Below are 44192 nucleotides of genomic sequence, written 5' to 3'. Positions count from 1 at the left end.
GCTTCTACAATCACCAACGCCGCCACAGCGCGATCGGGATGGTGAGCCCGGTCGACTACGAGAACGCCGCGCGCACCGAACCCAAAGCCGCATAGAGGAGTCCTCCACGATTCCGGGGGAACCACACCATCGTCAGCGCTGTCGACGTTGGCAATGTCGTCGGCCGCGGTCTCGCTGCCGGTGTCGGCGATCTCGTTGTTGTCGGAGCCGTCCGCGGTGTCGGTGGTGTCGCGGTCCTCCGCGGGCGAGGCCGGCTCGGCATCGGTGGGCGCGGTGATAGACGCGCTGCTCGCCGACTGACTGTCGTCCTCGTAGACATCGTCGTTGCTCGGGTCGGCCTCACGGTCGTCGCTGCCGGTGGTGTCGGCGGTATCGGTCGCATCGTTCCGCGATGCACCCTGCGGGTCAACGGGTGTGCCGGTGCTGGGCGCCGCCGTCCGCTTGCCGCGCTTGGTGCGGGCTTGTCCGGCGGTGCAGGTGTCCTCGCCGCATTCACACGCCAGGGTTGCGCCAGGGATGCCCACGATCTCGCCGAACGCAAGAATGCGCTGACGGCCAAGGGTGCGCGGATCGTTCTTGCAGACGCGTGCCGCGACAAGCCGGGTGATGCGGTCACGCAGATGCACACCGTGTTCAGCAGGCATACAGGCATCAAGATTCATGTGCCCGCCGGCTTCATTGCTGAAGGTGATGTTCTCGAACGCTTCGGCAATCGCATCACGCGACTCGGCCGCCCCGTCCGGGTCGAGGCTGATCACCGCGTCGGCGAGATCGTCACGCAGGGCGGTGTCAGTCGAGGCCCGATTCCCCAGTTCCAGGGCGAGGTCTTCGAAACTGACCGGCTCATCAGCGTCGGGTTGCGGTTCGGGCTGCACCTCGGCATCCGGATCGGTGTCGTCGGCCTCGTCCAGGAGGTCGTCGAGGGTGGGATCGGTTGGCTCGTCCGCCGGCTCGTCGCTGTCGGTGGTGTCGTCCGGGTCGGGGAGTTGGTCGCGCAGATCGCCTTTGGGAGCGATGTCGGCGGCATGCACCATCACCGACATGCGGTGGGTGCTGAACTCGCCGGCCAGATAGGCCATCCGGATCTTCGGATACTCCTGCAGCGACGCGCCGAGTGAGTACCATTCGCCGGCTTTGGTTTTGTTGATCCGCAACGCCAGGGAGATCTCGCCGACCGCGGCGTTGCGGGCGGTCTGGCCGAAGATCATGCGGTGGCGGCCGTCAGCACCGAACAGTCGTTCGTTGTAGGCTCTTTCGCCGATCCGGTAGGCCATCAGCAGTGCGCGTGCTTCGGCTTGTCGACTCAACCGCAACGCGTCGCGCGCGAACGCCCCCAACCCCTCAGCACCGACCGACGACAGCAGAGTGTCGTCGGCGGTGGGGTCGGTGTAGGTGAACACGCGAGGCCTTTCGCGAGTGGGAACTGATGGGCGGGAACGAAACTGATATCAGGGTATCGGTTAGGTCTGACAACTTGGTCGGGTGAGCGGAGGCCTGTGGATAACGTTGGGTCTGCGCTTTTCGATTGGGTTCAGGATATCGGTGAGGTGTGACAAGTTCGTTGGTGCAATAGGTTTCGAGGTCTCGATACGTCCTCGCCTAGCGGCTCGGACTACTCGACCAACGAAGAGGGCGGCTCGGACTACTCGACCAACGGATGAAAGTTGCGGATCGGACTACTCGACCGACGGTAGGTGGAGCGGGGCGATCGATGTAGGTGAACACGCCAGGCCTTTCGTGAGTGGGAACTGATGGGCGGGAACGAAACTGATATCAGGGTATCGGTTAGGTCTGACAACTTGGTCGGGTGAGCGGAGGCCTGTGGATAACGTTGGGTCTGCGCTTTTCGATTGGGTTCAGGATATCGGTTAGGTGTGACAAGTTCGGTGGTGCAGGAGGTTTCGCTGGCTCCCAGGTCTCGATTTCGACAGGCTCAATCCGGCGGATACGTCCTCGCCTAGCGGCTCGGACTACTCGACCACCGGGTGGGGGTGCGCTCGGACTACTCGACCACCGGCTGGAGGGTGCGGCTCGGACTACTCGATCAAGGGGTGTGGCGCTATTTCCCGGCACTCGAGGCGACGAGATCGGCTTGCACGACCAGGTTCTCGTCGGTCAGACCCGCGTCGTCGAGTCGACATGTGACGAGCAAGAGTCGACCGGGTATCGGTTCGCGAAGCTCTGGCGCACTCTGGATCTCACCGTTGCGGCCGTACGCCCGCACCGACGACACACGATAGGTGAGCACGCCTGTCCGGGTCGCCACCGTCACCGATTCACCGACCGCGACGTCCTCGAGATCGTTGAACACGCCGTCACCACCGGACACCGCGTGCCCTGCGATGAAAGTCGTTCCCGGAGAATCTGTTCCCGGTTGCGAGCGGCACTCCAGCCAATAGGGGTCGGACAGGGTCGGCGGATCGATGGTAGGACACACCGACTCGGGAAGTACGCGGATCTGCTTGTCCAGGCCGATGGGCGCGATCATCAAGCGGGTAGGCTCCGACGCGGGCACGGCATCCTGCCGGTCGGCTGCCGGCACGACGACCGGGGTAGTGCTCGCGACGACGTCGCCTGCCGGTTGCGCATCGGTGCACGCGGCGAGACCGAGGCACAACCCGACAAGGAACGTTGCTGCAGCGCAACGGAAAACCATAGCCCGTGGCAACGAGTCCGGCGGTCGATCAGCCGCGACGAGCACGTCGTCGCCAGCCCACGCCGGCTCCGACCGCAACCGCGGCGGCCACCCCGAGCCCGGCGAGCGCGACTCCCGACGAGGTCTCGGTTCCCGACGTGACGTCGGCGCCGGTGTGGAAGGTCAGCCCGTCGCGGTAGGCGAGCGGCTTGTACTCGCCCTGGTCATCGGTGTAGCCGTACACCACATCACCGCGGGTGCCCGTGGTCGTCGTGATCTCCTCGCCGCCCGGCCCCGACGTCGGGGGAGTGTGCCCCGGTTCGACCTGCGGGAGGTCGACCTTCGGGATCACGATCGAGCCGCCGCCCCCACCGCCGATGTTGATCTCGATCGTCGGCCACTGCGGGATCACGATCGGCGGGACGGCCGGTGCCGGCGCCTCCGGTGACTCGGTGGTCGGGACTTCCGGCGTGGTCTCGACCGGCGGTGGCGCCGGCGTCTCCGGCACCTCGGTCGTGGGTGTCTCCGGGACCGTGGTCTCCGGTGTTGTGGTCTCGGGCGCCGTGGTCTCGGGTGCGGTGGTCTCCGGAGTCGTTGGCTCGGGAGTCGGCACCTCGGTCGTCGGCACCTCGACGGGCGGAGTCTCCGTCGGAGGAGCGGGAGGCACAGTGGTCGGAGTATCAGGCGTCTCGGTGGTGTCGGGCTCGCAGTCCTCGTCCTTCACCGGAGGCTTCGGCTTCGGATGGTGACCGTCGCCCTTGCCGCCGTCTCCCTTGCCACCATGACCCTTGTCCCCGTGGCCGCCCTTGCCGCCATGGCCCTTGTCCCCGTGGTCCTTCCCACCCCCATGGCCTTTGCCGCCGTCGTGGTCCTTGCCCCCACCGGACCCCTTGTCCCCATGGCCCTTATCCCCGCCGTGGCCCTTGCCGCCACCGGACCCCTTGTCCCCACCGGAGCCCTTGTCCCCACCGGAGCCCTTGTCCCCACCGGAGCCCTTGCCGCCGCCGGAGCCCTTGTCCCCACCGGACCCCTTGCCGCCCCCGGACTCCTTGCCGCCCTTCGACGAACTGCTCCCGGAATGCCCGCCCTGCGACGACGAACCGTCGCCCGCCACGGCAACCGCCGGCACCGCGAGCGAGATGGACAGCGCCGCAGCGGACGCACAGACAGCGATGCGCAGACGCGCAGAATTCCCCGACCGAACCATTTGCACAACCCCCCGAACCGAACAAATGCGATGTAAGCGTTTTACTGGACGAATGTGTCCCGTGAGTAGCCCGCGCAGGATCACGTGACCGACATCACGCCACCTGTCGTTCACTGAGAGCATGCTGAACGATTTTGGCCGCGTCGCGGCCGTTTGGAACACTGGAGCCCGTGACCCGATCCGCTGAAGTCGCCGCGAACTCCGCTGCTCTGTTCCGTCGAGCTGCCCAGGTCATCCCCGGAGGGGTCAACTCCCCGGTGCGGGCGTTCTCCGCGGTCGGCGGCGACCCGCGATTCATCGCTTCAGCGCAGGGCTGCCGACTCACCGACGTCGACGGCAACGACTACATCGATCTGGTCTGCTCGTGGGGTCCGATGATCCTCGGGCACGCCCACCCTGCCGTCGTCTCCGCGGTGCAGCAGGCGGCCGCCGGCGGCCTGTCGTTCGGCGCTCCCACCGAGGCCGAGGTCGAACTGGCCGAGGAGATCATCGACCGCGTCGACCCGGTCCAGCAGGTGCGTCTGGTCAATTCGGGCACCGAGGCCACCATGTCGGCCATCCGGCTCGCCCGCGGCTACACCGGCCGGTCCAAGGTCATCAAGTTCGCCGGTTGCTATCACGGCCACGTCGACGCGCTGCTCGCCGACGCCGGGTCCGGAGTCGCCACCCTCGGCCTGCCCACCTCGCCGGGCGTCACCGGCGCCTCGGCCCACGACACCCTGGTGCTGCCGTACAACGACCTCAAGGCCGTCGCCAAGGCCTTCGAAGAACACGGCGACGACATCGCTGCCGTCATCACCGAGGCCGCCGCCGGCAACATGGGCGCCGTCGCACCGCACGACGGCTTCAACGCCGGGCTGCGTGAGGTCACCCGACGACACGGCGCGCTGCTGATCATGGACGAGGTGATGACCGGATTCCGGGTGAGCCCGTCCGGGTGGTACGGCCTCGACGGTGTCGGCGGCGATCTCTACACCTTCGGAAAGGTGATGAGCGGTGGCCTGCCCGCCGCGGCGTTCGGCGGTCGTGCCGACGTGATGGAGCGCCTCGCCCCGACCGGCCCGGTCTATCAGGCGGGCACGCTGTCCGGGAACCCGGTGGCGGTCGCCGCCGGCCTGGCCACCCTGCGCGCGGCCGACGCAGCGGCCTACCGCACCCTCGACGACAACGCCGACCGCCTGTCCGCGCTGCTCACCGACGCCCTCAACGCCGCCGGCGTGGCTCACCGGGTGCAACGCGCCGGCAGCATGCTCAGCGTGTTCTTCACCGATTCGTCCGACCAGATCGTCGACTACGCGGGCGTCAAGGCGACCGAGACCTGGCGTTTCGCGCCGTTCTTCCACGCGCTGCTCGACCGCGGCGTGTACGCACCGCCGAGCGCATTCGAGGCCTGGTTTGTGTCCGCCGCGCTGGACGACGATGCTTTCTCACGTATAGCCGACGCACTGCCGGCCGCCGCCTCGGCGGCCGCCGCAGCTGTCAACCCAGCGGGGGAGCAGTAGTGACCAACACGATCGTCCACATGATGCGGCATGGGGAAGTGCACAACCCCGAAGGCATCCTCTACGGCCGGCTGCCCGGCTTCCGACTCTCCGACACCGGTCGCATCCAGGCACACAAGGTCGCCGACACCCTGGCCGACCACGACATCGCCGCGGTCTTCGCGTCGCCGCTGCAGCGGGCACAGGAGACGGCCACCCCGATCGCCGGCGGGCACGGCCTCGAAGTCGTCACCAACGACGAACTCATCGAGGCCGACAACGTCTTCGAAGGCCTCAAGGTCTCCGTCGGCGACGGCGCGCTCAGCAAGCCGCGGCACTGGCCCAAGATGCGCGACCCGTTCACCCCGTCGTGGGGCGAGCCCTACATCCAACTGGCCCACCGCATGCTGGCCGCCGCGAACAAGGCCCGCGACGCCGCCCGCGGCCACGAGGCCGTCTGCGTGAGTCACCAGCTGCCCGTCTACACCCTGCGCCGCTTCCTGGAAGGGCAGCGGCTCTGGCACGACCCGCGCCGTCGGCAGTGCTCGCTGGCGTCGCTGACCAGCCTGATCTACGAGGACGACGCACTCGTCGACATCATCTACTCCGAGCCCGCCGGCGCCTCGGACCCGTTGGCCACCGGGGCGTGACCGGGCCGGTGCGATAGGACGAGCGTGCGCAAGTTTTCCCTGCTGCTGACGATGTTGGCGGCCGTGATGGTGGTGACCAGCGGCTGCAGCACCGGCGACGACGCGGTCGCGCAGGGCGACACGTTCCAGTTCGTCTCACCCGGCGGGCAGACCGTCATCACCTACCCGCCGGAGCAGCGCAAGCAGATCGCCGAGCTGTCCGGGCCCGACCTCGTCACCGACGAACCGCTCTCCCTGAGTGACGACCGCTTCCGCGACAAGGTCGTCGTGGTCAACGTCTGGGGTTCCTGGTGCGGACCCTGTCGCGGCGAGGCCGACGACCTCGAGACCGTGTACGAGCAGACCAAGGATCTCGGTGTCGAATTCCTCGGCATCGACCTGCGCGACGACCGGCAGAGCGCCCAGGACTTCGTCGCGGACCGCAACGTCGGCTACCCGTCGATCTACGACTTCGGCGGCCTCACCCTCGCCGCCCTCACCACCCCGACCTCGGTGGTGCCCACCACCGTCGTCCTCGACCGGCAGCACCGTCCGGCCGTCGTGTTCCTCAAGGCTGTCACCGCCGAGGAACTCGACGCCGTGGTGCGGCGCGTCGCCGCCGAGGCCCCGGCACAGGCCGCGCCATGATCGCCGCGTCGACCGCCCTCGCCCCTCAGGCCGCCATCGGCGAGACCTTCGCCACCACCGTCTCCTCCGGGCCGCTGCTGCTGGCGCTCGCCGCCTGCATGATCGCCGGCCTCGTGTCGTTCGCCTCACCGTGTGTGGTGCCGCTGGTGCCCGGCTACCTCTCGTACCTGGCCGGGCTGGTCGGGGCCGAGGCGCCGGCGGTCGCCGTGGGCGAACCCGCCAAGCGCGGCGGCTCCCGTGTCGCCGTCGCCGCGGCGCTGTTCGTCCTCGGGTTCACCGTGATCTTCGTCGCCGCCACCGCCACCGTCCTCGGCATCACCAGCACCTTCGTGGTGAATCGTGAACTGCTGCAACGTATCGGCGGCGTGGTGACCATCGTGATGGGCCTCGTGTTCATCGGCCTGGTCCCGGCGATGCAGCGCGAGTTCCGGTTCGCGCCGCGGCGCATGTCCAACATCGTCGGGGCGCCACTGCTCGGCGCGGTGTTCGCACTCGGCTGGACACCGTGTCTCGGTCCCACCCTCGCCGCGGTGATCGCCACCGCCAGCGGCACCGAGGGCGCCACCGCCGCCAAGGGCGTCGCACTGATCGTCGCCTACTGCGCCGGCCTCGGCATCCCGTTCGTGCTGCTCGCGTTCTCCTCCGCATGGGCGCTACGCAGCCTCGGCTGGCTGCGCGACCACGCTCGCGCCATCCAGGTGTTCGGCGGCATCATGCTGATCGCCGTCGGCGTCGCCCTGGTCACCGGCGCGTGGGATCAGTTCATCGTGTGGGTCCGCGACGCGTTCATCACCGACACGGAGCTGCCGATATGACCGAGGTGACCACCGACTCCCGCGGCACCGTCGGCGCGCCGGGGCCACGCCGCCCGCACTGGGTGCGGCGCCGGGTGCTGTGGCCGGCGCGCAACCTGTGGCGCTCACTCACCTCGATGCGCACCGCGCTGATCCTGCTGTTCCTGCTGGCTCTCGCGGCGATCCCCGGCGCCCTGCTGCCACAACGACCACTTAACGAACAGAAGACGCTGGAGTACATAGCCGACCGCGGTTGGCTCGGCGAGTGGATGGACCGTCTCCAACTGTTCGACGTCTTCTCCAGCGGCTGGTTCACCGCCATCTACGTACTGCTGTTCATCTCGCTGGTCGGCTGCCTCACGCCGCGGATGATCGAGCACTTCCACACGCTGCGCGCCAAACCCGTTGCCGCGCCGCGAAATCTGTCGCGTCTGCCGCGACACATCACGATCGAGGTGGACGGAGAACCCGAGGAGATCGCGGAGCGGATCTCGGGCAATCTGCGTGGATGGCGGCGAGTGATCTCGATACGCCCCTCCGCAGGCTCCGGGGCTACTCGATCGACGGGGGAACGCCCCTTCGCAGGCTCCGGGGCTACTCGATCGACGGGGGATGGCCCCTCCGCAGGCTCCGGGGCTACTCGATCGACGGGGGAACGCCCCTCCGCAAGCTCCGGGGCTACTCGATCGACGGGAGAGGGCGCCCCAGCGGAGTCCGTCATCGAGGTCTCCGCGGAGAAGGGCTACCTGCGCGAGTTCGGCAACCTCGTGTTCCACTTCGCGCTGCTCGCGCTGCTGGTGTCGATCGCGCTCGGCAAGCTCTACGGCTACGAGGGAACCCGCAGCCTCGTCGCCGACGGCGAACAGGGCCTGTGCAACACATCGACCGCCGTCTACGACTCCTTCCGCGCCGGGAACCTGGTCGACGGCACCGACCTGTCGCCGTTCTGCATCCGGATCGACGACTTCGAGGCGACGTTCCTGCCCAACGGTCAGCCCGACATGTACACCGCGCAGGTCCGCTACGCCGAGGGCACCCCGTCGGCCGACGCGTCGACCTGGCCGACCTCGACCGTTCGGGTCAACGAACCGCTGCGAGTCGCCGGCGACCGCGTCTACGTGCTCGGCAACGGCTTCGCTCCCACCTTCACCGTGACCTTCCCCAACGGGGAGTCGCGCACCCAGACGGTGCCGTTCGTCCCGGACGAACTGCAGACGATGATGTCGTCGGGCGCGGCCCGCTTCGACACACCGGCCGGCCTGTACCCGAACCCCGACGAACGGCGCAGTCACCAGATCGCGGTGGAGGGGCTGTTCGCACCGACAGCGAACTTCCACGGCACGCTGTTGACGTCGTCGTCGCCGGAGCCGAACGACCCGCACGTCGCGATCCGCATCTACGAGGGCGACACCGGACTCGACACCGGCATGCCGCAGAACGTGTATGCGCTGGACCAGTCGCTCATCGATCAGGGCCGGCTGCAGCAACGCGCGCAGGTCAATCTGGGGCAGGGTGAGTCGCACCAGCTCGACGACGGCACCTCGGTGCGGTTCGACGGCTACCAGCGCTGGGTGTCGGTGCAGGTGTCCCACGATCCCGCCCAGATCTGGGTGTTGGTGAGCTCGATCGTGATGCTCGGCGGGCTGCTGGTGTCGTTGCTCATCCGCCGCCGGCGTATCTGGGCTCGGGTGGTCGCGCTGCCGGCGGCAGACGGCACGGTTTCCGACAACCCGGCCAAACGACGTACTGTAGTAGAAATCGCCGGTCTGGCGCGCACCGATCAGGCGGGTTGGGGCGAAGGATTCGAGGATCAGGCACGCCGCCTGGTGATCGACCCCGCCGACCCGGACGCCGCGCGCACGCCGAGGCGGACCCGGCGCCTCTAGCGCCGGCAACACGAGAGGACGGGTGCCATGAACACGGGCTCGATGCAGGTAGACGAGACGCTCGCGCGCTATTCGGACCTGCTGTTCGGCACCGCGATCACCGTCTACGTGCTCGCGATGATCCTGTTCCTCGCGGCGCTGGCCGGATCACGCGGACGCAAACTGGCGTCCGCGCAGCTCGTGGGTGCCGGATCGGCTCCGGTCGCGGTCGACGACCGCGCGCCCGGCCGCGTCGACGGACCGAAGCCCCGCCGCCGCGGCGGTGAACGCATGGCCGCCATGGCCTACCCGGTGGTCTTCGTCGGTCTGGCCGCCCACATCGCCTCGATCGTGCTGCGTGGCCTGGCCACCGACCGCGCGCCGTGGGGCAACATGTACGAGTTCATCTCGCTGACCTGCGCGGCCGGTGTCGTCGCGGGGCTCGTCGTGCTGCGCAAGCCGGAGAACCGGCCGCTGCTGTCGTTCGTGCTGCTGCCGACCGCGCTGCTCATGTTCATCGGGGGCCGGTGGCTCTACACCCAGGCCGCCCCGGTGGTGCCGGCCCTGAAGTCGTACTGGCTGGCCATCCACGTCTCGATCATCTCGATCTCGTCGGGCGTGCTGCTGGTGTCCGGCGTCGCGAGCATCCTCTACATCGTCAAGCTGCGCTGGGGAAAGCTGCCATCCGACGACGACGCCGACGATGCGACGACAGGCCGCGGTATCACTGCCGGTCTCCGACGCATCGTCGACCGCATCCCGACTGCCGACGCCCTCGACCGCCTCGCCTACAAGTGCGTGGTCTTCGGATTCCCGCTGTTCGGTCTCGGCGTCATCTGCGGTGCCATCTGGGCGGAAGCCGCGTGGGGCCGGTTCTGGGGCTGGGACCCCAAGGAGACGGTGTCGTTCATCGCGTGGGTGATCTACGCGGCGTATCTGCATGCCCGGGCCACGGCGGGTTGGCGCAACAACTCGGCGGCCTGGATCAACATCGCCGGATTCGTGGCGATGCTGTTCAACCTGTTCATCATCAACCTGGTGGTGTCCGGGCTGCACTCGTACGCCGGACTGTAGATAGCGCGGGCCTGTAGCGGGGAACTGTAGATCCCGGGCCGGTCAGGCGGAGTTCTGGCCCTCCTCGGGCAGCGGACCGGTGTTGCCCTGGGCCTGTGCCTGACCCTTGACCACCTTGAGTAGTTCGATCAGGACGTCGATGGTGTCCGGGCAGATCGCCCGCACATCGATGCCCGAGAGGTGGGTTCCGGTGGTGGCGAGCATCTCGACGTAGTCGCGCTGTTGCCGGACCCGCTCGAGGTCTTCGTCCGGGTTGGCAAGGAAGTATGTGACGCTGACCTCGAATGCCCGCGCGATCGCCTCGACGGTGCGGAACGACGGAGTGCGGGCCTTCCCGGTGCGCAGCTGGGAGATGTAGGCGTCCGACAACGAGTAGCCCAGGGCATTTGCGCGTTCGGCGATCTTCTTCCCGGTGTAGGGGAGGCCGTTCTCGTCACGGGAATGCTCGAACAGATATCCGAGCTTCTCTGCGAAGCTCGGATCATCGTCCTGCGCCGTGGACCGGCGCGAATCTCCGGTTGTCACTGTCGACCATTCCCCGAGGAAGCGTTGATCTCCGTGCACCTTCCGCCAGTCGCAGATTCAGCCGAACTGCGTAATTGACAAGAGGTTACCCTACCTCGGGGTAGGGTTCGCGCCGTCAGATCGCGTCGGTGCCGATCAGGCGTCCTCGCCCTCGGAACCGTTGGTGCCACGGGTCCGGCGGTCGAGGTCACGTAGGAAGTCGGGATCGTCGTCGGGGCCGACCGGACCACTCGGTTTCGTCGGTCGACGCGGCGGCTGACCGCCACCCTCCTCCGACTCTCCGAGTTGGGGGCCGAACGCACGCCACAACAGAAAAGCAATCGCTGCAATGCCGATCAAGGCAAACAGAAACGTCATGGCAACCTCCCGTAAACCAGCGTACGTGAGGTTCCCGCGGCGCGGGTAAATCCCCGCTCAGTGGGTACGGCGGTTCAGCAGTTCGACGACGTCGGCCTCGCGGAAACGCCGGTGTCCGCCCGGGGTCCGGATGGATCCGAGGAGGCCGGAGCTGGCCCAGCGGGCGACAGTCTTCGGGTTGACGTTGAACATGGCCGCCACCTGACCGGGGGTCAGGGTGTGCTGGCTCGCGATGCCGGGGGTGATGATTCCGGCGGTATCGGTGATCGTCACGGTGTTCCTCTCATCTCCGCCTGCAAGAATGGGCGATCTGGGGGATTCACTACATGGATACACGCCGCAGTGCCGGGTACTCGAACGGTCAGCAATTGGTAAAGAGAGTGCAAAACCGGCATTCGGCCCTCGATTGGGGCGACCCTTCGTGACGCCCGCTCGTTCCTCGCGGGCTCCTCAGGGATCGGTTGATGACGCCCGCTCGCCTCCCGCTCCGACCGCCATCAAGGGGGTCGGTTCCCCGCCCGATATGCCCAGTACCCTGGTCATCGGTGACAGGAAAGAAGGGTCATTCGTGACAGGACAGAACAGCTCGCCCCAGAATCAGGGTGGGCAGAACGCGTCGGGGTCGGCCGGCGGGGTGGCGCTATGGCTGGCGCTCTACACACTCGCGCGTCTCGCGCTCGTCGTGGTGGTCGCGGCGCTGATCATGGGCATCGGAGCACTCGCCGGGGTCGAGGTGCCTCTGCTGGTGGCCGCGGTGTTCGGCGTGCTGATCGCACTGCCGCTCGGATTGGTCCTGTTCAAGAAGATCCGACTGCGGGTGAACGGCCAGATCGCGGCCGTCGACTCCGCGCGGCAGAAGCGTCACGACGATCTGCAGTCGCGTCTGCGCGGAAAATCGGACTGAGCCCGAGTGAAGCCGACCAGAGTCGTCGACCATCGCGCCGATCGGGCCTGGTCGGAGAACGCGGTCCGGCTGATCGAGGCCGACGGCCATCGTAGCGCCGACACCCACCTGCATCGCGTCGCCCTGCCGGAATGGTCGCGCTGGACCGACGGCGACGGCCGCGACACCGGCATCGAGCTGTACCTCAAGGACGAGAGCACCCATCCCACCGGTTCGCTCAAACATCGCCTGGCCCGGTCGCTGTTCCTCTACGCGATCTGCAACGGGTGGGTCACCGAGGGCACCACGGTCATCGAGGCGTCGTCGGGCTCCACCGCGGTCAGCGAGGCGTACTTCGCGAAACTCATCGGCGTCCCGTTCATCGCGGTCATGACCTCCAACACTTCGCCGTCCAAGACCGCGCTGATCGAACGCGAGGGCGGCCGATGCCACTTCGTGGAACGTGCCGGCGACGTGTACGACGAGGCTCTGCGACTCGAGGCCGAACTCGGTGGACATTTCATCGACCAGTTCACGATGGCCGAACGGGCCACGGACTGGCGCGGCAACAACAACATCGCCGAGTCGATCTTCGCGCAGATGGCCGAGGAGGATCATCCGATCCCGACCTGGATCGTGGTGGGCGCCGGCACGGGCGGCACGTCGGCGACCCTGGGCCGCTACGTACGGTATCGGCGCCACCCCACCTGGCTGGCCGTGGTGGACCCGGAGAACTCGGTGTTCCTGCCCGCCTACGACACCGCGAACGGGGCGTTGACGTCGGGGGCCGGATCCCGCATCGAGGGCATCGGCCGACCGCGGGTGGAGCCGTCGTTCGTCTCGCAGGTCATCGACCGCATGATCGGCGTCCCCGACGATGCGTCCATCGCGACGGCCCGCGTGATCAGCGAACGCCTCGGGCGGCGCGTCGGCGCATCCACCGGCACCAACCTGTGGGGTGCGTTGCAGATCGTCGCGGAGATGGCTGCGGAGCGTCGCCCGGGCAGCATCGTCACCCTGCTGTGTGACTCCGGTGACCGCTACACCAACACCTACTTCGACGACGATTGGCTCGCGGAGCACGGATTCCACCCCGCCGAGGCGATCGCGGTGCTCTATGAGTTCTTCGCCACCGGCCGCTGGACCGCCGCCACTCACTAATGTCCGCGCCGCGGGACCGCGAGCATCACCGCACAGCACCGTCGACTGGATAATCCAATCGGGCACGCTCTGCGGTGATGTGCACGGACATCCGGGCCACGATCAGCGCCGGTCGTGCTCGGCGAACGCGAGCGCGGCGTCACCGCCGTAGCAACTGCCGTCCACGTGGTCGCCCTCGCAGATCTCCAGGGTGACGGTGGCGGCCTTGCCGAAGCGGATCGCGAACGCGCGGGCACCGGCGGCCGACGGGACCACGGTGTCGCCGGTCGAGTAGAAGAACAGCATCCGCCGCTGCTCGTACACGGCTGCCTTCGACGACAACGGGTCTGCGCTCTGCGGCACCGGCCCGTCCCAGGCGTCGACGATGAAGTCGACACCGCGCAGCGTCGGTGGCAGACCGGTCAGCGGTGACACCCCGACGAGGCCGACGATCCCGGCGAACTCGGGCTCGGCATAGAGCCGCAGCGCCGGCAGCACCCCCATCGACTCGCCCGCGAACAGCATTCGACGCGTGCCGTATTCGGCTCGGGCCCGGTTGATCAGCCGCCGATAGTCCGTCATCGCGGTCTCGTTGCCGAACGAATTGCCGCCGGCCGACGCCGACACCACCACCCACCCGTCCCGCAGGAACGGTTCGGCGAAATGTCGGTGTTTCGGATTGTGTCCGAATTCGGTTCCGTCGGAGTCCATCCCGTGAAACCAGACGACGATGCCGGCCGGCTCGGCGTTGTCCTCGCGGTAGGCGCGCATGTCCGGGCCGAGGTCGTCGGTGACGATCCCCGCTCCGGGATCGTCCGCAGGTGGCGGGCTGCTACAGCCGGCCACCACGACCGCCAGGACGGCCAGTGCGCAGAAGGCGAAGCGGTGCAGGTGTTCTCGCATCAGCCGTACATCCTCACCCAGTCCACCGACATCTCGGCGGGCAGTGCCGAATCGCCGACCGGGCCCGGCCATTCGCCGCCGGCGGCGACATTCAGCACGACGAAGAACGGGTCGTCCATCACCCACACCGACCTCGGCGGGATGTCGTCGGGTGTCAGCTCCATCACGGTTGTGCCGTCGAGGCCGATCTGGATGAGTCCGGGCTCCCGGTACACCCAGTACGTGTGGTATTCGCCCGGTGTGCCAGCCAGGGCCTCGGGCAGCCGTCGCTGCACCTTCCACGGCACCTTGACCGACAGGTCGGTGCGCGGTCCGATCGCACCGACCGAGTTGTCGCGCACCGAGTTTACGTGCTCGTAGATGTCGATCTCGCCCGATTCCGGATATCCGACCACCTCGAGGCCCGACCCGAGCATCCAGATCGCCGGATGGATCCCCTGGCCCTCCGGCATCCGGGCCCGCACCGCGAGCAGACCGTTCGACGTGTCCAGCTTGCCGAGCGTGTCGATCCGCGCCGATGTCACGTCGTCGCCGTCCTGGCGGGCCACGATCCGCAGATTGCCCTCGCCGTCGAGCGACACGTTGTCCGGTGAGTCGGTGTAGGTCTGCTTCTCGTCGTTGCCCCACCCGCCGTCACCGGTGCGGATGTTCCACATGCGTGCGCTCGGCAATGTGCCGGCGGCCCCGGAGAAGTCGTCGGACGCGACCAGCCCGAGGTCGGTCTGCAGGGCCACCAGATCGTTCGACTGCAGCTTGCCGCTGGCCGCGGCGTCGATCCCGGCAGCCACCAACAGGGCCGTGACGGCCACCGACCCGGCGGCGACCCAGATCGGCACGGGGCATGCGCCGTTCGGCGCCCGGAACAGGTTACGGAGATAGCGCCCGACGGCGTGCACGGGGCGTCGGATGAAGCGTGGGGTCACGGGACCTCTCCCAGGTCGAGGGCTGCAGGCGCGTCGAGGATCGCCACCGGATCGGCGGTCGCGAGGTGCAGCGCCCGCCGGATGGTCTCCGGCTCGTGGTAGCGGGCGTCGAACGACGCCGAGATGTCGTAGCGGTCCCGCATCTTCGGGGTGAGCAGCGCGATCCCGCGCGCACCGACCGGGTCACTGACGGCGGCGAAGCGGTGGGCGTCGAACCCGCCGACCCAGTGGCCGTCCGGCATGGCGTCCAGGCCGAGGAGATGGCTGAACGACAACGTCGCCGACGACTCCGCGACCGGCTCGACATGCTGTTCGTCAGGTCGTCCCAGACGGTGTCGCGTCGACGCCGCGAGCTCGCCTGCCGAGATCGCCAGCATGGCGGCCAGCGGACGGCCCGACGCCATCGCCGCCGACAACTCGCGCTGCAGCACGGTCGGATCGTTCGGGCGGGGGAACGGAAGATTCAGTCCCACTGCCGCATTGCCCAGGTAGTGCGCCAACGATCGGTCGTAGCGGCCGGCGTCGACGACCACGTGCGCGGTGGGTGCCAGATCCACACCGGCGGCGGCGAATCCGCGGGTCAGCACACACATCAGCAGCACCGCCATCGAGCACCCGGGCGTGTTGGCGTCACGCCACTTCTGCAGCTCCGCGCGTCGCGCCACGTCCAGATACCCGGTCACGGTGCTCGGCAACGCCGTCGACTGCATGTCGCTGGTCGAGCCGGACGGTGCGTCGTCGCCGCCCGTGACTTCCGGCACCTTGTGCCGTCCCTCGGCGAACAGTTCGGCCACGCTGCGTGGGCGTCCGGCGACATGCCGGGCCATCGCCCGCAGCACGTGTGGACGCTGCGCCGGTGTCACCGCCCAGTCGGGTGTCGGACGAGATGCACACTGCGACAGATACACCCAGAGCCGCACCACCATGCCGCCACCGAAGACGGCGTGCGGCAGATCGGTGATCAGATGATCGCCGGCGACGTACACCCGCAGACCGTCCGGGGTCGGCCTGGTACGGCGCAACAGGGTCAGCTTGTCCGCGAGGTCGAGGTGGTCGGTGCCCGGGAAGTCGTCGGACCAGCTGCGGACCGACTCGCCGAGCATCCGGGGATCGTGGTGCCACCGCCGCCCACCGGTTCGTCGATCACGGTGCAGGCCGAGCCGGTTGCCCGCCGACACCGTTGCCAGGCGCACGAATTCGTCGGCGATCTCGTCGCGCGACGGCAGCGTCAACGGGCCCATGCCGACGACGACCCGCGCGTCGCCCGCGGCTCGGTCCAGCAGGGTCGGGGTCACCCCCGTCCGCGTCACCCCCGCCCGCATCACCATGGTTCGTCCTCGGTGGGCACGTGCTCGTAGCGGAAGATGATCGTGTCCGCATCGGAGTGGTCACGGCGCCAGTTGGATTCGGAGTCGAGTCGGGCGATCAGCGAGTCGATCGCGCCGGTGCGGAAGTATCCGAAGTAGTCGCTGTACACCGACATCTGGCGCGGCAGGATCAGATAGAAGCCGCCGCCGGCGAATCGGCCGAGGTTGTCGAGGAACTCGATGTCCTCGTCGGTCGGGAAGCCGCGGGAGAGCGAGTTCTTCAGGAACACCAGCGGGCGGTCGTAGCCCGGATTGGCCTCGGCGATCCGCACGTAGTCGCCGCTCGGACGCTCCGGCCAGCCCGCCGGCGCCATCCGCACCATGACCGTGGACGGTTCGGCCTCGGACAGCATCTCCCGGCTCAGCGCCACTTGAGATTTGGTGATGACGTTGTAGGACCAGCCGCTGTAGTAGCCGTGGAACGCGCCGACCGCGACGATGCCGATCAGGGCGGTCACCACGGTGGTCCGCAGTCGCGGGCGCCGCATCGAGGGTGCCGGGTCGGTACGGTCGGGCAGGATCTGCGCGAGTGCGGCGCCGACCAGGATGCTGCAGCCGACCAGCGAGTACAGGAACACGCGGAAGATGGCCTCGCCGCCGTAGCTCTGTCCGGCGAGCAGCAGGATCGGCGAGAACGCGACCACCGGCAGCGCCCAGTCGGCCCGCCCGCGTCGCCACAGGTACACGAAAGCGAGTGCGGCGCCCAACCACACGGCAAATGCGACACCGCGGTCGACGGCCTCGGTGAACGAGCGCGCCGCCGAGTCGCCGGTGGCGCCGCCGATGTTGGTGCGGGCGTTGTCGAGTGGATTGGAGCCGGTGAACAGGCCGTACTTCATGACCGACGACAGCCGCGGCAGGATGTAGGCCAGCCACACTCCGCCGCACGCCGCGATCAACCAGATCGGCCGTACCCGGTTGAGCAGGGTCAGCAGCCCGCCGCAGCCGAGGACCCACACCGGTGTCAGCTGGTGGCTCACCGCGATCACACCTACCAGGGGGATCGCGAAGTAGGCCGCGGCGGTCTGGGTTCGGGATCCGGCGAACAGGGCGATGACGGTCACCGCCAGCAGCAGCGCGACCGACTGCGGCGCGAAGTAGTCCTGACCCACCCAGTTGACGAGTTCGGCACACATCACGGCGATCAGGCCCGCGCGCACCGACAGGCCCAGGGCGCGTGCGAGACCCCAGATCGCTGCGGCCAGCAAAATGTGCATGACGGGCGCGAACCAGTGCGCGACATCGATCGGATCGATCCCGGTCGCCGCGCTGAACCAGGCGGCGCCGGCGAAGAACCCGGGCCAGCGGGTGTAGATGTCGACGAACGACGGCGGCAGCGAACCGGTGTCGCCGACGAAGTCGACGAGGCCGATGTGCTTGTAGGTCCACGCGTAGATCGGCACCTCGGTCAGCAGTGACACCGGGAACCGGATGATGACGATCGCGGCGCCGATCGCCGACGTCGCGCCGACCGTGTCGTCGGAGATCACGCACCACATGAACACGATGACCGTGCCGACCAGTGCGGTGGCCATCACCGCCCCGCCCGGGGTGAACAGCAACCCGAACAGCCCCGCGTCGGCCCCCGACGCCAACACGAGCCCGACGAGCCACAGCACCATCAGGGTCGACAGTGTCCGCATCCTTCGCGATGCCGAGATCCCGCGTAGTCGTCGCCCGAGTTGCAGGTGGGACAGGCGTTGCCGCAGGTCGTCTCGCGTCTGGTCGACACCGAACCGGCGGATACCCAGCACACCCGAGACGAGGCAGACCGTCGCCAACGTGGCGGTCACCGCGGCCGGAGAATAGCTGCTCAGCCACAGCAACGACGTCGTCAACCCGATCGGAGCGGCGATCCCCACCGTGGGATACAGCGCCATGCGCAGGTGCGTCGGCAGGCGCAGCGGCCAGGCGACGGCGGCACCGAGACCGCCGATCATCATGGGTGCCAACAGGATCAGTCGAACGAGGGCCGGCAGCGGGATGAGCGACACGAAAGCCGCCACACCGGACGCCGCGGCAACCGCGGGTCCGAGCGGAATGGGTGCGCGGAGTCCGATCGGCTCCGTCGGGGCGTCGACGGAGCCGGCGGAACCGGTGGGTATCACTGCGACGATGACGGGCCTCCTTGCGCGTCGACCGCCGCGACCACCGGCATCCGGGGTGCGAACGACCGGAACGGTGCGGCCTTGCGGCCCTGCGCACGTGCCGTCAGCAATGCGCGCGGCCCGCCCAGTAGACCGGAGATCTCCTCGCGGCCGGCGCCGGACACGGTGTCGTGGTTGGCGGCGCGTGCCCTGGTTGTGCCGGGCCCTGACATGGGTGCGGCCCCTTCCGGCCGTTCGTCGGCCCCGGCGGAGCGTGCCCCGACCGACGTCAACAGGTGGCGCAACGCAATTCCGGACCGCGACAACGCCAGTGGCGCCAGCCGGCGATCCAGCGCCACCTTGGTGAGCCACGCCCCGAGCCCCAGTCCGTACCCGTGCGCCTGCGACAGCAGTGCCGCGTCGTCCTCCCGATGCTGGTGCCAGGTGATGGCATCCGGATCGAAGACCAGCGTGTGGCCGCCGACCAGGGTGCGGACGAACCAGTCGATGTCCTCGCCGCCCCGGGTCGGTGACCCGGCGCCCAGCGCCTCGTCGAAGCCGCCGAGTTCGAATGCGGCGCTGCGTCGGACGGCGAAGTTGGCGCCGGTGCCGTAGTCGGCGACGCGGAACGGGAACAGTGCACCGTGCTCGTCGCGGTCGCTCAGCCGGTACGCGCGACGGGCCAGGCTCGACGACCATCCGACGCGCTGCTCGAACACCACCTGCGACGTGGTGCGCAACTGCGCGGCGGGTACCAGACCGGTGACGCACCCGACGGCGGGATCGGCGAACGACCGGGTGAGGCAGCTCAACCAGTGTCGGTCCACCACCACGTCGTCGTCGGTGAACGCGACGATGTCGTGGCGGGCCGCCTCGAGACCACGGTTACGGGCCGCGGCCAGTCCCGGCACCGATGCGTGGATCACCCGCACGCGCGGGTCGTGGTGGGTGTCCACGTAGCGCCAGGTGTCCAGCGACGACGCGGCATTGTCGACGATGACCACCTCGAACAGCGGATGGTCCATTGCCAGAAGCGAATCGACAACCCGGGCGACCTCGGGTGTGCGGTCGCGGGTGCAGACCACCACCGATACCGGCAGGGCGGCAGATGCAGACGCGGCCGGCACCGCAGTCGTCGCAACGGGCAACCGCGACGCCTCCCGTCTCACCTCACGGCCGAGGACGGCTCCGCCTTCCACCCCGACATCGACGAAGCCGCGCACCGAGGTCCCGTCGCGGACCAACAGCCGTGCGCGCGTGTATCCTTCGCCGCCCCGCAGGCTCACCTCGTCGGCGAGTCGATCCCCGATCTGGATCTCGCCGACCCACCGTGCGCCCGGGTCGAGTGGGCCGGCGTCCTCGGCAGCCAGGATCGGGAACAGTTCGGTGATCTGGTCGCTCCCGGTGCTCCCGGGGTCCTCATCATGTGCGTGCATCGTGTGCGTCCCCTGTCTGGCGTGTGCGGTGGTGCTCGGAGGTCGGATCGGTCGGTGGCGGCTGCAGCCAGTCGGCGGCGCGGCGGGTCAGTTCGGTGCGGTGGTTGTGGCTGATCGCGGCGAGCCGCGACCGCGCGGTGGGATCGGTCATCCGCGGGGAGAGGGCGCTGACGACGGCTTCGGCGGTGACGTCGGTGAAGTCGGCGACGCAGTCGGCGAGACCCGCCGACGCCATCACCCCGGCCGACTTGGTGGAGAAGTAGCCGATCGCGAATGTCGGTGTGCCCGAGAGCAGCGCGAGGACCGCCGCGTGCAGTCGCACCGCGATCATCGCACCGGCGGCGCCGTACAGGGCGGCGAGTTCTTCGGGGCCGAGGTCGTCGTCGACGTACTGTGCGGACACACCCGCCCGGCGCAGCGCCTCGGTCAGTGCGCGGGAGATCGGCCGGTCGTCCTCGATGTCGGTGGGGCCCAGGGTGTGGGCCACCACCAGCACGTGATCGATGAGTCCACGGTCGCGCAACATCTGTGCGGCAGTCACCAGTTCGTCACGAACCCGCTTGTCCGCGTCGGCGCCGAGCGACGGGTGGGCGCGCAGCGCGATCACCGCCGTCCGCCGTGGCGAGGCGGGAAGCGAGTCGACGATCGCCGAGACACGTTCGGAAACAGCGGGTTCGATCGCGTACGCCATGTCGGGTGCGAGCTCCGCCCGCCGCAGACCGAGGTGGGTCGCGACATCCAGCGACGCGGGGTCCCGGACGACGGTCGCCGACGCCGACGACAGCATCCGCCGCGCCATCGCCGCGGTCCGGCGCCGGGCCCGCGGGAACGGGCCGAGGGTGTGGCCGAGCAGGACGGTGGGGATGCTCATCATCTGCGCGGTCCGGAGACCGGCGGTGAGTGTGAACAGTCGCGCCATGCTCACCAGCGGGTGCACCGACGCGTCGCTGTACAGGTTGGACCCGCCGACCCCGACGACGAGGTCGGCGTCGTCGAACAGCGACGCGAAGCCGGCCAGCGGACGCCCGGCCGCCATCATGGCCGCCGACGGCGTCAACCGCGCCAACCAGATCGGGACGTCGAACAGTGGTGTGGCCGTGCGCTTTCCGCGTAGCTCGGTGGGTACCGGCATCGGCAGTATCCGCGCTTCGGGATGCGCACGCGCAACGTGCCGGCTGCCGATCGCGGTGGGTCCGGCACCTTCGGTGAGGCCGACGACGGTGACGTCGGCGTCGGGCCGGCTCTGCTCGACCAGCCGGAGGACGCCGGTGGTGATCGCCGAGTCGCCCTTGTTGTCGTCGTGCCAGGCGTTGACCAATACGACCCGCGTCATCGGATCACCTCCACGTCTGGCGCTCCGGCCGCAGGTGTGTGCTGGGCGCGGCGTCGTGTCCACAGTCCCCAGCAGCCGACCGCGCCGAGCAGCGCAGATCCGATCGCGAGCCCCCCGGCCGCGCCGATCGCGCCCCACCGGGCGGTGAGCACCATCAGGATCGGCAAGGACAGCGCACTCATGGTGAGGTTGGTGATCAGCAGGGTTCGGGTCGCCAGGGTGGCGCGCAGTACCGCAGCCCACGTCACGAACCCGACCCGGGCGGCTGATCCGACGCACAGGAGCGCCAGGGTCACCCACAGGGTGGCGTGGTCGTAGTCCTGCCCGAAGAACCCGAACAGCACCGGCGCCACCGCGACGAGCAGCACGGCGCCGACCAGCAGCACCGCGGCCTGTGTGAGCCACCAGATGCGGGTGATGGTGGCCGCCGGATCCGTCGCGGTGGGAAGGTGTTTGGTCAGGGCGGTGGCGGCACCGATGGAGACGTAGTCCAGGCCCTGCGAGATGGGCAGCATCAGCGCGAGCATGGCGCCCTGCACCGGTCCGGCGAGCCAGGTCACCAGAAACGGCGCGCCGAGCAGCGGGCCCATGGAGATCAGGCTCGCCGTCCCGTCGCGCAGGGTGAAGCCGATCAGCTGCCGTCGGTCGTGGTCGCGGATGAAGTCGTCGCCGGGAACCTCCCGGTCCATCGCTCGACGGATGACGAACACCGCGACCGCACAGGTCAGGATCGCGGCGGCCAACGTCGCGGCCACCGCGGCGTCGGGCACGGTGCACAGCAACAGCAGCGGCACCAGGCCGATCTTGACGATCGCGCCCGCCATGTTGAGTAGCGGGAGGTGGCGGGCCACCGACAGGGCGGTCAAGACGGTGTCCTTGAATGCGAAGAACGCCATGATGATCGACCCCACGGCGACCGCGGCGAGGACGGCCACCGACGATGCCCGCTGGTCGATGGTGACCGCGCCGAGCGCGCCGGAGACCACGCCGGCGAGGGCGGCGCCGACCAGCACGACCACGGTCGCCTGCCGCAGCAGGCGTCCACGCGAGGGCGCCGGGGTGGCGGGGATCATCGCGGTCATCGCGTTGCCTGCGCCGGAGGCGGCAACCGTGCCGGCCATCGTCATCAGCGACAGCAACGCGGTCTGCACCCCCAGTTCGTGAGGAGGGATGAGCCGGGCGACGACGGTCCAGAACGCGATGCCGGTCACCGCCGTCAGGACCGAGGTGGTGATCAGTGCCGCCGAGTCGACCGCGATCGACCCGGAGATGATGGCGCGCAGTCGTCGGGCATTCGGATGTCCCGGTGAGCGTCGCTGTCGCAGTGAGGTACTCACGACGCCGCCGCAACCGGAGACGGCGTCGGGGACCAGCACACCTCGCGCAACAACTCCGCGTTCGCGGCGGCCTGATCGTCGAGCCGGTGCCGGTCGAGCACATGGGAGCGCGCCTGCTCACCGAGTCGTCGCCGCAGGGACTCGGACCCGAACACGCGCCGACCGGCGTCGCGGAGTCCGACGGTATCTCGCGGCGCCACAACGTAACCGGTCTCGCCGTGGCGAACCGCCTCTCGCACCCCGGCCGCCTCGTACGCCACCACCGGTACCCCGGCGGCCTGGGCCTCGATCACCCCGAGCGGCATGCCCTCGATGAGCCCGGTGTGCACGTACAGGTCTGACGCCCCCAGCAGCCGAGGGATGTCGTCGCGGGCACCGAGGAAGCGCATCCGACCGGGCGACAGCGCCGTCGCGAGTTCCCGCACGCGCTGTTCGTAGTCGCCGTACGCCGACGTCGTCCCCGCCACCAGCACCGTGACCGAGTCGTCCAGTCCGGCGGCGAATTCCACGAGATCCTCGATGTGCTTGCTGGGGTCGATGCGGGTGGCCGCCAGCGCCACCCGGCGGTCGTCGTCGATGCCGAGTTCACGTCGCACCGTGCGTCGTAGCCGTTCGTCGGACGGTGCGAACACCGTGGTGTCGACACCGTTGGGAATCACGGTGACCCGCTCGCGCACCGCGGCACCGACGGTCTCGGCCACCGATCCGCTGACCGCGATCGTGTGTCCGGCCGCCCGCACGGCCATGTCCCGAAGTCGTCGGCCGACACCGGGCATCGACGTCTCATGGAGGGTGAGGACCGTCGGCAACCGCCACATGCGCGCCGCCACAGCGGCATCGAGATGTGTCCAGTGGGAGTTGGCCAGCACCAGGTCGTAGCGTCCCCGCACCGCGGTCTGCGCGATGAGGCGCGGCACCGCGACCGAACGACGTATCTCGGTGGTGAGTCGCCCTGCGCTGATGCGTGTTTCGTCGCGGATCGACCGCGACACCGGCAGTGCCAGCGGGATGACCGGCAGGCCGCGCGAACGCCAGTGCTCGTACTGTTCGAGCTCCGGCGGGCAGGCCAGGGTCAGTTCGACGCCGTGTTCGGCCAGAAGCGGTCGGAGGCGCAGCAAATATTGCTGGGCGCCCCACAGGCCGGGCCCCTGGTCGAGGACCAGGACCCGTAGGGTGGTGTGCTTCCGGGCGGGCAGCGCCGTGGTCGTGAACGCCACGGACGTGTACTCCCTCGTAGTGGTTGGTCAGCTCGCGGACGCGCGCAGATCGGCTGCGGCGAGACCGCGGCCCATCGGTGCATGAATGACGTCGACGCTGCCGTCGGAGGTGCGCGCACGTGCTGCGCGTTCATCGAAAATCGTTCGGAGAACCCGTATCCCGTCGGTGACGGCGTTCAGATTGCTCTCGCCGTGGATGCGGTCGCGCTCGTAGCTCGCGACCTCGACGATGCGCAGTCCGGCCTGGGCGACGCGGATGTTCATCAACGTCTCCACCTCGAAGCCGTCACCCCACTGCGGTTCGGCGAGGGCCGGGCTCGGCAGGCCGATCGACGGCAGGCAGTGACGCCAGAACGCGTTGTAGCCGTAGCAGAGGTCGGTGAATCGGGCGTCGTAGAGCCGATTGACGATGCCGTTGAGACCCAGGTTCCCGAGCCGGCGTAGCCGGGTGATGTCGGAGCTTCCGCCGCGATAGGTGAACCGTGATCCCTTCGCGAAATCAGCGCCGTCGCAGAGTGATTGGACGAAGCTCGGGATCTCCCCGGCATCGGTGGAGCCGTCCGCGTCGATCATCACGATGATCTGTCCACGCGCGGCGGCGAATCCGCACGCGAGCGCATTGCCCTTGCCCTTGCGGGTCTGGGTGATGATGCGCGCATTCGGCCAGAGCGACCGGGCCACGTCGACGGTGTCATCGGTCGAGTGGCCGTCGACGACGATGATCTCGGCGATTCCGTCGGGCATACGACGCGCGACGTGCGGGAGGTTCTTGGCCTCGTTCCGCGTAGGAATCACCACGGTGACATCAGGATGTTGAATCCGCATTCTCATTTCCCCCGAAAAATGAATGACGGTGATTGGGTGCGGGACGGCTTCTTCGTCCCGTGTGAGTAATCGTGGACCCATTGCGGGTCCTGCGCAACAGGCCGACGATGGCCTGCGGTTAAGCCTTGATGAACGACGTATGTCATCCAGCCGCCGAGGATGAACGAAAAGTGTTCGTACGCAGGCAGTCCCGCGGCCGCCGACTGTCGATGATGAAGCGTTCGTCGCATTGTCGGCCGGTTGTGACAGCGCTCACCTGGGGTGATCGCACTGGTTGTCGGCGAGGTGGGGCGAAGAGGTGAGCGAGGTGGGCCGGTGCGGGTCATACTCGGACTATGGAATCGGGGGCCATCTACAACGACGACATCACCGTCATCATCTGCGCGTACACACACCGTCGATGGAACGACCTGTGCTCGTCCATCACATCCGTTGTCACACAACTACCGCCGCCCTTCGAGGTGGTGGTCGTCATCGATCACAACGACGAGCTCGTCGACGACGTCGAAGCCTTTGTCGCCCGTACCGCGCCAACGGTGCCGGTGCGGGTGCTGCGCAACCGCGGACCGCAGGGTCTGTCCGGTGCGCGCAACACCGGGGTGGCGGCGGCCGGGACGGCGGTCGTCGCCTTCCTTGATGACGACGCGACCGCCGACGCGGGCTGGGTGGGGCGGATGGCTGCCGGGTACACCGACGCGCGTGTTCGGGGAGTCGGCGGCTACGCCCGGGCCCGGTGGCCGGGTGGACGTCGGCCGGGATGGTTCCCCGCCGAATTCGACTGGGTGGTCGGATGCAGTTATCCGGGGCAGCCGATCGTGACCGAGGCCGTGCGGAACTTTATCGGCGCCAACATGTCCCTGCGCCGCGACGACATCACCGCGGTGGGCGGGTTCCACACCGGGCTCGGACGCGTGGGCCGGATTCCCCTCGGCTGCGAGGAGACGGAGATGTGCATCCGGATCGCGCAGCAACGCTCCGGTGTGCGAATGATGTTCGATCCGGCGATGGCGGTCGCGCACCGGGTGACGGACGACCGGGTGACGCCGCGCTACTTCTTCCGGCGGTGCTACGCCGAAGGCGTCTCGAAGGCCGCCGTGTCCGGATTGGTCGGCGCCGCAGACGGACTCGCCAGCGAACGAACCTACACCGCCGCGGTCCTGCCCTACGGAATCCTGACGCGGGTCGGCGGGGTGATCGGCGGAGTCTCCGTCGCCGGCGGGGTGGCCCACGGCGCGCGCTCCCGGATGGATCTGGCCACGCAGGCCGCCACGATCGTGGCGGGAGCCGTCGTGACGGTCGCCGGATACGCGCGCGGACGTCTCGGCGGGGCTGCGGTCCCGACGCGGGACGGCAGCCTGATCCCGGCCGCCGAGCCCGAACCGACACAGCGGAGGAGCGGTGCATGATCGATCGTCCGGCGCTGGTTCGACATCTTCTGATACCCACCCTGGTGGCGGTCGCCGCGCTGGGTGCGCTTCCCGGTGGTGCGGCGCACGCGAGCACCGGCGCATCCGAGGAGTTCACCGGCCCGGCCGGCGCCCCGCCGAATCCGTCGATCTGGACCCATGACGTCGGCGGTGGGGGTTGGGGCAACGGTGAACAGCAGGTCTACACGTCCTCCACCAGCAATGCCCGCCTCGACGGGCGTGGCCACCTGGTGATCGAAGCCAGGCGAGAAGGCGACCGCATCACGTCGGCGAGGCTGACGACGCGTGGCCACCACGCGTTCCGGTGGGGGACGATCGCCGCCCGTATCCAGGTGCCCACCGGGACGGGGCTGCACCCGGCGTTCTGGTTGCTCGGCGCCGACCTCGAGCAGGTCGGCTACCCCGAATCGGGGGAGATCGACATCATGGAGTTCGTCAACGCCGGAACGTCGTGGCACACGGCCCTGCACGGGCCGACCGACACCGGCACCCATTGGCAGCTGACCCGATCCGGACCATTCTGGGGTATCGCCGGGGCGCAGTTCCACACCTATGCCGTCCACCGCGCGCCGGGCCTGATCGCCATGACCATCGACGACCGGGTGGTCAGCACCTTCATCCCGTCCATGCTGCCACCGCGCGCCCGGTGGGTCTTCGACAAGCCGATGAACGTGCTGCTCAACCTCGCCGTCGGAGGCCGATGGCCGGGCCCGGTCGCGCCCACGACGGTGTTCCCGAAACGGATGCTGGTCGACTGGGTGCGGTTCATCCCCAATCCGGCTGCCGCCTTCAACCCGGTCGACTAGCCAGCGCGTGCCTCCCCCGTTGGTCGAGTAGCCCGCGAGCGATTCCCCGTTGGTCGAGTAGCCCGCGTCCCCTCCGGTGGTCGAGTAGCCCGCGAGGTACGAGCGTGCGTATCGAGACCTCTGTCGCGCAGTGTGGTCTCGATACGCGGGCTCGCCCTGGGGGGCTCGCGCGCTACTCGACCACCGAGGAAGGTCGCTCGCTGCTCGACCGGCGGGAGGTTTCTTCGTTGGTCGAGTAGCCCGCGAGGTACGAGCGTGCGTATCGAGACCTCTGTCGCGCAGTGTGGTCTCGATACGCGGGCTCGCCCTGGGGGCTCGCGCGCTACTCGACCACCGAGGAAGGTCGCTCGCTGCTCGACCGGCGGGAGGTTTCTTCGTTGGTCGAGTAGCCCGCGAGGTACGAGCGTGCGTATCGAGACCTCTGTGGCGCAGTGTGGTCTCGATACGCGGGCTCGCCCTGGGGGGCTCGCGCGCTACTCGATCACCGAGGAAGGTCGCTCGCTGCTCGACCGGCGGGAGGTTTCTTCGTTGGTCGAGTAGCCCGCGAGGTACGAGCGTGCGTATCGAGACCTCTGTGGCGCAGTGTGGTCTCGATACGCGGGCTCGCCCTGGGGGGCTCGCGCGCTACTCGATCACCGAAGAAGGTCGCTCGCTACTCGACCGGCGACAGATCAACTGAGGGCACCCTCAACTCCGTGGGATACCATGCGCGCTGTGAGCGCTGTCGCGGACGAACCGCTGGTCCAGGCCGTTGATCTGGTGCGGGAGTACCAGATGGGGGACCAGCGGGTCCGCGCGCTGGACGGCCTCGACCTCACCCTCGACGGCGGGCAGTTCGCCTCCGTCGTCGGGCCGTCGGGAGCGGGCAAGAGCACGCTGTTACACGTCCTGGGCGCCCTGGACACCCCGACGTCGGGCACCATCACCGTCGACGGCACCGATCTGGGTTCGCTGAACGACGAGCAGGCCTCGGCGTTCCGACGTCATCGGGTCGGCTTTGTGTTCCAGTTCTTCAACCTGGTGCCGACGATGTCGGCGTGGGAGAACGTGGCGTTGCCGCGACTGCTGGACAGCCAATCGCTGCGCAAGGCCAGGCCCCGCGCCATCGAACTGCTCGATCGCGTCGGCCTCGGCGACCGCGTCGACCACCGGCCGGCGGAACTGTCCGGCGGGCAGATGCAGCGCGTCGCCATCGCGCGGTCGCTGATCATGGACCCGTCGATCCTGCTGGCCGACGAACCGACCGGCAACCTCGACTCCAAGACCGGCGAGTCGGTCCTGCAATTGCTGTCGGAGGTCGCCCACGACGCGCCGAACCGTCTGGTCGTGATGGTCACGCACGACCCCAACGCCGCGTCTGTCGCCGACACCACGATCACGGTGCGCGACGGGAAGATCGCGTGACCTCGCCTCCGTCGACACGCATGAATCCGGTCCGGTCGATCGCATCGGGTCTGTCGCGGATCCGGGTGCTGAATCTGCGTGAGATCCGCACCCACCGCCTGCGGGTGACCACCTCGCTACTGGTGGTGATCGTGGCGTCGGCGCTGCTGGTCTCGGTGCTCGGACTCTACGGGTCGCTCACCGAGTCGGTGCGGCAGGTCAACGCCGCCATCGCCGGCACCGCGCAGGTCGAGGTCGCCGCCATCGCCGACTCCGGCATCGACGACGAACTCGCCACCGAGATCCGCCGCGAGGTGCCCGACGCACGATCGGTGGTGCCGCTGATCCGCAACACCGTCGTCATCGACGACCGCGACATCGCGCTGCTCGGTTCGGATTTCCGCGTCACGTCGTTGTCCGGTGAACTCCAACAGGCGGTGGCGCAGCAGCAGAACTCCGGTGTCGCAGAGCAGGAGCTGGACAACGGCATCATCGCCGGATCCGGCACCGGACTGTCCGAAGGGCAGCGGCTGACCATCAACGGTGTTGACGTGGAAGTGATCTCGGTGATCGACGGCGAGCAGGCCGCCGTCCTCAACCGCGGCAACTTCGTCTTCGCCTACCTCGGGCTCGCGCAGCGACTCGCGTCGCAAGAGGGCAAGCTCGACTCCATCCTGATCGTCGCCGAACCGGGCGCCGACATAACAGCTCTCAAGTCGTCGGTGTCCGACGTCGTCGACGGCCGAGCAGTGGTGGTGGACCCCGGTTTTCGCGCCGAGCAGGCCGAGACCGCCAGCTCCGTCACCCGCGACGCGACGCTGCTCGTGTCCCTGATCTCGCTGGTCATCGCCGGCTTCCTGGTGTTCAACACCATGAACATGGCCGTCGCGTCGCGACGGCGATCGCTGGCGATGATGCGGGCGCTCGGCGCCCGACGCGGGCATCTCGTCGGTGATCTGCTGGGGGAGTCGGCGCTGTTCGGTCTGGTCGGCGGAGCCATCGGCGTCCCCATCGGCATCCTTGCCGGCCGGTGGGCGATCGCACAATTCCCCGAGACGGCGAACGACCAAATGGCCACGGCCGTCGGCTATCACCTGCCCGTGTATGCGCCGATCGTCGCGATCATCGCGTGCATCCTGGCGTGTGTCGCGGCGACCACCCTGGCCGCCCGGTCGGTGTTCGCGGTGTCGCCGGTGGAAGCGATGGTGGCCGGTGAGGTCGCTGACACCACCGGCAAGGCCCGCCGCAGCGTGTGGATCGCGGCCGTCGTCGGGGTGACCTTGCTGGTCGCGTCCTGGTTCGTGGCCACCACCGTGCCCGGTAGGCCAGCGATCCTCGGCGGTGCCGTGTTCGCGATCGGCGGGCTCCTGCTCAGCTTCGCGCTCACCGGTCCGCTGGTCCGGCTCGTCGTCGCGCTGTCGCGCCGGTTCGGCGGTCCCGGACAGCTCGCCGCGGTCAACACCGAACGCGCACCGCGTCGGGCCTGGGCGACGCTGATGACGGTTGCGGTGGCCGTCACCGTCGGCATGGGCACCTCCGGCGCCCTCGACAACCTGGTCAGCTCGATTTCGGGTTCGCTCGACGGCCTCGCCGACCCGGACTTCTACGTGTCGTCGGCCGACAGCGGAGGACTGCCCACCGGCCCGGCGCTACCGCCCGAGCTCGCATCGCAGGTGGCGGAGATCCCCGGCGTCACCGAGGTCGTCGGGGCCCAGTGGGCCGAGATCAACGTCGACGAGGCGCAGATCTTCGTGCAGGGGCTCGAACCGAACTCGTTGGCGCCGTTCGTGAAAAAGGCCGACCCGGCCGCGTTGCAGCAGGTGATCGACGGCGACGGCATGCTGTTGTCCACCGTCCTCGCCCGCAGCCTCGACGTCGGAGTCGGCGACACACTGCGGATGGCCACCCCGTCTGGCTACCGCGACATCATCGTCCGCGACACCGTCAATTACATCTCGATCGGTTCCGGTACCGCGGCCATGTCGAATTCGCTTCTGTCCGAATGGTTCGACCGGCCCGGCGACGCCTACCTGCAGATCTCCACGGACCCGGCCGCCGACCAGGCCGAGATCGAACAGCGGCTCGACGCCGTGGCCGCCGAGTACGAATTGGGCAACGGCCGAGAGGTATTCGTGCACTCGGGCGACGAGGCGCTCGAGGCGGCCCAGGCTCAGGCCGAGCAGGCCGGCGCGTTCACCGTGGCCATCCAGTGGATCGTCGCCTTGGCGGCGGCCGTGGCCCTGCTCAACACGTTGCTGCTGTCGGTGATCGAGCGGCGCCGCGAACTCGGAGTGCTACGCGCGATGGGAGCATCGCGGCGATTCGTGTCGCGGATGGTGGTGGCCGAGGCCGCCGGCGTCGCACTCATCGGATCGGCCACCGGCGTGATCCTCGGTGGGGCACTGCACTTCCTGGCCGACAAGATTCTCTCGGCGACGACGTCGATCGACATCGCCTACGCGCCCCGGCCGTCGACGCTGTTGTTCGTCTCCATCGCCTGCGGGTTGTGCATCATCGGTGCGCTGGTGCCGGCGATGCGGGCGTCGCGGATGAATATCAGCGAGTCGATTCTGGACGAGTAGGTGGGGTGGGGCGGGGGTCTCGATACGCCTCGGGCTCGCAAGCTCGCACGTGGCTACTCGACCAGCGGGAGGTACGGGGGTCTCGATACGCCTCGGGCTCGCAAGCTCGCACGTGGCTACTCGACCAGCGGCGGGGAGGTGCGGTGGGGTGGGTCTCGATACGCCTCGTCGCAAGCTCCTCGGCTACTCGACCGGCGTGGGGGAGGCCAGCCCCGCGTGCGCCAGGAACCGCTCGAACAGGTCGTCGCAGTCGGCGGCGGCGGACTTCTCACGTTCGGCGATCGACGCGGCCATCGCCACCAGATCGACGTCGTGGCCGGACATGTCGGACTTCGGGCCCGAGAACCCGGCCTTCCAGGCGACGAAGCACTCGGAGCTGATCTCCGGGTGGAACTGCACCCCGAGGTGCGGACCGCTGACGAACGCCTGCACTCCGGCGTCGTTGCGTGCGATCACCTCGACATGCTCGGGTACGTCGAGCACGTCGTAGTGGTACTCCATCCACGGTCCTTCGGCCACCAGGTCGGGTCGCGTCGTCTCGACCGGGATGAAGCCGTGCTCGGGCCGCTCGCTGGGCCGGACGGTGCCGCCGAGTGCGCTCGCCAGGATCTGCCCGCCGAAGCAGATGCCGTAGATCGGGACGTCGGCGGCCATCACCTCGCGTAGGTACTGTCGCTCCTTGTCGATCCACGCCAGCGATTCGTCGTGCACCGAGTCGGCCGACCCGGTCACCACCACCAGATCCACGTCGTCGGGCGACGGGAATGACTCGGCCTCGTCGGCGGCGACTATTTCCACCTCCATACCGCGCCGCTCCATCGCCGGCAGCAGTGACCCGACGATCGCGCGCCGGTACTCCGGCAGCACGTTGTGCACCAGCGTCAACGCTCGTAGTCCCATGCGGCGCAGCCTACCCGCTACAGCAGAAAGGTCACGGGAACCAGCCGGCGCTCTGCTGCGTCCAAACTCCAGTTCTCGCATTTCTTTCGCCTCGCGGCGGGCTAGGAGTCACCGATGATGGTCGTCGTCCCCGAGGAGATCGACCGGCTCGCGCATGTCTGTCGGACCCAGGAGCACTGCGTCGGAATGATGAACATCGCTGTCGCGGAATCGATGTCGTCACCGTCGTGCCGAGTCGTCGCCGCGCTCCGGGCGGTCGACGAACCCGTGGTGCGCATCGTCGGGTCGCTGCGCGGGAGACTCGAGGAGATGGGTGGAGCCCTCACCGGGTTCACCGCGACGGTGCGCGACGCCGACGACGCGTCGGGACGGGCGATATCGGCAGATCGCTGATGCGTCCGACGATTTCGGAGCTGCGGCAGTGGCAGCCGGACGCGGTCACCGCCGCGGGCGCCGACATCGCGGCGATCGCGGAGTTGCTGAGTTCCTCGGTGCAGGCGGTAGGGCGCGTCCTCGACGACGTCCGGTGGCTCGGCGCAACGCATGACGCCGTGGTTCAGCATGCCGCCGCCGAGCAGGCCGGCGTCGATGAGGCACGAAAAGCACTCACTCGGATCGCCGACGAAGCGGCTCTCGCCGGCGCCGAACTCGCGTCCGCGCGCGAGTGGCTGCTCCGCGAGATCGACGGAGCGGTGGCCGACGGATTCGTCGTCACCGACCATGGGACGGTCACCGACCCCGCCGGGCGGGTCGAGCAGGCGACGGTCGTCGAGGCGCGAATCCTGCAGGGCATCAGCATGATCGACGCCATCGACGAACGACACGGCGCGCGCCTGGAGCAGCTGGTGGCGGCCCTCGCGGACACCGCCGACACCGGCGGCATCCGCCTGCCCGACGGAAGGACCGCCGACCCTGAACGCGTCGTCACCGCATTGACCCTGATGACACCACGAACCCGGCGAGAGTTCCTGTCCCGCTTGACCGATGCCGACCGTCGACAGGTGATGTTGGCCGATCCGCACATCATCGGCAACCTCGACGGCGTCGACTTCGAGCTGCGCGCCGCCGCCAACGACGTCACGATCCGCGCCGCGCTTGATGCCGAACGTACCGCCGGCCGCGGCGACGGTCCGCGGGCACGCCGGCTCGAGGACTTCCTCCGACCGCTCGCCGACGGCACCCGACGACGGTTCATCGCCTTCGACCCGACCGGACACGGCCACTTCATCGAGATGGTCGGCGAACTCGGCCCCACCATCCGCAACGCGGCGATCCTGGTACCCGGCACGGGCGCCGACCTCGACTCCAGCGCGACAACCACTGACGTGGCAACCGAACTCGCCCGGGCCACCGGCGGCCCGGTCCTCGTCTACCTCGACGGCGACCTACCCCTGACCACCGGCTTCGAGGGTCTCGGGGAAGCGGCCGCGCGGGGCGCGCTGCTCGGCACCTTCGCCGGACCACTCGGACAGGCACTGGGTTTCGCCGGCGGGGTCGTCGAGTCCGTCGACGACTCGGCGGTCGACCCGCGATTCGCACGAGAGATGGCACCCGACCTGGTGGCCTTCGCGGCCGAGCTCGACGCCGAGATCGCCGAGACCGCACCCGGCGCGGCAACCACGGTCATCGGCCACTCCTACGGCGGTTCGGTGGTGGGGTCCGCCGAACAACTCGGACTGCGCGCCGACCGGGTGATCTACGCGTCGTCGGCGGGCACCGGGGTCTTCGACGGGCCGTGGCGCAACCCCAACCCCGAGGTCGAGCGGTATTCGATGACCGCTCCCGGCGATCCCATCCACCTCGTGCAGTCGTTGCCCGGCAACCCGCACGGCGACGACCCCGACACCGCGCCCGGCGTCCATCGGATGGACACCGGACTGCACGGTGCCGATCCGGACGGTCGTCGCACACCGGTCGAGGGCATCCGCGGGCACGGCGACTACTGGCAGGACCCCGCGTCGGACGCCTTCCGCAACGTCGTCGCCGTGATCCTCGGCGAGCAACCCACCCCGTATCCACGCGGCTAGCCAGAAGACTCTGTCAATAATTCTTGACAACCGCGATTCGTCAACATAACCTGACAACCATGCACGACGAACAGGACCCCACCGACGTGGCCGGAGCCGCCGCGAGTGACGACCCGGCCCGGGGCCTTGCCGCCGTCCGCGCGTTGCGCACCCTGGCCGACCGACTCGAGGACGTCCAGGTGGCCAACGCCCGCGCCAACGGCTGGAGCTGGCAATCGATCGCAGAAGTCCTGCAGATCAGCCGCCAGGCCGTGCACCAGAAACATGCACACCGCGAGGCCCGCGAGAGCGGACCGGAAGGAGACACGAACAATGTTTGAGCGATTCACACGCGACGACAGAATGCTCATCGCATTCGCCATGCAAGAGGCCGGCGACCTGGGTCACCGGCAGCTCGGCAACGACCACCTCGTCCTGGGCATGCTCTGCAACGCCCGCAGCCCGCTGTTCACCCTGCTCACCGAGCAGGGCCTGAACCTGGTGACGGCCCGCGAGGCGGCGCAGAAGTTCCACGCCGAGCACGACGACGCGACCGACGAGGCCGCAACAAGCGACGACGATTCCGCGCAGCAGCGCTACGAGGAAGACCGAGAAGCCCTGCGCAGCATCGGCATCGACCTCGACAAGGTCCGCGAGGCGGTCCGCGGCCGCTTCGGCGAGGACCTGTCCGAGGGCTGGGCTCAGCGTCCGGGACGCGGCCCCGGTGGCCGTCGAGGCCGGGGGAGGGGCCACCGGCATGGCCATGGACCCCACCGGGGATGCGGACCGCACGGCGGTCCCGACCCACGTGGCTTCGGCCCGGAGGCCGGATTCGGACCGGGCGGCTTCGGGCCCGGCGCTTTCGGGCCAAGTGGTTTCGGGTCGGGCGGCTTCGGCCCCGGCGGACCGTTCGCCGACGACGGCCCGTGGGAACCGGGACGCGGACGCCGCGGCCCGCGCGGACGGGGCAACCGCCCACGATTCGCACCGCAGACCCGCGAGGTCCTGAGCAGGGCCGTCGAGATCGCCCGCGAGCGTGGCGACCGTCGACTTCGCTCCGAGTACCTGCTCCTGGCGATCATCGACATCGCCGACGATGCGTCACGCGCAGTGATCGAGTCGGCGACCACGCCCGACGACCTGAGAGCAGCCGTCGAGGCGAGCTTGCCGGACGCCGCCGGCGTCTGATCACCTCGGGGCCTGACAGGACCGCAGCGAGTTGAGTCATACCCACACTCGAACTAATGTTCGAGTGTGGGTATGAAGTGGATCGGCGGCGACAGCGGCCAGCCACGACGGCCGGTGTTCTTCCCGGTCGGCCACAAGGCGGTGCTCATCGATCTCAACGCGCTGTACCCGCAGACCCCGCACCACAACGGCGAGTACTTCCCCGACGGACTGCAGATCCGGTCCGTGCATCTCGGGGTGCTCACCGCGTGGGCCCGGTCGGAATGGGGTGAGTGGTACGGCAAGGTCACCTACACCATCACCGCGCGCGATCGTCAGGAGAAGGTGACCCACTGGGTGCCCGGATGGGCGCTGCGCCCGGCCGAAGCGGCCCGGCGGCCGACCACCTGATCGTCCGATCATCCGACCGGTTCATCACAGTTCATTACCGATCGAATCGAATCCCCTGCACCCGTGTCAGAGCCATCGGAGATGATGGTCGACATGACCGAATCGCCCCGCGGGGTGTGGCGCATCGGAGTCGTGGACGATCACGAGCAAATTGTTCGCGGATTGCGGGCCACCCTCGACGAACAAGCCGACATGGACGTCGTCGCCGGCGCCGCCACCGTCGACGCGCTGCTCGCGGTGACCACCGACCTCGACATGGTGCTGCTCGACCTCCGGCTCGGCGACGGAACCTCCCCGGTCTCGAACATCGACACCCTCAAGGAGGCCGGGATACCGACGCTCGTCTACACCTCGGGCGACGAGATCTACCTCGTCCGGCAGGCCGCGAGCGCGGGCGTGATGGGCGTCGTCCGCAAGAATGCGCGCGAGGAAGACCTGCTCGCCGCCATGCGCCGCGCCCTCGCCGGCGACACCGTGCCGAGCGTGGACTGGGCCGCGGCCATCGACTCCGACCCCGGCTTCGTCGACCTGTCGCCCCAGCTGCGTCGAGTGCTCGAACTGTATGCCGCCGGCGAATCGTCGGCGCGCGTCGCCCGGGAACTCGACATCTCGCCCGAGACCGTGACCGACTACGTCAACCGGATTCGCGGGCGATACAACACGGCCGGGCGGCCGGCTCCCACCAAGACCGACCTCTACAAGCGTGCGATCGAGGACGGATGGCTGCCGATACCGCGGCGCTTTCGTCGGTAGGCGCAACACCCGTCGAGCACGACGACCAGGCAGGCCGGCAGATCCTTCGTTTGGTGGCGGTGTTCGTCGCCGTGGGCTATCTCGCCTACGCGGTGATGACCGCGCCGCTGCTCGTCGAGTCGCTGCCGTACATGGCGCCGTGGTGGTCGGTGCTCGCGATCGTGCTGATCTTCGGGACCGGGCTGATGCTCGGTCCGGTCGGCTGGTGGGGCGACCCGCGGACCACGAGGTTCGTGGCGGCATCGGCGGCCATCGGGTTCATCGTCGCGGCCGCGCTGTGGTGGCCGGCGTGGAACGGAGAGCAGATCGACAACGTCCGCGGCATCTGGTTCTCCCAGTTCCCCGGTCTGGCCGCAATCGCGGCGGCAATGGCCTTCCGTCCGGCGATCGCCCTGGGGCATCTGGCGGTGGCCATCGCGATGACGCTGTCGATCGGTCAGGTCGTCCGGCCATCCCAGTACAACGGGCCGCTCGTCGCCGACATCGTCTGGGCATACGCCTTTTCGCTGATCTTCGTCGCCGCGGCCGTGATGGCGATCCGGACCGCGGCGCTCCTCGACCGGACACACGCCGAGGCGTACGCCGCCACCGCCGATGCCGCTGCGCTCAACGCGCGGACGGCCGAACGCAATCGCTTCGACGCCCTCACCCACGACAACGTGATGTCCACCCTGCTGTCGGCGGCACGCCAGGGTGCCTCACCCGAACTGGCCGCCGAGGCGCGCGCCGCGATCGCCGCCGTCGAACAGGCGGCGGCCGGGAACGGCAACGCCGTCGTCACCGCCGATGTGGCCGTCGGCCAGATCCGTGCGGCAGTCGGACTCGTGGAGCCCGCGGTGCCCGTCACCCTGCGCGAGAGCGACCCCTCCGCGACCTACCCGGGTGAGGCGATCACAGCGATGGCCGCGGCCGCCGCCGAGGCCGTCCGCAACAGCCTGCGCCATGCGGGACCCGACGCCGCGGTGTCGGTGACGGTCCGGGCCCGCGCCGGAGCCCCGGACGTCGACGTCGCCGACGATGGTCAGGGCTTCGACCCCGCCGACGTGCCACCCACGAGGATGGGAATGGCCGTCAGCATCCTCGGCCGGATGGAGCGGGTGGCCGGCGGCGTCGCCGAGATCGACTCCCGCGTCGGCGTCGGCACCCGCGTGCATCTGGGATGGGCCGGATGACCACCACGGACTTCGCCGTCACCAACGGGCGTGAGGACGTTCGAGACCTGCTGGGGATGCGTCAGCCCGGCGCATGGCTCGTCGTCGGCATCTTTCTCGCGTCCACATGGATCGTGATCGCGTACTCCGTCGGCGACGTCACCGCGGTTTGGCCGATGGCGCTGGCCGGAGTCATCATCTCCGCCGCCGTGGTGGCGATCGTGGTGGTGCCCGGCGATCCCCTCCCGCGTGCGGCCACCATCGCGTTGACCCTCGCCGGGCCCATCGCGTGCTTCTGCACACTGTCGGTGACGCCGAGCGCCACGGCATCGGCGATCTTGCTGGGCTGGGCGCACAGCGGCATCGACGCCGTGTACTGCTTCATGTGTGTGCGGGGGTCGGCGGGTGGCGCCCTGGCTGGGCCTGGCCGCCGAAGCCGTCGTCTACGGCTGGTGGGGACACTCGGTCGGCGAACCGATCCTCGGCAGTGCCGCAATCGTCGCCATCGCGATCGCCCCGCTGACGATGGCCACCCTCTTCTCGTTCACCCTGCGGCCGACGGCGCGGGCCGTGTTCGCGCTGCGCGCGCAGACGATGACCCAGGTGGCGCGGCTGGCCGCGGAAGCCGCCGCCGACGACGAACGCGCCACCCAGGTCCGGATGCTCGACAAGGTCGCCCGTCCCATGCTCGAACGGATCGCCTCGGGTGCCGACCTCACCGCGGACGAGCGCATCGACTGCGCCCTGCTCGAGGCGCACCTGCGGGACCGGTTGCGGGCACCGCTGATGTCAGCCCTCGACCTCGACGAACCGGCGTATCAGGCCCGCCGGAACGGTGTCGAGGTGGTCTTCATCGACGACTTCCGGGTCGACACCGCTGACGGCGATGTCCGCCCGATCGATCCGCGGGTGGCGTCCGCGGTCAGCGACCTGGCCACACGGGTCCTCGACGATGCGCGTGAAGGCCAGGTCTACGTGCGTCTGTCCCCACCGGACCGCGACGTCGCTGCGTCGGTACTGCATCGCCGCGTCGACGGGACGAGTGTGCGGTCGGAGATCGACCGGCACGGAGCCGTTCATACGTTCTGTTGACCGTGCCCCCATTTCTGGGGGCGCGAGAAGATGCGTCTGTCCCGTCTCATCCACTTTTTGTAACGTCGAATTCAGAATCCGGATGCGAGAGAGACGATCGATGACGAATCCAGCTGTACGGCACCACTATTCGCCGCCAGTGTTGAGCGACCGCGAGGTCGACGTCTTGGTGCGCTGGGTGGCCGACCGGCCGATGCGCGACATCGCGCGCGAGCTCTTCATCACCGACGCCACCGTCCGCACCCACCTGGTGCGCATCCGCAACAAGTACCGCGACGCCGGACGGCCCGCCACCACCAAGATCGCCCTGCTCGTGCGGGCCATCGAGGACGGCTACACCACGCTCAACGAGATCGCCGCGAGCGTCGACGGCGGACTCGATCGCCAGGTTCGCCTGGTCCAGCAGCGGCCTCCGTCGACCGGCCGCTGACCCCAGTCGCCGGCCGCTGACCCCCGTAGGCCGGTCGCCGACCCGGTCCACTGGGCGCCATTTCCCGTCGACTGGGCGCTACTTTCGGTCGACTGGGTGCCACTTCCCGTTGACTGGGCGCTACTTCCCGTCGACTGGGCCTGATCACGTCCCTCCCCGCCGCTCGAGATGCGCGACTGACCGACCCGGACGACAATTGGCCCGGTGAGTCGGGGGACATCCACAGCACGGACCCGTTGGGTCGACATCGCCAAAGCCATCGCCATACTTCTTGTGGCACTTCATCATTCAATTCTGTTCTTGACGGCGGCCGGCCTGGCCGGCGACGTCTGGGCGGACATCGACGACGTCTTCGTCGTATTCCGGATGCCGTTGTTCTTCTTCGCATCCGGACTTTTTGCACTCAGCGTCATCCGCCGACCCTGGGCGCGTCTCTGGCAAACCCGCCTGGCCCTGCTGGTCTGGGTGTTCGCGGTGTGGAGCGTCGTGCGGTTCGGGTTCTTCCACATCGTCGACTCGCCGCTGCCGCTCGACGAGACCAAGCTGCTGCGGCTGGCGGTCGCGCCGCTGTGGCCGCAGACCGGCCTGTGGTTTCTGCACGCCCTCGTGGTGTTCTTCGTCGTCGCCAAACTGCTCGACGTCCTGCGGGTCCCACTGTGGCTGCAGATCGCAGCGGCCGGGGCGGTGTCGGTGCCGTTCTTCGCAGGCGCGACGGTCGGCAAGATCAGCTACGACGGGATGCTGCAGTACTTCGTGTTCTTCCTGGTCGCCTGCCATTTCCGCGATCGGATCATCCCGGCGGTGCAGCGTTGCGGGATCGTCGCAGCCGGTGTCGCACTGGCCGTGTTCGGGGTGGGCTATGCCGTCGTCGCCGTACTGGGCATCGAGAACCTGCCCGGATCGCTGTTCGTTCTCGCGATCCTCGCGCTGGCCGCAGGACTGCTGCTGTCGCGCACGATCGACAGGGGCGAGCCGCTGGGACGACCCGCCGGCTGGATCGGCCGGCAGACCCTACCGATCTACGTGGCGCACGTCCTGGTCATCGGCGCGCTGACCAGCCTGCTGAGCCGGGTTGCCGACACAACCGCGCTCGACGTGGTGCGTCCGGTGCTGCCGGTGGTGGTGATGGCCGCCGCCGTCGCGATCTCGCTGCTGATCCGGCGGGCGATTCGCGACGTCCCGGTGCTGCGCTACGCCTACGAGGCGCCACCCTTCGTCCGCGATCTGCCGGTGCGGACAGACCAACGGAAGTCGCGCACAGTCGACGGAAAACGGCGCACAGTCGATGGAAAGCAGCGCACAGTCAACGGAGAACGGCGCCCAGTCGATGGAAAGCAGCGCACAGTCGACAAAGAATGGCGCCCAGTCGACGGAAAACGGCGCCCAGTCGACGGAAAACGGCGCCCAGTCGACGAGGGGACCGTCACCCGTCACACCCCAGCACCGCCGCCTTGACGAGTGCGCCGTACTGATAGGCATAGACGTGCGCCCAGTCGGCCAGCGACCGCGAATAGTCGCGCGGCACACTGCGCATGACGACATCGCGATCGGAGCACTGGCCGAAGACGTAGCGAGCCCGCACCATGTGATAGCGCCAGCTCACCACGATGACCGACTCCCAGCCGCGCTCGATGGCCATCCGTTGGGTGAACATCGCCTCGCCGCGTGTGGTCGACGGGTCGGGCGCAAAGCAGATGACCTCGATCGAGTCGGTCCCCGCGTTGCAGACGCGGTCCATGATTCGCGCGTCGTCGGGATCGTAGGGCCGATACGGATCGGAGATCAGGACCGTGTCGGCATATCCTTCGGCCGCGAGTTCCAGGCCGTAGTCTTCGCGGCCGTCGTGCTCACCGCCGAGGACGACGATGGCGTCGACCGGCCGCAGCGCATCCTGATGCTCTTCGGTGAACAATTGGCGGCCGAGCGCCGCGAAGGTGAGAGCCGCGACCATCAGGACGCACAGGGTGGCGGCGGCCAGAGTCTGACGACGCCGGCGGCGACGATTGGGTCCTCGCACCAGAAGCTGCGTCGTCACGTGAGAATGAATCCGCGCATGCGACAAGGATATGCGCGGTCGATGCGGGTCGCCCGCCGCTACCCGACGACCAATCCGACCGCGGTGAGCACCGCCCACACCAGCATCGCCTGCCCGGTTCCGCCGAGTGATGGGATCAGACCCGGCCCGGTGGCGCCAGAACGCACCGGCGCGTACGCCTTCCACACCAGCGGCACTGCGAGCAGCCCGAGGAGCGCCCACGGCGTGGCCGCGACGAGCACGACGCTCATCACCAGTGGCACCGCCAGCAATGTGGCGAACAGCACACGAGTTCTCTTGTCGCCGAGCCGAACCGCAAGCGTGATCTTGCCGGACTCGGTGTCGCTGGGGATGTCGCGGAGGTTGTTGACCACCAGCACCGCCGACGAGATGGAGCCGACGGCGATGGCGCACAGGAGCCCCACCCAGTCGACCGAGTCGCTGACGACGTATTGGGTGCCGAGCACCGCGACGAGACCAAAGAAGGTGAACACGGCGACCTCGCCGAACCCGAGGTAGCCGTACGGTTTGCTGCCGCCGGTGTAGAACCAGGCGCCGGCGATACAGATCGCGCCGACGACGACCAGCCACCACGCGGTGCTGATCGCCAGCACCAGCCCGCAGATGGCGCCGACGGCGAAACAGGCGAACGCCGCCCTCTTGACGGCGCCGGGGGAGGCCGCGCCCGAGCCGACCAGGCGCATCGGGCCGACTCGGTCGTCGTCGGTGCCGCGCACCCCGTCGGAGTAGTCGTTGGCGAAGTTGACCCCGATGATCAGCGCCAGCGCGACGACGAGTGCCAATGCCGCCTTCCACCAGACGACCTCACCCAGATCGCCGACCGCGCCGACTCCGACAACCACCGGTGCGATGGCGTTGGGCAGCGTGCGCGGGCGTGCGCCCTGGATCCACTCCCTTAGGGTAGCCATCTTGCCGATCTTTCCATGCGCGCGTGCCCGCGCGTCGGCGGCACCGACTCAGGCGGAACGGCGCAGGATCGACGCCAGTTTCGTCATCGGAATTCCGATGCTCTGGCCGCCGTGGACGGGCGCCAGCTCGACGAAGTCGACCGGGTAGTGGCGCACCGCCGAGATCCGATACGTGGTCGGCCGGCCGTCAGCAACTGTACTTCTTGCCCGAGAGCGATATTCATTGTCGATACCTCACGTCGGCACTTCGTGGACGCCGAGCGGTCTTCGACGCAGTGTGCTGCGATTACCCGCTGTGGCGTCGGCCAAACACCGAGCTCGTTCACGCTCGCACGGATTCCGCGGGGCCGGTGGTCCGCGACGACAGCTTCTCCCCGAAGCCGGGCGGCACGATGATGTCGTCGCGTGTCAGTTCGCGCACCGATGGCCGCCGAAGCCCGAGCAGGATGGAGTCGATGTCGCTGCGCAGGATGTCGAGGACGTTCTCGACCCCGGCCTGCCCCTCGGCCGCCAGGCCCCACAAGTAGGCGCGCCCGATCATGACCGCCCGTGCGCCCAGACACAGCGCCTTGACGACGTCGCTGCCGCGGCGGACCCCGCCGTCGAGCAGCACTTCCACCTCGTCGCCGACGGCCTCGGCGATCCCCGGCAGCGCACGTAGCGTGGCCGGTGTTCCGTCCATGTTGTTGCCGCCGTGATTGGACACCGAGATCGTGGTGGCGCCGGCGTCGACGGCCCGTTTCGCGTCGTCGATGCGCATCACGCCCTTGATCATGAACGGGCCGTCCCACTGCTCACGCATCCAGCTGATGTCCTCCCAGCGGGGCTGCTTGGTCTGCATCCACTCGCCGTAGGCGCCGAAGAACGTCGGTGCGGCGGCCGGATCCGGATCGGCATCGACGTTGGGGGTCTTGAGATTCGGCAGGTGACCGGCACGTAGATACCGCAACAGCCAGCGCGGGTGGGCCATCCCCTGAGGCGCAAAGCGGGCCATCGTCTTGAGATCCAGCCGTTCCGGAATGGACGGGCTGCCCCAGTCGCGGCCTTCGGAGAAGGTCCAGTCCAGGGTGACGATCATGCCCTTCGCGCCGGCGTCCTTCGCGCGCTGCATCCGCCCCGCGATGTCTTCGCGATCGCCGACCCAGTACGTCTGGAAGAACGTCTGCGGGTTGGCCTCCACCACGTCCTCGATCGGCCGACTTCCGAAGGAACTCAAGCCCATCGCGGTTCCGCGAGCCGCCGACGCCCGCGCCACGGCGAGCTCGCCATCCGGATGAACGGCCTGCACTCCGGTCGGGGAGATGAGTACCGGCATCGAAATGTCCTGTCCCATCACCGTGGTGGACAGATCTCGCTCGTCCGGTAGGTCGCCGATGTGCGGAGCGAAACCGATCTCGTTGTAGGCATCGATGTTGTCGCGCAGGGTCATACCCTGCTCGGAACCGGCGACGAGCGCACCGTACACCGATGCGGGGAGGCGCTTCTTCGCGCGACGGTGCGCCTCGGCGACGGATTCGAACCAGGTGTTGGCCATGAGTTGTACCTCTGAGTTGTGGGTGCGGGTTGGATCTCGTCGGACTCAGCTGAATCCGGGCTGCACCAGATGGCCCGAGTCCACCGGGATGGCCTGTCCGGTAACCGCATACGCCTGGTCGGAGACCAGCCACAGCACCGCGTCGCTGATCACCTGGGCGGGAAGTGCTCCTTGGCCGTCGAGAATGCCGTAGCCCGTGGCGCCTTCCTCGAGGCTGGAGCGGTCGCCGCCCGGGCCACCGTTCATCATGTCGTAGACATCCTGATAGTTCGTCATCGGTGTGTCGATGACGCCGGGGCAGACGGCGTTGACGCGGATTCGGTGTGGTCCGAGTTCCAATGCCGCAGAACGCATCACGCCGAGTACTCCGTGCTTGGCCGCACAATAGTGGATGTAGTTCTGGCCGCCTTCGAGACCATTGATCGACGCCGTCAACACCACCGCGCCGGATTTCTGCTCGATCATCGTCGGCGCGACTGCGCGCAGCGTCTTGAAGACACCGGTCAAGTTGGTGTCGATGACGTCCTGCCACTGCTCGTCGCCCATCTCGTGCAGTGGTGCCATGCTGTGGATGCCGGCGTTGGCGACCAGGATGTCGATGCGGCCGAAATCGTCGAGGGCCTGCTGCACCGCGCTACCGATGGCGTCGGTGTCACGCACGTCGGCCGTGATCGTCGAACAGCGGCGACCATGGGATTCCACCTCTTTCGCGGTGGCTTCGAGGTCGTCTCGGGTCGCGAGGTCGTAGTTCATGCTGGCCAGCGAGCCCTCGGTGTCGACGGCGACGATGTCCGCGCCGTGCTCTGCGAGGGTTGCGGCGTGCGCTCGGCCCTGGCCACGAGCTGCACCGGTGATGAAGGCGACTTTGCCGTCGAGCTGTCCCACTGTTCTCTCCTTCGATCGGGTGAGAGGTCGTTCAC

General features: G+C 68.6%; 40 protein-coding genes and 2 pseudogenes. 22 read left to right on the top strand and 20 right to left on the bottom strand.

Annotated elements, in window-relative coordinates; all coding sequences use genetic code 11:
* From V1Y59_RS20260 to V1Y59_RS20250, 3 genes and pseudogenes are all read right to left on the bottom strand, one after another.
* Positions 1-1400, bottom strand: a pseudogene (locus tag V1Y59_RS20260) (hypothetical protein); the annotation flags it as partial.
* A 659-nt stretch (positions 1401-2059) separates the two neighbouring features.
* Positions 2060-2542 carry a class F sortase gene (locus V1Y59_RS20255; RefSeq protein ID WP_330506840.1) on the bottom strand — a complete coding sequence of 161 codons (483 nt, stop codon included), beginning with the start codon at positions 2540-2542 and terminating at the stop codon, positions 2060-2062.
* A 142-nt stretch (positions 2543-2684) separates the two neighbouring features.
* On the bottom strand, positions 2685-3842 hold the full coding sequence (locus V1Y59_RS20250) for a hypothetical protein (protein WP_330506839.1): 1158 nt from the start codon (positions 3840-3842) through the stop codon (positions 2685-2687).
* Positions 3843-4012: 170 nt separating this feature from the next.
* On the opposite strand from V1Y59_RS20250, the gene hemL reads away from it, so the two are divergent.
* From hemL to ccsB, 6 genes are read left to right on the top strand one after another with little or no spacing between them, the layout of a single operon-like run.
* On the top strand, positions 4013-5344 hold the full coding sequence (gene hemL, locus V1Y59_RS20245; protein WP_330506838.1) for a glutamate-1-semialdehyde 2,1-aminomutase: 1332 nt from the start codon (positions 4013-4015) through the stop codon (positions 5342-5344).
* A 20-nt stretch (positions 5345-5364) separates the two neighbouring features.
* On the top strand, positions 5365-5973 hold the full coding sequence (locus V1Y59_RS20240) for a histidine phosphatase family protein (RefSeq protein ID WP_330506850.1): 609 nt from the start codon (positions 5365-5367) through the stop codon (positions 5971-5973).
* Positions 5974-5997: 24 nt separating this feature from the next.
* The gene (locus V1Y59_RS20235) at positions 5998-6600 is read left to right on the top strand and encodes a TlpA disulfide reductase family protein (RefSeq protein WP_330506837.1); all 603 of its coding nucleotides are present in this window, start codon (positions 5998-6000) and stop codon (positions 6598-6600) included.
* Positions 6597-7415, top strand: a complete 819-nt coding sequence (locus V1Y59_RS20230) for a cytochrome c biogenesis CcdA family protein (protein ID WP_330506836.1) — start codon at positions 6597-6599, stop codon at positions 7413-7415. The genes V1Y59_RS20235 and V1Y59_RS20230 overlap by 4 nt, the downstream gene beginning before the upstream one ends.
* Entirely contained in the window at positions 7412-9280 is a 1869-nt protein-coding gene (resB, locus tag V1Y59_RS20225; protein ID WP_330506835.1) for a cytochrome c biogenesis protein ResB, read from the top strand. Before V1Y59_RS20230 ends, resB begins: the two co-directional genes overlap by 4 nt.
* Before the next feature lie 27 nt (positions 9281-9307).
* Positions 9308-10333, top strand: a complete 1026-nt coding sequence (gene ccsB, locus V1Y59_RS20220; RefSeq protein ID WP_330433111.1) for a c-type cytochrome biogenesis protein CcsB — start codon at positions 9308-9310, stop codon at positions 10331-10333.
* A gap of 42 nt (positions 10334-10375) precedes the next feature.
* On the opposite strand, the gene V1Y59_RS20215 is transcribed toward ccsB, so the two are convergent.
* From V1Y59_RS20215 to V1Y59_RS20205, 3 genes are all read right to left on the bottom strand, one after another.
* Entirely contained in the window at positions 10376-10858 is a 483-nt protein-coding gene (locus V1Y59_RS20215) for a helix-turn-helix domain-containing protein (RefSeq protein ID WP_330433110.1), read from the bottom strand.
* Positions 10859-10993: 135 nt separating this feature from the next.
* On the bottom strand, positions 10994-11215 hold the full coding sequence (locus tag V1Y59_RS20210) for a hypothetical protein (RefSeq protein ID WP_330433109.1): 222 nt from the start codon (positions 11213-11215) through the stop codon (positions 10994-10996).
* A 57-nt stretch (positions 11216-11272) separates the two neighbouring features.
* The gene (locus V1Y59_RS20205; protein ID WP_330433108.1) at positions 11273-11488 is read right to left on the bottom strand and encodes a BldC family transcriptional regulator; all 216 of its coding nucleotides are present in this window, start codon (positions 11486-11488) and stop codon (positions 11273-11275) included.
* A 295-nt stretch (positions 11489-11783) separates the two neighbouring features.
* Here V1Y59_RS20205 and V1Y59_RS20200 point away from each other — a divergent pair, with 295 nt between their 5' ends.
* Both V1Y59_RS20200 and cds1 read left to right on the top strand, forming a co-directional pair.
* Positions 11784-12119: a DUF4229 domain-containing protein gene (locus V1Y59_RS20200; RefSeq protein ID WP_330506834.1), complete on the top strand. Its 336-nt coding sequence runs from the start codon at positions 11784-11786 to the stop codon at positions 12117-12119.
* A gap of 6 nt (positions 12120-12125) precedes the next feature.
* The gene (gene cds1, locus V1Y59_RS20195; RefSeq protein ID WP_330506833.1) at positions 12126-13259 is read left to right on the top strand and encodes an L-cysteine desulfhydrase Cds1; all 1134 of its coding nucleotides are present in this window, start codon (positions 12126-12128) and stop codon (positions 13257-13259) included.
* 102 nt (positions 13260-13361) lie between these two features.
* On the opposite strand, the gene V1Y59_RS20190 is transcribed toward cds1, so the two are convergent.
* The 9 genes from V1Y59_RS20190 to V1Y59_RS20150 are packed head-to-tail and all read right to left on the bottom strand — an operon-like array spanning position 13362 to position 24666.
* Positions 13362-14141, bottom strand: coding sequence for an alpha/beta hydrolase (locus V1Y59_RS20190; protein WP_330506832.1), 780 nt, complete (start codon positions 14139-14141; stop codon positions 13362-13364).
* Entirely contained in the window at positions 14141-15064 is a 924-nt protein-coding gene (locus V1Y59_RS20185) for a glycoside hydrolase family 16 protein (RefSeq protein ID WP_330506831.1), read from the bottom strand. The genes V1Y59_RS20190 and V1Y59_RS20185 overlap by 1 nt, the downstream gene beginning before the upstream one ends.
* Positions 15061-16392: a hypothetical protein gene (locus V1Y59_RS20180; protein ID WP_330506830.1), complete on the bottom strand. Its 1332-nt coding sequence runs from the start codon at positions 16390-16392 to the stop codon at positions 15061-15063. The genes V1Y59_RS20185 and V1Y59_RS20180 overlap by 4 nt, the downstream gene beginning before the upstream one ends.
* Positions 16386-18539: a hypothetical protein gene (locus V1Y59_RS20175; protein WP_330506829.1), complete on the bottom strand. Its 2154-nt coding sequence runs from the start codon at positions 18537-18539 to the stop codon at positions 16386-16388. Before V1Y59_RS20175 ends, V1Y59_RS20180 begins: the two co-directional genes overlap by 7 nt.
* Positions 18536-19954, bottom strand: a complete 1419-nt coding sequence (locus V1Y59_RS20170; protein ID WP_330506828.1) for a glycosyltransferase family 2 protein — start codon at positions 19952-19954, stop codon at positions 18536-18538. Before V1Y59_RS20170 ends, V1Y59_RS20175 begins: the two co-directional genes overlap by 4 nt.
* Complete coding sequence (locus V1Y59_RS20165) at positions 19941-21287, bottom strand: polysaccharide pyruvyl transferase family protein (protein ID WP_330506827.1); 1347 nt, start codon at positions 21285-21287, stop codon at positions 19941-19943. Before V1Y59_RS20165 ends, V1Y59_RS20170 begins: the two co-directional genes overlap by 14 nt.
* Entirely contained in the window at positions 21284-22624 is a 1341-nt protein-coding gene (locus V1Y59_RS20160) for a polysaccharide biosynthesis protein (protein ID WP_330506826.1), read from the bottom strand. The genes V1Y59_RS20165 and V1Y59_RS20160 overlap by 4 nt, the downstream gene beginning before the upstream one ends.
* Positions 22621-23841 carry a glycosyltransferase family 4 protein gene (locus tag V1Y59_RS20155; protein WP_330506825.1) on the bottom strand — a complete coding sequence of 407 codons (1221 nt, stop codon included), beginning with the start codon at positions 23839-23841 and terminating at the stop codon, positions 22621-22623. Before V1Y59_RS20155 ends, V1Y59_RS20160 begins: the two co-directional genes overlap by 4 nt.
* A 27-nt stretch (positions 23842-23868) precedes the next feature.
* Positions 23869-24666 (bottom strand): glycosyltransferase family 2 protein, encoded by a 798-nt coding sequence (locus tag V1Y59_RS20150; protein WP_330506824.1) that lies wholly within the window; start codon positions 24664-24666, stop codon positions 23869-23871.
* A gap of 335 nt (positions 24667-25001) precedes the next feature.
* Between V1Y59_RS20150 and V1Y59_RS20145 the strand changes: the two genes are divergently transcribed.
* The 4 genes from V1Y59_RS20145 to V1Y59_RS20130 all read left to right on the top strand — a co-directional run bounded on the left by V1Y59_RS20145 (position 25002) and on the right by V1Y59_RS20130 (position 30864).
* Positions 25002-26072, top strand: a complete 1071-nt coding sequence (locus V1Y59_RS20145) for a glycosyltransferase family 2 protein (RefSeq protein WP_330506823.1) — start codon at positions 25002-25004, stop codon at positions 26070-26072.
* On the top strand, positions 26069-26899 hold the full coding sequence (locus V1Y59_RS20140) for a glycoside hydrolase family 16 protein (RefSeq protein WP_330506822.1): 831 nt from the start codon (positions 26069-26071) through the stop codon (positions 26897-26899). Before V1Y59_RS20145 ends, V1Y59_RS20140 begins: the two co-directional genes overlap by 4 nt.
* A 705-nt stretch (positions 26900-27604) precedes the next feature.
* Positions 27605-28303, top strand: coding sequence for an ABC transporter ATP-binding protein (locus tag V1Y59_RS20135; protein ID WP_431309239.1), 699 nt, complete (start codon positions 27605-27607; stop codon positions 28301-28303).
* 20 nt (positions 28304-28323) lie between these two features.
* Positions 28324-30864: an FtsX-like permease family protein gene (locus tag V1Y59_RS20130; protein ID WP_330506848.1), complete on the top strand. Its 2541-nt coding sequence runs from the start codon at positions 28324-28326 to the stop codon at positions 30862-30864.
* A 183-nt stretch (positions 30865-31047) separates the two neighbouring features.
* Here the strand turns inward: V1Y59_RS20130 and V1Y59_RS20125 are convergent, their stop codons facing one another.
* On the bottom strand, positions 31048-31764 hold the full coding sequence (locus V1Y59_RS20125) for a type 1 glutamine amidotransferase (RefSeq protein WP_330506821.1): 717 nt from the start codon (positions 31762-31764) through the stop codon (positions 31048-31050).
* Positions 31765-31878: 114 nt separating this feature from the next.
* On the opposite strand from V1Y59_RS20125, the gene V1Y59_RS20120 reads away from it, so the two are divergent.
* The 10 genes and pseudogenes from V1Y59_RS20120 (at position 31879) to V1Y59_RS20070 (ending at position 40229) form a co-directional block, all read left to right on the top strand.
* Positions 31879-32157, top strand: coding sequence for a hypothetical protein (locus V1Y59_RS20120; RefSeq protein ID WP_330506820.1), 279 nt, complete (start codon positions 31879-31881; stop codon positions 32155-32157).
* Complete coding sequence (locus V1Y59_RS20115) at positions 32157-33791, top strand: alpha/beta hydrolase (RefSeq protein WP_330506819.1); 1635 nt, start codon at positions 32157-32159, stop codon at positions 33789-33791. Before V1Y59_RS20120 ends, V1Y59_RS20115 begins: the two co-directional genes overlap by 1 nt.
* 59 nt (positions 33792-33850) lie before the next feature.
* Positions 33851-34111, top strand: coding sequence for a helix-turn-helix domain-containing protein (locus V1Y59_RS20110; RefSeq protein WP_330433092.1), 261 nt, complete (start codon positions 33851-33853; stop codon positions 34109-34111).
* A complete protein-coding gene (locus tag V1Y59_RS20105) occupies positions 34104-34958 on the top strand; it encodes a Clp protease N-terminal domain-containing protein (protein WP_330506818.1) in 855 nt (284 codons plus the stop codon). The genes V1Y59_RS20110 and V1Y59_RS20105 overlap by 8 nt, the downstream gene beginning before the upstream one ends.
* Before the next feature lie 72 nt (positions 34959-35030).
* Positions 35031-35348, top strand: coding sequence for a hypothetical protein (locus V1Y59_RS20100; RefSeq protein WP_330506847.1), 318 nt, complete (start codon positions 35031-35033; stop codon positions 35346-35348).
* A gap of 93 nt (positions 35349-35441) precedes the next feature.
* A complete protein-coding gene (locus tag V1Y59_RS20095; RefSeq protein ID WP_330506817.1) occupies positions 35442-36101 on the top strand; it encodes a response regulator transcription factor in 660 nt (219 codons plus the stop codon).
* Positions 36068-37273: an ATP-binding protein gene (locus V1Y59_RS20090; RefSeq protein WP_330506816.1), complete on the top strand. Its 1206-nt coding sequence runs from the start codon at positions 36068-36070 to the stop codon at positions 37271-37273. The genes V1Y59_RS20095 and V1Y59_RS20090 overlap by 34 nt, the downstream gene beginning before the upstream one ends.
* Positions 37261-38344: pseudogene (locus V1Y59_RS23735) on the top strand (hypothetical protein). Before V1Y59_RS20090 ends, V1Y59_RS23735 begins: the two are co-directional and overlap by 13 nt.
* A gap of 100 nt (positions 38345-38444) precedes the next feature.
* Complete coding sequence (locus V1Y59_RS20075) at positions 38445-38774, top strand: response regulator transcription factor (RefSeq protein ID WP_330433087.1); 330 nt, start codon at positions 38445-38447, stop codon at positions 38772-38774.
* A gap of 204 nt (positions 38775-38978) precedes the next feature.
* Positions 38979-40229, top strand: a complete 1251-nt coding sequence (locus tag V1Y59_RS20070) for an acyltransferase (RefSeq protein WP_330506812.1) — start codon at positions 38979-38981, stop codon at positions 40227-40229.
* Here V1Y59_RS20070 and V1Y59_RS20065 read toward each other — a convergent pair.
* The 4 genes from V1Y59_RS20065 to V1Y59_RS20050 form a co-directional block, all read right to left on the bottom strand.
* Positions 40198-40725, bottom strand: a complete 528-nt coding sequence (locus V1Y59_RS20065; RefSeq protein WP_330506846.1) for a YdcF family protein — start codon at positions 40723-40725, stop codon at positions 40198-40200. The genes V1Y59_RS20070 and V1Y59_RS20065 overlap by 32 nt on opposite strands.
* A gap of 143 nt (positions 40726-40868) precedes the next feature.
* A complete protein-coding gene (locus V1Y59_RS20060) occupies positions 40869-41738 on the bottom strand; it encodes a 1,4-dihydroxy-2-naphthoate polyprenyltransferase (RefSeq protein ID WP_330506811.1) in 870 nt (289 codons plus the stop codon).
* Positions 41739-42060: 322 nt separating this feature from the next.
* The gene (mftD, locus tag V1Y59_RS20055) at positions 42061-43272 is read right to left on the bottom strand and encodes a pre-mycofactocin synthase MftD (RefSeq protein ID WP_330506810.1); all 1212 of its coding nucleotides are present in this window, start codon (positions 43270-43272) and stop codon (positions 42061-42063) included.
* A gap of 45 nt (positions 43273-43317) precedes the next feature.
* Entirely contained in the window at positions 43318-44157 is an 840-nt protein-coding gene (locus V1Y59_RS20050; protein WP_330506809.1) for a mycofactocin-coupled SDR family oxidoreductase, read from the bottom strand.
* Positions 44158-44192: the final 35 nt, after the last annotated feature.

It is taken from the genome of Gordonia prachuapensis, assembly GCF_036350515.1.
GTDB classification, from domain to species: domain Bacteria; phylum Actinomycetota; class Actinomycetes; order Mycobacteriales; family Mycobacteriaceae; genus Gordonia; species Gordonia prachuapensis.
This window is presented reverse-complemented; position numbering and strand designations above follow the sequence as displayed.

Excerpts from the sequence above, each read along its gene's own strand:
- V1Y59_RS20250 (WP_330506839.1), bottom strand. The coding sequence starts at position 3,842 with ATGGTTCGGTCGGGGAATTCTGCGCGTCTGCGCATCGCTGTCTGTGCG.
- V1Y59_RS20240 (WP_330506850.1), top strand. The coding sequence starts at position 5,365 with ATGATGCGGCATGGGGAAGTGCACAACCCCGAAGGCATCCTCTACGGC.
- V1Y59_RS20230 (WP_330506836.1), top strand. The coding sequence starts at position 6,597 with ATGATCGCCGCGTCGACCGCCCTCGCCCCTCAGGCCGCCATCGGCGAG.
- resB (WP_330506835.1), top strand. The coding sequence starts at position 7,412 with ATGACCGAGGTGACCACCGACTCCCGCGGCACCGTCGGCGCGCCGGGG.
- ccsB (WP_330433111.1), top strand. The coding sequence starts at position 9,308 with ATGAACACGGGCTCGATGCAGGTAGACGAGACGCTCGCGCGCTATTCG.
- V1Y59_RS20210 (WP_330433109.1), bottom strand. The coding sequence starts at position 11,215 with ATGACGTTTCTGTTTGCCTTGATCGGCATTGCAGCGATTGCTTTTCTG.
- V1Y59_RS20190 (WP_330506832.1), bottom strand. The coding sequence starts at position 14,141 with ATGCGAGAACACCTGCACCGCTTCGCCTTCTGCGCACTGGCCGTCCTG.
- V1Y59_RS20180 (WP_330506830.1), bottom strand. The coding sequence starts at position 16,392 with ATGGTGATGCGGGCGGGGGTGACGCGGACGGGGGTGACCCCGACCCTG.
- V1Y59_RS20170 (WP_330506828.1), bottom strand. The coding sequence starts at position 19,954 with ATGCACGCACATGATGAGGACCCCGGGAGCACCGGGAGCGACCAGATC.
- V1Y59_RS20165 (WP_330506827.1), bottom strand. The coding sequence starts at position 21,287 with ATGACGCGGGTCGTATTGGTCAACGCCTGGCACGACGACAACAAGGGC.
- V1Y59_RS20150 (WP_330506824.1), bottom strand. The coding sequence starts at position 24,666 with ATGCGGATTCAACATCCTGATGTCACCGTGGTGATTCCTACGCGGAAC.
- V1Y59_RS20145 (WP_330506823.1), top strand. The coding sequence starts at position 25,002 with ATGGAATCGGGGGCCATCTACAACGACGACATCACCGTCATCATCTGC.
- V1Y59_RS20140 (WP_330506822.1), top strand. The coding sequence starts at position 26,069 with ATGATCGATCGTCCGGCGCTGGTTCGACATCTTCTGATACCCACCCTG.
- V1Y59_RS20135 (WP_431309239.1), top strand. The coding sequence starts at position 27,605 with ATGCGCGCTGTGAGCGCTGTCGCGGACGAACCGCTGGTCCAGGCCGTT.
- V1Y59_RS20130 (WP_330506848.1), top strand. The coding sequence starts at position 28,324 with ATGAATCCGGTCCGGTCGATCGCATCGGGTCTGTCGCGGATCCGGGTG.
- V1Y59_RS20125 (WP_330506821.1), bottom strand. The coding sequence starts at position 31,764 with ATGGGACTACGAGCGTTGACGCTGGTGCACAACGTGCTGCCGGAGTAC.
- V1Y59_RS20120 (WP_330506820.1), top strand. The coding sequence starts at position 31,879 with ATGATGGTCGTCGTCCCCGAGGAGATCGACCGGCTCGCGCATGTCTGT.
- V1Y59_RS20115 (WP_330506819.1), top strand. The coding sequence starts at position 32,157 with ATGCGTCCGACGATTTCGGAGCTGCGGCAGTGGCAGCCGGACGCGGTC.
- V1Y59_RS20110 (WP_330433092.1), top strand. The coding sequence starts at position 33,851 with ATGCACGACGAACAGGACCCCACCGACGTGGCCGGAGCCGCCGCGAGT.
- V1Y59_RS20105 (WP_330506818.1), top strand. The coding sequence starts at position 34,104 with ATGTTTGAGCGATTCACACGCGACGACAGAATGCTCATCGCATTCGCC.
- V1Y59_RS20100 (WP_330506847.1), top strand. The coding sequence starts at position 35,031 with ATGAAGTGGATCGGCGGCGACAGCGGCCAGCCACGACGGCCGGTGTTC.
- V1Y59_RS20095 (WP_330506817.1), top strand. The coding sequence starts at position 35,442 with ATGACCGAATCGCCCCGCGGGGTGTGGCGCATCGGAGTCGTGGACGAT.
- V1Y59_RS20090 (WP_330506816.1), top strand. The coding sequence starts at position 36,068 with ATGGCTGCCGATACCGCGGCGCTTTCGTCGGTAGGCGCAACACCCGTC.
- V1Y59_RS20075 (WP_330433087.1), top strand. The coding sequence starts at position 38,445 with ATGACGAATCCAGCTGTACGGCACCACTATTCGCCGCCAGTGTTGAGC.
- V1Y59_RS20065 (WP_330506846.1), bottom strand. The coding sequence starts at position 40,725 with ATGGTCGCGGCTCTCACCTTCGCGGCGCTCGGCCGCCAATTGTTCACC.
- V1Y59_RS20060 (WP_330506811.1), bottom strand. The coding sequence starts at position 41,738 with ATGGCTACCCTAAGGGAGTGGATCCAGGGCGCACGCCCGCGCACGCTG.
- mftD (WP_330506810.1), bottom strand. The coding sequence starts at position 43,272 with ATGGCCAACACCTGGTTCGAATCCGTCGCCGAGGCGCACCGTCGCGCG.